The sequence below is a fragment of the Paracoccus sp. P2 genome, assembly GCF_046335115.1.
GTDB lineage: Bacteria > Pseudomonadota > Alphaproteobacteria > Rhodobacterales > Rhodobacteraceae > Paracoccus > Paracoccus pantotrophus.
The window spans coordinates 135846-192074 of the sequence record NZ_JBGOSN010000001.1 but is presented as its reverse complement, the minus strand read 5'-3'; the positions used below and the strand labels follow the sequence as shown (position 1 = coordinate 192074).

49 protein-coding genes and 1 riboswitch (1 of these 50 cut by a window edge) are annotated in these 56229 nt (G+C 67.9%); of the genes, 19 read left to right on the top strand and 30 right to left on the bottom strand.

Translation table 11 applies throughout. The features are described from left to right. The 4 genes from nrdH to nrdF form a co-directional block, all read left to right on the top strand. Positions 1 to 178 carry the 3' portion of a glutaredoxin-like protein NrdH gene (gene nrdH, locus ACDP63_RS00905; RefSeq protein WP_024842578.1) on the top strand. 44 nt of this gene lie to the left of the window's left edge, so only the last 178 of its 222 coding nucleotides appear in the window; its start codon lies beyond the left edge, outside the window; it ends in the stop codon at positions 176 to 178. Between the two features lie 8 nt (positions 179 to 186). Next, positions 187 to 603 (top strand): class Ib ribonucleoside-diphosphate reductase assembly flavoprotein NrdI, encoded by a 417-nt coding sequence (gene nrdI / locus ACDP63_RS00900; protein ID WP_024842577.1) that lies wholly within the window; start codon positions 187 to 189, stop codon positions 601 to 603. Further along, positions 585 to 2711, top strand: a complete 2127-nt coding sequence (nrdE, locus tag ACDP63_RS00895) for a class 1b ribonucleoside-diphosphate reductase subunit alpha (protein ID WP_024842576.1) — start codon at positions 585 to 587, stop codon at positions 2709 to 2711. The genes nrdI and nrdE overlap by 19 nt, the downstream gene beginning before the upstream one ends. Positions 2712 to 2773: 62 nt before the next feature. Beyond that, positions 2774 to 3745 carry a class 1b ribonucleoside-diphosphate reductase subunit beta gene (gene nrdF / locus ACDP63_RS00890; RefSeq protein ID WP_024842575.1) on the top strand — a complete coding sequence of 324 codons (972 nt, stop codon included), beginning with the start codon at positions 2774 to 2776 and terminating at the stop codon, positions 3743 to 3745. Here the strand turns inward: nrdF and ACDP63_RS00885 are convergent. Further along, positions 3742 to 4710 carry a bile acid:sodium symporter family protein gene (locus tag ACDP63_RS00885; protein WP_024842574.1) on the bottom strand — a complete coding sequence of 323 codons (969 nt, stop codon included), beginning with the start codon at positions 4708 to 4710 and terminating at the stop codon, positions 3742 to 3744. The genes nrdF and ACDP63_RS00885 overlap by 4 nt on opposite strands. A gap of 114 nt (positions 4711 to 4824) precedes the next feature. Between ACDP63_RS00885 and ACDP63_RS00880 the strand changes: the two genes are divergently transcribed. Next, a complete protein-coding gene (locus tag ACDP63_RS00880) occupies positions 4825 to 6045 on the top strand; it encodes a PLP-dependent aminotransferase family protein (RefSeq protein ID WP_409927630.1) in 1221 nt (406 codons plus the stop codon). Positions 6046 to 6054: 9 nt separating this feature from the next. On the opposite strand, the gene ACDP63_RS00875 is transcribed toward ACDP63_RS00880, so the two are convergent. Further along, positions 6055 to 7830 (bottom strand): SLC13 family permease, encoded by a 1776-nt coding sequence (locus ACDP63_RS00875; RefSeq protein ID WP_024842572.1) that lies wholly within the window; start codon positions 7828 to 7830, stop codon positions 6055 to 6057. Between the two features lie 132 nt (positions 7831 to 7962). Continuing rightward, a riboswitch (cobalamin riboswitch) is annotated at positions 7963 to 8179 on the top strand. Between the two features lie 134 nt (positions 8180 to 8313). Between ACDP63_RS00875 and ACDP63_RS00870 the strand changes: the two genes are divergently transcribed. The 5 genes from ACDP63_RS00870 to ACDP63_RS00850 are packed head-to-tail and all read left to right on the top strand — an operon-like array spanning position 8314 to position 13826. Next, entirely contained in the window at positions 8314 to 10233 is a 1920-nt protein-coding gene (locus ACDP63_RS00870; protein WP_024842571.1) for a TonB-dependent receptor plug domain-containing protein, read from the top strand. Continuing rightward, positions 10227 to 11078 carry an ABC transporter substrate-binding protein gene (locus tag ACDP63_RS00865; RefSeq protein WP_024842570.1) on the top strand — a complete coding sequence of 284 codons (852 nt, stop codon included), beginning with the start codon at positions 10227 to 10229 and terminating at the stop codon, positions 11076 to 11078. Before ACDP63_RS00870 ends, ACDP63_RS00865 begins: the two co-directional genes overlap by 7 nt. Next, the gene (locus tag ACDP63_RS00860) at positions 11075 to 12067 is read left to right on the top strand and encodes a FecCD family ABC transporter permease (RefSeq protein WP_024842569.1); all 993 of its coding nucleotides are present in this window, start codon (positions 11075 to 11077) and stop codon (positions 12065 to 12067) included. The genes ACDP63_RS00865 and ACDP63_RS00860 overlap by 4 nt, the downstream gene beginning before the upstream one ends. Positions 12068 to 12069: 2 nt before the next feature. Then, entirely contained in the window at positions 12070 to 12825 is a 756-nt protein-coding gene (locus ACDP63_RS00855; protein ID WP_114669112.1) for an ABC transporter ATP-binding protein, read from the top strand. Further along, entirely contained in the window at positions 12822 to 13826 is a 1005-nt protein-coding gene (locus tag ACDP63_RS00850) for a DUF6925 family protein (RefSeq protein ID WP_409927629.1), read from the top strand. The genes ACDP63_RS00855 and ACDP63_RS00850 overlap by 4 nt, the downstream gene beginning before the upstream one ends. Positions 13827 to 13980: 154 nt before the next feature. Here the strand turns inward: ACDP63_RS00850 and ACDP63_RS00845 are convergent, their stop codons facing one another. The 8 genes from ACDP63_RS00845 to ACDP63_RS00810 all read right to left on the bottom strand — a co-directional run bounded on the left by ACDP63_RS00845 (position 13981) and on the right by ACDP63_RS00810 (position 22103). Next, positions 13981 to 15702, bottom strand: a complete 1722-nt coding sequence (locus ACDP63_RS00845; protein ID WP_024842566.1) for an ABC transporter substrate-binding protein — start codon at positions 15700 to 15702, stop codon at positions 13981 to 13983. Positions 15703 to 15740: 38 nt separating this feature from the next. Next, positions 15741 to 16166 (bottom strand): DUF2160 domain-containing protein, encoded by a 426-nt coding sequence (locus tag ACDP63_RS00840; protein WP_024842565.1) that lies wholly within the window; start codon positions 16164 to 16166, stop codon positions 15741 to 15743. Next, positions 16166 to 16969 (bottom strand): carbohydrate ABC transporter permease, encoded by an 804-nt coding sequence (locus tag ACDP63_RS00835; protein WP_409927628.1) that lies wholly within the window; start codon positions 16967 to 16969, stop codon positions 16166 to 16168. The genes ACDP63_RS00840 and ACDP63_RS00835 overlap by 1 nt, the downstream gene beginning before the upstream one ends. Next, positions 16969 to 17856, bottom strand: a complete 888-nt coding sequence (locus ACDP63_RS00830; protein WP_024842563.1) for a carbohydrate ABC transporter permease — start codon at positions 17854 to 17856, stop codon at positions 16969 to 16971. Before ACDP63_RS00830 ends, ACDP63_RS00835 begins: the two co-directional genes overlap by 1 nt. After that, on the bottom strand, positions 17856 to 18941 hold the full coding sequence (locus tag ACDP63_RS00825) for an ABC transporter ATP-binding protein (RefSeq protein ID WP_024842562.1): 1086 nt from the start codon (positions 18939 to 18941) through the stop codon (positions 17856 to 17858). Before ACDP63_RS00825 ends, ACDP63_RS00830 begins: the two co-directional genes overlap by 1 nt. Before the next feature lies 1 nt (position 18942). Further along, complete coding sequence (locus ACDP63_RS00820) at positions 18943 to 20022, bottom strand: ABC transporter ATP-binding protein (RefSeq protein WP_024842561.1); 1080 nt, start codon at positions 20020 to 20022, stop codon at positions 18943 to 18945. A gap of 14 nt (positions 20023 to 20036) precedes the next feature. Next, positions 20037 to 21629, bottom strand: coding sequence for a glycerol-3-phosphate dehydrogenase (gene glpD / locus ACDP63_RS00815; protein ID WP_024842560.1), 1593 nt, complete (start codon positions 21627 to 21629; stop codon positions 20037 to 20039). 96 nt (positions 21630 to 21725) lie between these two features. Continuing rightward, positions 21726 to 22103, bottom strand: a complete 378-nt coding sequence (locus tag ACDP63_RS00810) for a hypothetical protein (RefSeq protein ID WP_147277954.1) — start codon at positions 22101 to 22103, stop codon at positions 21726 to 21728. On the opposite strand from ACDP63_RS00810, the gene cysD reads away from it, so the two are divergent. After that, entirely contained in the window at positions 22084 to 23019 is a 936-nt protein-coding gene (gene cysD, locus ACDP63_RS00805; protein WP_024842559.1) for a sulfate adenylyltransferase subunit CysD, read from the top strand. The genes ACDP63_RS00810 and cysD overlap by 20 nt on opposite strands. 1 nt (position 23020) lies before the next feature. Further along, entirely contained in the window at positions 23021 to 24943 is a 1923-nt protein-coding gene (gene cysN / locus ACDP63_RS00800) for a sulfate adenylyltransferase subunit CysN (protein ID WP_024842558.1), read from the top strand. A 92-nt stretch (positions 24944 to 25035) separates the two neighbouring features. On the opposite strand, the gene glcF is transcribed toward cysN, so the two are convergent. The 3 genes from glcF to ACDP63_RS00785 are packed head-to-tail and all read right to left on the bottom strand — an operon-like array spanning position 25036 to position 28902. Continuing rightward, positions 25036 to 26331: a glycolate oxidase subunit GlcF gene (glcF, locus tag ACDP63_RS00795; protein ID WP_024842557.1), complete on the bottom strand. Its 1296-nt coding sequence runs from the start codon at positions 26329 to 26331 to the stop codon at positions 25036 to 25038. Between the two features lies 1 nt (position 26332). Beyond that, the gene (locus ACDP63_RS00790) at positions 26333 to 27466 is read right to left on the bottom strand and encodes an FAD-binding protein (RefSeq protein ID WP_024842556.1); all 1134 of its coding nucleotides are present in this window, start codon (positions 27464 to 27466) and stop codon (positions 26333 to 26335) included. Continuing rightward, on the bottom strand, positions 27463 to 28902 hold the full coding sequence (locus tag ACDP63_RS00785; protein ID WP_374326936.1) for an FAD-linked oxidase C-terminal domain-containing protein: 1440 nt from the start codon (positions 28900 to 28902) through the stop codon (positions 27463 to 27465). The genes ACDP63_RS00790 and ACDP63_RS00785 overlap by 4 nt, the downstream gene beginning before the upstream one ends. Positions 28903 to 29065: 163 nt before the next feature. On the opposite strand from ACDP63_RS00785, the gene ACDP63_RS00780 reads away from it, so the two are divergent. After that, on the top strand, positions 29066 to 29875 hold the full coding sequence (locus ACDP63_RS00780) for a FadR/GntR family transcriptional regulator (protein ID WP_024842554.1): 810 nt from the start codon (positions 29066 to 29068) through the stop codon (positions 29873 to 29875). Between the two features lie 46 nt (positions 29876 to 29921). Here ACDP63_RS00780 and ACDP63_RS00775 read toward each other — a convergent pair whose 3' ends face one another. From ACDP63_RS00775 to ACDP63_RS00735, 9 genes are all read right to left on the bottom strand, one after another. Further along, complete coding sequence (locus ACDP63_RS00775) at positions 29922 to 30887, bottom strand: Bug family tripartite tricarboxylate transporter substrate binding protein (RefSeq protein WP_024842553.1); 966 nt, start codon at positions 30885 to 30887, stop codon at positions 29922 to 29924. A 21-nt stretch (positions 30888 to 30908) separates the two neighbouring features. Continuing rightward, positions 30909 to 32417 carry a tripartite tricarboxylate transporter permease gene (locus ACDP63_RS00770; RefSeq protein WP_024842552.1) on the bottom strand — a complete coding sequence of 503 codons (1509 nt, stop codon included), beginning with the start codon at positions 32415 to 32417 and terminating at the stop codon, positions 30909 to 30911. 7 nt (positions 32418 to 32424) lie between these two features. Next, complete coding sequence (locus ACDP63_RS00765; RefSeq protein ID WP_024842551.1) at positions 32425 to 32889, bottom strand: tripartite tricarboxylate transporter TctB family protein; 465 nt, start codon at positions 32887 to 32889, stop codon at positions 32425 to 32427. 56 nt (positions 32890 to 32945) lie between these two features. Further along, complete coding sequence (locus ACDP63_RS00760; RefSeq protein WP_024842550.1) at positions 32946 to 33920, bottom strand: tripartite tricarboxylate transporter substrate-binding protein; 975 nt, start codon at positions 33918 to 33920, stop codon at positions 32946 to 32948. A gap of 189 nt (positions 33921 to 34109) precedes the next feature. Further along, positions 34110 to 35456 carry a sigma-54-dependent transcriptional regulator gene (locus ACDP63_RS00755; protein ID WP_024842549.1) on the bottom strand — a complete coding sequence of 449 codons (1347 nt, stop codon included), beginning with the start codon at positions 35454 to 35456 and terminating at the stop codon, positions 34110 to 34112. Beyond that, positions 35453 to 37306 (bottom strand): ATP-binding protein, encoded by a 1854-nt coding sequence (locus ACDP63_RS00750; protein WP_231486561.1) that lies wholly within the window; start codon positions 37304 to 37306, stop codon positions 35453 to 35455. Before ACDP63_RS00750 ends, ACDP63_RS00755 begins: the two co-directional genes overlap by 4 nt. 91 nt (positions 37307 to 37397) lie before the next feature. Continuing rightward, positions 37398 to 38726, bottom strand: coding sequence for a purine-cytosine permease family protein (locus ACDP63_RS00745; protein ID WP_024842547.1), 1329 nt, complete (start codon positions 38724 to 38726; stop codon positions 37398 to 37400). A 76-nt stretch (positions 38727 to 38802) separates the two neighbouring features. After that, entirely contained in the window at positions 38803 to 40926 is a 2124-nt protein-coding gene (locus tag ACDP63_RS00740) for a hydantoinase/oxoprolinase family protein (protein WP_024842546.1), read from the bottom strand. 94 nt (positions 40927 to 41020) lie between these two features. Continuing rightward, entirely contained in the window at positions 41021 to 42769 is a 1749-nt protein-coding gene (locus ACDP63_RS00735; RefSeq protein WP_024842545.1) for a hydantoinase B/oxoprolinase family protein, read from the bottom strand. 294 nt (positions 42770 to 43063) lie between these two features. Here ACDP63_RS00735 and ACDP63_RS00730 point away from each other — a divergent pair, with 294 nt between their 5' ends. Beyond that, the gene (locus ACDP63_RS00730) at positions 43064 to 44020 is read left to right on the top strand and encodes a helix-turn-helix domain-containing protein (RefSeq protein WP_024842544.1); all 957 of its coding nucleotides are present in this window, start codon (positions 43064 to 43066) and stop codon (positions 44018 to 44020) included. A gap of 3 nt (positions 44021 to 44023) precedes the next feature. On the opposite strand, the gene ACDP63_RS00725 is transcribed toward ACDP63_RS00730, so the two are convergent. Together ACDP63_RS00725 and ACDP63_RS00720 are read right to left on the bottom strand one after the other, a co-directional pair. Beyond that, entirely contained in the window at positions 44024 to 45169 is a 1146-nt protein-coding gene (locus tag ACDP63_RS00725) for a CaiB/BaiF CoA transferase family protein (RefSeq protein WP_028709823.1), read from the bottom strand. Further along, on the bottom strand, positions 45169 to 46380 hold the full coding sequence (locus tag ACDP63_RS00720) for an acyl-CoA dehydrogenase (protein ID WP_024842543.1): 1212 nt from the start codon (positions 46378 to 46380) through the stop codon (positions 45169 to 45171). The genes ACDP63_RS00725 and ACDP63_RS00720 overlap by 1 nt, the downstream gene beginning before the upstream one ends. An 85-nt stretch (positions 46381 to 46465) precedes the next feature. Between ACDP63_RS00720 and ACDP63_RS00715 the strand changes: the two genes are divergently transcribed. Beyond that, entirely contained in the window at positions 46466 to 47374 is a 909-nt protein-coding gene (locus tag ACDP63_RS00715; RefSeq protein ID WP_309473515.1) for a LysR family transcriptional regulator, read from the top strand. 14 nt (positions 47375 to 47388) lie between these two features. On the opposite strand, the gene gabT is transcribed toward ACDP63_RS00715, so the two are convergent. Further along, on the bottom strand, positions 47389 to 48669 hold the full coding sequence (gene gabT / locus ACDP63_RS00710) for a 4-aminobutyrate--2-oxoglutarate transaminase (protein WP_024842541.1): 1281 nt from the start codon (positions 48667 to 48669) through the stop codon (positions 47389 to 47391). Positions 48670 to 48812: 143 nt separating this feature from the next. On the opposite strand from gabT, the gene ACDP63_RS00705 reads away from it, so the two are divergent. After that, on the top strand, positions 48813 to 49391 hold the full coding sequence (locus tag ACDP63_RS00705; protein WP_024842540.1) for a cupin domain-containing protein: 579 nt from the start codon (positions 48813 to 48815) through the stop codon (positions 49389 to 49391). Between the two features lie 10 nt (positions 49392 to 49401). Here the strand turns inward: ACDP63_RS00705 and ACDP63_RS00700 are convergent, their stop codons facing one another. The 5 genes from ACDP63_RS00700 to ACDP63_RS00680 form a co-directional block, all read right to left on the bottom strand. Next, positions 49402 to 50835: an NAD-dependent succinate-semialdehyde dehydrogenase gene (locus ACDP63_RS00700; protein ID WP_024842539.1), complete on the bottom strand. Its 1434-nt coding sequence runs from the start codon at positions 50833 to 50835 to the stop codon at positions 49402 to 49404. 130 nt (positions 50836 to 50965) lie between these two features. After that, on the bottom strand, positions 50966 to 51394 hold the full coding sequence (locus ACDP63_RS00695; protein ID WP_024842538.1) for a hypothetical protein: 429 nt from the start codon (positions 51392 to 51394) through the stop codon (positions 50966 to 50968). Beyond that, complete coding sequence (locus ACDP63_RS00690) at positions 51395 to 51898, bottom strand: hypothetical protein (protein WP_024842537.1); 504 nt, start codon at positions 51896 to 51898, stop codon at positions 51395 to 51397. 51 nt (positions 51899 to 51949) lie between these two features. Further along, positions 51950 to 53749 (bottom strand): translation elongation factor 4, encoded by a 1800-nt coding sequence (lepA, locus tag ACDP63_RS00685; RefSeq protein WP_024842536.1) that lies wholly within the window; start codon positions 53747 to 53749, stop codon positions 51950 to 51952. A 41-nt stretch (positions 53750 to 53790) separates the two neighbouring features. Continuing rightward, entirely contained in the window at positions 53791 to 54696 is a 906-nt protein-coding gene (locus ACDP63_RS00680) for a DMT family transporter (RefSeq protein ID WP_024842535.1), read from the bottom strand. 115 nt (positions 54697 to 54811) lie between these two features. On the opposite strand from ACDP63_RS00680, the gene ACDP63_RS00675 reads away from it, so the two are divergent. The 3 genes from ACDP63_RS00675 to ACDP63_RS00665 all read left to right on the top strand — a co-directional run bounded on the left by ACDP63_RS00675 (position 54812) and on the right by ACDP63_RS00665 (position 56158). Next, a complete protein-coding gene (locus ACDP63_RS00675) occupies positions 54812 to 54997 on the top strand; it encodes a heavy-metal-associated domain-containing protein (protein WP_024842534.1) in 186 nt (61 codons plus the stop codon). A 167-nt stretch (positions 54998 to 55164) separates the two neighbouring features. Further along, positions 55165 to 55470, top strand: a complete 306-nt coding sequence (locus ACDP63_RS00670) for a hypothetical protein (RefSeq protein WP_409927627.1) — start codon at positions 55165 to 55167, stop codon at positions 55468 to 55470. A 7-nt stretch (positions 55471 to 55477) separates the two neighbouring features. Next, positions 55478 to 56158 (top strand): NAD-dependent deacylase, encoded by a 681-nt coding sequence (locus ACDP63_RS00665; RefSeq protein WP_024842532.1) that lies wholly within the window; start codon positions 55478 to 55480, stop codon positions 56156 to 56158. The last annotated feature ends 71 nt before the right edge of the window (positions 56159 to 56229 follow it).

Below are 56229 nucleotides of genomic sequence, written 5' to 3'. Positions count from 1 at the left end.
CGCCACCACGCGGGCGCTCGACGCGCGCGGCCTGGCTTATCGGCTGGTCGACCTGACCGAGGACGAGGCGGCGATGGAGCTGGTCGCCTCGCTGGGCTATCGTCAGGCCCCGGTGGTCGTCGCCGGCGATGCGCATTGGGCGGGCTTCCGGCCCGACATGATCGGCCGGCTGTCCTGACCGGCGCCATGGGCGGGCTGGTCTATTATTCCTCGGCCTCGGGGAACACCGCGCGCTTCGTCGCGCGGCTGGGGCTGGCGGCCGGGCGCATTCCGGTCTCGCCGCGCGACGCGCTGCCGCAGCCCGCGGCGCCCTATGTGCTGATCTGCCCGACCTATGCCGATGGCGAGGGACGCGGCGCGGTGCCGAAACAGGTGATCCGTTTTCTGAACGATCCCGCCCGCCGCGGCCTGCTGCGCGGCGTGATCGGCAGCGGCAACCGCAATTTCGGCACCGCCTTCGCCCTGTCGGCCAGGGTGATCGCCGCAAAATGCAACGTGCCCGTGCTTTACCGCTTCGAGCTGGCGGGCGACGACAATGATCTTTCCCGCGTCCGGGCGGGGCTTGAGAAATTCTGGGGGACGGAATGCTTGACGATGGCGTAAAGGCCGAGCTGGACTATCACGCGCTGAACGCGATGCTGAACCTTTACGACGGCGAGGGCCGCATCCGCTTCGACGCGGATCGCAAGGCCGCGCGGCAGTATTTCCTGCAGCATGTCAACCAGAACACCGTCTTCTTCCACTCGCTGGACGAGAAGCTGGGCTATCTGGTGGACGAGGGCTATTACGAGGCCGAAGTCTTGGAGCAGTATCCGCGCGAGTTCCTGCACCGGATCTGGGACGCGGCCTATGCGCGGAAGTTCCGCTTTCCGACCTTCCTGGGCGCCTTCAAGTATTATACCAGCTACACGCTGAAGACCCGCGACGGGCGGCGCTATCTGGAACGCTACGAGGACCGGGTGGTCATGGTCGCGCTGGCCTTGGCGCGCGGCGACCAGGATCTCGCCATGCGCTTCATGGAGGAAATCCTGTCGGGCCGCTTCCAGCCGGCGACGCCGACCTTCCTGAACGCCGGCAAGAAGTCGCGGGGCGAGCTGATCTCGTGCTTCCTCTTGCGGCTGGAGGACAACATGGAGAGCATCGGCCGCGGCATCAATTCGGCGCTGCAGCTTTCCAAGCGCGGCGGCGGCGTCGCCCTGATGCTGACCAACCTGCGCGAGGCCGGCGCGCCGATCAAGGGGATCGAGAACCAGTCCTCGGGCGTCATCCCGGTAATGAAACTGCTGGAGGACAGCTTTTCCTATGCCAACCAGCTGGGCGCGCGGCAGGGCGCGGGGGCGGTCTACCTGAACGCGCATCACCCCGACATCCTGCGCTTCCTCGACACCAAGCGCGAGAATGCCGACGAGAAGATCCGCATCAAGACGCTGTCGCTCGGCGTGGTCATCCCCGACGTGACCTTCGAGCTCGCCAAGCGCAACGAGGACATGTATCTGTTCTCGCCCCATGACGTGGAGCGGGTCTACGGCCTGCCCTTCTCGGAGATTTCCGTGACCGAGAAATATGCCGAGATGGTCGACGACAAGCGCATCAGGAAGAAGAAGATCAATGCCCGCGCCTTCTTCCAGACCCTGGCCGAGATCCAGTTCGAGAGCGGCTATCCCTATATCATGTTCGAGGACACGGTGAACCGCGCCAACCCGGTCGCCGGCCGCATCAGCATGTCGAACCTGTGCAGCGAGATCCTGCAGGTGAACGAGGCGAGCACGTTCAACGAAGATCTGAGCTATTCCCATTTAGGCACTGATATTTCATGCAATCTCGGCTCGCTGAACATCGCCGCGACCATGGACGGGCCGGATTTCGGCGCGACCGTCGAGATGGCGATCCGGGCGCTGACCGCGGTGTCGGAAATGTCGGCGATCGAGGCCGTGCCCTCGATCCGGCGCGGCAATGACGAGGCGCATGCCGTGGGCCTGGGCCAGATGAACCTGCACGGCTTCCTGGCGCGCGAGCGCATCCATTACGGCAGCCCCGAGGGGATCGAGTTCACCAGCGTCTATTTCGCCGCCGTCGCCTATCACGCCATCCGCGCCTCGAACGGGCTTGCGCAGGAAAAGGGCCGGACCTTCAAGGATTTCGAGACGTCGAAATATGCCGACGGCTCGTTCTTCGACAAATACGTCACGCGCGACTGGCTGCCCTCGCTGCCCGAGGTTGCGCGGGTCTTCGCGGGCATCAGCCTGCCCACCCGCGAGGATTGGGCCATGCTGCGGGAATCGGTGATGCGGCACGGGCTTTACAACCGTAACCTGCAGGCGGTGCCGCCGACGGGCTCGATCAGCTACATCAACAACTCGACCAGCTCGATCCACCCCATCGTCGCCAGGATCGAGATCCGCAAGGAAGGCAAGATCGGCCGGGTCTATTACCCCGCGCCCTTCATGGACAACGACAACCTGGACTATTACCGCGACGCCTACGAGATCGGCCCCGAGGCGATCATCGACACCTATGCGGCGGCGACCGAGCATGTCGACCAGGGCCTGTCGCTGACGCTGTTCTTCCCGGCCGAGGCCACCACGCGCGACATCAACCGCGCCCAGATCCATGCCTGGAAGAAAGGCATCAAGACGATCTATTACATCCGGCTGCGCCAGACCGCGCTGGAAGGCACCGAGGTGCAGGGCTGCGTCTCCTGCACGCTTTGAGGCGGGGGCTGTCTGCCCCCGCACCCCCGAGGATATTTGGACAAGAAAGAAAGGCTCTTCGGATGAAGGACCATGCGCAGCGGACGCCCCTGCGGGCGATCAACTGGAACCGGCTGGAGGACGAGAAGGATCTGGAGGTCTGGAACCGGCTGACGGTGAACTTCTGGCTGCCCGAGAAGGTGCCGCTGTCCAATGACGTGCAGAGCTGGGCCACGCTGCGCCCCGAGGAGCGCGAATTGACCATCCGCGTCTTTACCGGGCTGACGCTTCTGGACACGATCCAGAACACCCTGGGCGCACCGGCGATGATGCCCGATGCGCTGACCCCGCATGAGGAGGCGGTGCTGTCCAACATCGCCTTCATGGAGGCGGTGCATGCGCGGTCCTATTCCTCGATCTTCTCGACGCTGTGCCTGACGCCCGAGGTGGACGCGGCCTTTCGCTGGGCCGAGGAAAACCCGCATCTGCAGCAGAAGGCGCGGCTGGTGCTGGAGGAATACCAGGCCGGCTCGGACCCTCTGAAGCGCAAGATCGCCAGCGTGTTCCTGGAAAGCTTCCTGTTCTATTCCGGCTTCTACCTGCCGATGTACTGGTCGAGCCGCGCCAAGCTGACCAATACCGCCGACCTGATCCGCCTCATCATCCGCGACGAGGCTGTGCATGGCTATTACATCGGCTACAAGTACCAGCGCGGGCTGGAGCGGCTGGGCGAGGCCGAGCGCGCGGCGCTGAAGGATTTCGCCTTTTCGCAGATCTTCGATCTCTACGATATCGAGACGAAATACACCGCCGAGCTTTATGACGGCATCGGGCTGACCGAGGACGTCAAGGCCTTCCTGCATTACAACGCCAACAAGGCCTTGCAGAACCTGGGCTACGAGGCGCTGTTCCCGCCGCAGGCCTGCGAGGTCAACCCGGCGATCCTGGCCGCCCTGTCCCCTGACAGCGAGAACCACGATTTCTTCAGCGGCTCGGGGTCGAGCTATGTCATCGGCAAGGCGGTCGCGACCGAGGATGAGGACTGGGACTTCTAGGCGCGCGGGTTGCGCGCCAGCCGCTGCGCGATGGCCGAGCAGACCAGCAGCTGCGTCATGTGATAGATCATCACCGGCAGCACGGTAGCGCCCACCGTCGCCGCCGGGAAGATCGCCGTGGCGATGGGCAGCCCGCTGGCGAGGCTCTTGGTCGAGCCGCAGAAGAACAGCACCGCCTGGTCCTGGGGCGGCAGGCGGAACAGCCGCCCGGCGCCCACCATGCCCCCCATGACCAGGGCCAGCAGCAGCGCAGTGACCAGGAAGCACAGCACCAGCCCGGGCAGCGGGATCGCCGACCAGATGCCCGCGACGGTGCCGGCGCCGAAGGCGGAATAGACGATGAGCAGGATCGAGCCCCGGTCCACCACCATGGTCATGAGCCGGTGGCGCTGGACGAAGCCGCCGATCCAGCGCCGCAGCAATTGCCCTGCGACGAAGGGCAGCAGGATCTGCACCGCGATCTTCTGGATGGCGTCCAGGCTGGCGCCGCCGCCCTCCTGATGCAGAAGATGCGTGACCAGCAGCGGCGTCAGCACCACACCCACCAGGTTCGACAGCGAGGCGGCGCAGATCGCCGCCGGCACGTTGCCACCCGCGATCGAGGTGAAGGCGATCGAGCTTTGCACCGTCGAGGGCAGCACGGCCAGGAACAGCAGTCCCAGCGTCAGTTCAGGGCCCAGCACGCGGCCGAACAGGATGGCCAGCAGGATGCCCAGGGCCGGGAACAGCGCATAGGTGGCGCCGAAGGTCAGGCCCTGAAGCCGCAGGTTCAAGAGCCCCGCCCGGACCGAGGCCGGATCGAGCTTGGCGCCGTAGAGGAAGAACAGCAGCGTCACCGCCCAGAAGGTCGCACCGCGCAGGATCTCGGCCGCCATGCCGCGGGCGGGCAACAGCAGCCCCAGCAGCACCATGCCGATCAGCAGCAGCATGTAGGTGTCGATGCCGATCCGTTTCAATGCCTGCATGGTCTTCCCCGTCGCGCGTTCGCCCCTGTCTGATATACATCGGGGCCCGGCACAAGCCGCCGGCGGAATGCCATGACGCTTGCCCCGCTGGCAAAAAACGGTCACAGCAGGGTCATGCCCGACCAAACCGTTCCGACCATGCGCCCCGCTTTCGCCCCCTGGCTGTCCCGCAGCAATGACGTGACCTCGGTCTTCCTGGCGGCCGGCCAGGTGCCCGACCTGGTCAACCTTGCCGGCGGCCTGCCCGAGCCCTCGGTCTGGCCGGTCGCGGAACTGGCCGATCTTGCCGCCGAGGCGATCCGCAACCACCCGGACGAGACGCTGGGCTATGGCCCGATCCCCGGCCTGCCGGCGCTGCGCGACCTGATCGCCGCCCGCTTCTCGACCGAGGCGCTGCGGCTGTCGCGCGAGAACGTGCTGATCACCACCGGCGGCATGCAGGCGCTGGAGCTGATGGGCAAGGTGCTGCTGGAACCGGGCGGGACGGTCGCGGCGCAAAGCCCGGCCTATCTGGGGGCGCTGGACGCCTGGATGCCGCATGCGCCGCGCTATCGGCCCATGCGGATCGAAGGCAACGATTTCGACCCCCATGCCGCGCTGGCGGGGGCGCAATTCGCCTATACGGTGCCGAATTTTTCGAATCCCAGCGGCCGGCTGGTGGCACTGCCCGAGCGGCAGGCGCTGGTCGCCGCCGCCCATGCCACCGGCACCTGGCTGATCGAGGACGACCCCTATGGCGCGCTTTACTACGAAGGCGAGCCGCTGCCCCGGCTGCTCGAACTGTCGGCGGCCGAGCGGCCCGGCCCCTATGGCGGGCCGGTGGTCTACATGGGCTCGCTCTCCAAGGAACTGGCGCCGGGGCTGCGCATCGGCTGGGTGATCGCCGCCCCCGAGATGATCGTGGCGCTGGCCACCGCCAAGCAGGGCTCGGACATGTGCACCAGCGGCCTGTCGCAGATGCTGGCGCTGCGCGCGTTGCAGGCGGGGATCACCGACCGCATCCGCCCCGAGGTGCTGGCGATCTATCGCGCCCGGCGCGACGCGCTTTGCGCCGCCCTGCAGGCGCATCTGGCGGGCGAGCTGGACTGGCAGGTGCCGGTCGGCGGCATGTTCGTCTGGGCCACGGCGCGCGATCCGCGGCTGGATACCGACCGGCTGCTGCATCACGCGATGGCCGAGGGGGTCTGCATCTCGCCCTCCAGCGCCTTCGATCCCGAGGGGCTGGACCGCCGTTCGCTGCGGCTGAACTTTACCCTGAACCCGCCCGAGCGGCTGGAGGAGGGCTGCCGCCGCCTGGCCCGCGCCATCCGCGCCGCGCTGGCCGAGGCGGGCTGAAGCCGCCCGTCACACCGGCCAGACCATCAGGATCAGCGGCACGCCGGTCAGCACCACCAGCACCGACAGCGGCGCGCCCAGCCGGGCGTAATCGCCAAAGCGATAGCCGCCCGGCCCCATGACCAGCGTGTTGCACTGATGCCCGATGGGGGTCAGGAAGTCGCAGCCTGCCCCCACCGCCACCGCCATCAGGAAGGCATCGGGCCGATAGCCGAGTTCGCTGGCAAAGGTCGCCGCGATCGGCGCCATGACCAGCACGGTCGCGGCATTGTTCAGAAAGGGCGTGACCGCCATGGCCGCGACCAGGATCAGCGTCACCGCACCCCAGACCGGCAGGCCCATCGCCGCCTGCGACAGCCAGGCGCCCAGAAGCTCGGTCACGCCGGTCTTTTGCAGCGCCTCGCTGACCGGGATCAGCGCGCCCAGCATGACCAGGATCGGCCATTCGATGGCCTCGTAAGCCTCCTCGGCGCTGATCGTGCCGGTCAGGATCATCAGCACGGCGGCGGCGAAGAAGGCGATGGCGACAGGCACCAGCCCCGCCGCCGTCGCCGCCATGGCGACCGTCAGGATCAGCACCGGCAGCAATTGCTTGCGCACCCCGCCCAGCCGGATATGGCGCTCGGCCAGGGGCAAGAGACCCAGCACCCGCATCCGCTCGGGCAGGCGGTCGATCGGCCCCTGCACCAGCAGCACGTCGCCCGCCGCCAGCACCGTCTGGCTGAGCCGCTGGGTCATGCGATGCCCGGCGCGCGAGATGGCGATCAGGTTCACGCCATGCTGGTCGAAAAGCGCGATCCGCCCCACGCTTTGCCCCACCAGCAGCGAGGCGGGCGCGATCACCGCCTCGATCACACCGATTTGGTCGGCAGGCAGGCCCTCCTCGGCGGCCGCATCCTGCCGGGTCAGTTCCATGCCCAGCTTGGTCACGGCGCGTTCCAACGCATTCGGCTCGCCGCGCAGAAGCAGCGTGTCGCCGACGCGGATCACCGTGTCGGGCAGTGTCACCGCGCGACGGACGTCGCCCCGGATCAGCCCGGTGACGGCCACCTCGCCATCGACGGCGCCCAGATAGTCGCCCACCGTCATGCCGACGATATCGGCGCCCTCGGGGACGGTGGCTTCGGTGTGATAGTCGCTGATGTTCACCGCCTCGCTCAGCGAGGCCGTGGCACGGCGGTCGCGCGGCAGCAGCCGATGGGCGAAAAGCAGAAAGACCAGCCCCACCAGCGACAACCCGAGGCCGACCGGCGCATAGTCGAACATGGTGAAGGGCTGGCCCGTCATCTGCTCGCGCACCCGCGAGACGATGATGTTGGGCGAGGTGCCGACCAGCGTGATCAGCCCACCCAGGAGCGAGCCGAAGGCCATCGGCATCAGATAGGCCGAGGGCGAATGCCCCGAGCGCCGCGCCATCTTCAGCGCGGCGGGCATCAGCATGGCCAGCGCGCCGATGTTCTTGACCAGCGCCGACAGGCCCGTGACCGAGCCGACCAGCACCAGCAGCTGCCAGCGCAGGGCCCGCAACCGCCCGAGCAGCCGGCGTATCACCGCCTCGATCACGCCCGAGCGCGAGATGCCGGCGCTGACCACCAGCGCGCTGCCGACGATGATGACGATATCGTCGCTGAAGCCGCGGAACGCCTCGTCCGGCTTGACCGTGCCCGCCACCAGCGAGGCCAGCAGCGCGATCATCGCCACCACGTCGTAGCGCAGCCGCCCCCAGACGAACAGCACCATCATCGCGCAAAGGATCAGCACGGCCAGGAGCTGCGGCATGGCCATGTGGCTTGACCCTCCCTTTCGTCGGATACGCTATCCAATGCCGCAGGCCGGCGGGCGGTTCCGCGGCAGGACAGGTTGTCGCGGCCGCCCGGCGGCACCGGATTGGCGCTTGACAGCCCTTGCCCGGCTGCGGCAATGCAGGGCCGCTACGGTTCCGGCGGATCTGCGCCGGATCAAAAGGGAACACCGGTGCGCCCATGGGCCGCGATGCGGCCGGGGCAAGGCCGGGGCTGCCCCCGCAACTGTAAGCGGTGAGCGACGGTCGAACGTGCCACTGGGATCTCCTGGGAAGGCCGGCCCGAGCAGCGATCCGCGAGCCAGGAGACCTGCCGTGGCGATCACCCATTTCCGGCGCGGGGCGCGTCTGGAAAGCGGCCGTTCCGCAGAGGTGACGATCACCGTCCTGCGGTCGGGCCTGCCAGCCTTTCCACAGGGCATTTCTGCAAATCGCGGGCCGAACGCCCGCGTTGGAAAGGCTTTGGAATGTTCAGAACCCCGCTTTCGCTGCTGGCCACAACCGCCGCCGTACTGCCCGCCGCCCTGTTGCCCTGTGCCGCCACGGGCCAGCAGGTCCAGGACCAGGTCGTGCTTGACACCCTGGTCCTGTCCGCCGGCCTGTCGCCGGTGGCCGAAAGCGCCTATGGCCGCGCCCATACCGTGCTGACCAGCGAAGACCTGCAAAGCCGCCGGGTCATCACCGTCCAGGACGCTTTGCGCACGGTCCCCGGACTTTCCGTCACCTCGACCGGCGAAACGGTGGCCAAGATCCGCATCCGCGGCGGCGAATCCAATCACGTGCTGGTGCTGATCGACGGGGTCGAGGCCAATTCCCCCGGCAACGGCGACTATATCTTCAGCGGCATGCTGGCCGAGGACATCGAGCGCATCGAGGTGCTGCGCGGCCCGCAATCCGCCATCTACGGCGCCAATGCCGCATCCGGCGTCATCTCGATCACCACCCGTCGCGCCTCTGCGCAGGGGCCGGGCTATGGCGGCACGGTCGAGATCGGCGGGTTGGACACCCGCACCGCCAGCGCCTTTGTGCAGGCGGGGGACGGGCGCGGCAGCATCAGCCTGTCCGCGGTGGCGCGCCGCACCGATGGCGAGGACGAATCGCGCAGCCCCGGCGGGGATACCGAGTTCAACCGGCAGCGCGTGCTGGGCCTGAACGGCTCATATGATCTGACCGAAAGCGCGACCGTCGGTTTCACGCTTAGGCGCATCTGGCAGGAATACGGTTATGACCGGGCCGTCTCTTTCGTGGATTCGCCCGACGACTATATCGTCGACGCACCGCTGACCGCCGACCGGGACGAAACCTATGGTTCGCTGTGGCTGGAAGGCGAAGCTTTCGGCGGCAGGCTGCTCAACCGCTTTGCCGTCTCTGGCGCCAACCAGAACACGGCGCATTTCAACGGCGGCCTGCCGGATTACAGCGACGCCTCGCGGCTGCGGAACTTCAAATATACCGGCAGTTGGGCGCTGGATGGCGGCAATGCCCGCGATGCCGCGCAAAAGCTGAATGTGGCGGTGCAGAAGAAACGCGAGATCTACGAGAACTCCTTTGCATCGGGCGGCCGGTACGAGCGCGACACGAAATCGGCCTCTCTGGAATATCAGGGACAGTTCGACAACGGGATCGGCGTCCAGGCCGGCATGCGGCGCGATTTCAACGACGATTTCCGCCATGCGACCACCTGGAACATCGCCGCGGCATGGCAGGTGCCCGGCCGCGACCTGCGTCTGCGCGCAGCGGCCGGCAAAGCCATCGTCAATCCCACCATGTTCGAACTTTATGGCTATGCGCCGGGCAGCTATGACGGCAATGCCGATCTGACGCCCGAAACCAGCCGCAGCCAGGAAATCGGCGCCGACTGGAACTTTGCCGCGGGGCGGGGCGCGCTGGGAGTGACGCTTTTCACCAGCAAGGTCGAGGATATGATCATCGGGACCGGCAACACGTCGCAAAACCTTGACGGCACCAGCAAGCGCAAGGGGTTCGAGGCCGACCTGGAATATGAAGCGACCGACTGGCTTCGGCTGGGCGCGACCTATACCTACACGGATGCCCGCACAGAGGACGACCAGCCCGTCGTGCGCCAGCCCCGCCACCTGCTTGGCCTGCGCGCGACGGCCGATATTGCGCAGGGGCGCGGTTCGGTCACAGCCGATCTGCGCTATGCCGGCAGCAGTTACGACGCGGAATGGTTCAGGAACTACAGCCCGCCGACCACCGAATTGCCCGATTACGTCACCGTCAACCTGGCCGCCGGCTATGACCTGACCGAAAACCTGCGCCTGACAGGCCGCGTGGTGAACCTGTTCGACCGGGACTATTCCGAATCCTGGGGCTATTACGGTCAGGGCCGCACCCTTTACGCCGGCCTGACGGCGAAATGGTAAGGCGGCTCGGCCTTGTCGCCGGCCTTCTGGCCGGCCTGATCCTGCCGGGATTTTTCCAGCCCGCCGCGGCCGAGCCGCCGCGCCGGGTGCTGTCGATGAACCTCTGCACCGACCAGCTGGCGATGATGCTGGCGGCGCCGGGCCAGCTGGTCTCGGTCTCCTATCTGGCGCAGGATCCGACCGCCTCGGCCATGGCGGATCAGGCGGCGCGGCTGCCTGTCAACCACGGCCTGGCCGAGGAAATCTTCCTGATGCGGCCCGATCTGGTGCTGGCCGGGGCATGGTCCACGCCCGAGACCATCCGGCTGCTCAAGCGCCTGGAGATCCCGGTCGAGATGTTCCCGATCGAAACCGACATCGCCGGCATCCGCGCCAATATCCGCCGTATGGGCGAGGTGCTGGGGCGCGAGGCCCAGGCCCAAGCGATGCTGGCGCGTTTCGACGCCGACCTGGCGCGGCTGGCCGATGCGCCGCCGGGGCCGCGGCCGCGCGCGGCGCTTTACATGGCCAACGGCTACAGTTCCGGCCGCGACAGCCTGGCCGGGCAGATCGTGGATCTGGCCGGATTCGACAATATCGCCGATGAACTCGGCCTGCCGGCAGGCGGGACGCTGGCGCTGGAATCGCTGCTGCTTGCCGATCCCGACCTGCTGATCGAGGGCCGCCGCTACGACGGCCATGCCCGCGCGCAGGAGATGCTGGACCACCCGGCGCTGAAGGCGCTGAGCCGGGGCAGGCCGGCCGAGGTCATCTCGGACCCCGACTGGATCTGCGGCACTCCCTTCATCCTGCGTGCCGTGGCGGGGCTGCGCGACGCGCGGCTGGCCCTGCGGGACGCGCCATGAACCGGCAGGGCCTGCTTTTCGCCGGGCTTTCCGCGCTGGTCGCGGCGCTGTTCCTGGCCTCGCTGCTGACCGGCCCGGCCGGCATCGGTCCCGGTGAAAGCCTGGCCGCGCTGTTTCGCGGCGGCGACGACCTGCTGGCGTTGGTGATGCGCGAATTGCGCCTGCCGCGCGCCATCCTGGGGCTGATGGTCGGGGCGGCGCTGGGAATGGCGGGTGCGGTGCTGCAAGGCTTCCTGCGCAACCCGCTGGCCGAGCCGGGGCTGATCGGCACCAGCGCCTCGGCCGCGCTGGGGGCGGTGCTGGCGATCCAGACCGGGCTTTCCGCCGCCTTTCCCCTGGGCCTGCCGCTGGCGGCGCTGGCGGGCGCGGCGCTGTCGGTGCTGCTGGTGCTGATGCTTGCCGGGCCGCGCGGCGGCACGCTGGCGCTGATCCTGGCCGGCATCGCCATCTCGGCGCTGGCGGGGGCCGCGACCTCGCTGGTGCTGAACCTGTCGCCCAATCCCTTTGCCATCAATGAGATCGTGTTCTGGATGATGGGCTCGCTGGCTGACCGTTCGATGCTGCATGTCTGGATCGCGGCACCCTTCATGCTGCTGGGCTTCGCCCTGCTCTGGCCCATGCGCCCCGCGCTCGAGGCCCTGACGCTGGGCGAGGACGCGGCGGCCTCCAGCGGTGTGCACCTGGGCCGGCTGCGGCTGATGCTGGTCGCGGGCATCGCGGCGCTGATCGGCGGCGCCACGGCGGTCGCCGGCACGGTGGGCTTCGTCGGGCTGGTGGTGCCGCATGTGCTGCGCCGTGCCGTCGGCGCCAGCCCGGCACGGCTGGTCCCGGCGGCGGCGCTGGGGGGCGCGGCCACGGTGCTGGCCGCCGACATCGCGGTGCGCTGGCTGGCACCGGGTCGCGACCTGAAGCTCGGGGTGCTCACGGCGCTGGTCGGCGCACCCTTCTTCCTGCACCTGATCCTGAAAACCCGGCGCGAGGGGCTGTGACCATGCTGGAGCTTCGCGCCCTTTCGCTCGACCGCGGCGGCCAGGCGGTGCTGGACGGCATCGACCTCAGCATCGGCGCGGGCGAGTTCGTGGGCCTGCTTGGTCCGAACGGCGCCGGCAAGACCACGCTTCTGCGCGCGGCGCTGGGGCTCTTGCCGGCGCGGGGCCATTCCTCGCTGGCAAGGCTTTCGGTGCGCGAGCGCGCCCGCGCCGCCGCCTATATGCCGCAGGGCCGCGAGATCGCCTGGCCGATGCCGGTCGAGGCGCTGGTGGCGCTTGGCCGCATCGCGCATCCGCATTCCGCCAGCGCAGAAGACCGCGCCGCGATCGAGCGCGCCATCGCGGCGCTGCACCTGAGCCCCTTGCGCCACCGCCGCGCCACCGAATTGTCGGGGGGCGAGCAGGCCCGCACCCTGATCGCCCGCGCGCTCGCCCAGGAAACCCCGCTGCTGATCGCCGACGAGCCCATCGCGGGCCTCGACCCGGCCGCGCAGATCGACGCGATGCGGCTGTTTTCCCGGCTGGCCGACCGGGGTCATGCGGTGCTGGCCTCGCTGCACGACCTAGGGCTGGCGGCGCGGCATTGCACGCGGCTCGTCATGCTGCACCAGGGCCGGATCGCCGCCGACGGCCCGCCCCAGGCGGTGCTGACCGCCGAAAACCTCGCCCGCGTCTTCGGCATCACCGCCCATCTGGCGCAGGGCCCCGGCGGCATCCTGTTCCAGCCGCTCGGCACCATTGAGGGAGAGGACCGATGACCGACATGCTGGCGGACCGGCTGGGCACGCTGATGACCGATACCGGGGCGGGATGGTCCATGGGCTCCTTCGGGGCCATCGCCGAGTTCCACCATGTCGCGGGCGATCCGCCGCCGCAGCCGCTGGAGGGCTGCGGCATCGTCACCGAACGCGGAGGGGTGCGGCTGGACGACCTGGCCGACCTGACCCCCATCGCCTGGGAGGCGCTGAGCCCGCGCCCGCATCGCTGGCAGCAGGGCGTCTCGCTCTGCCTGCCCGAGGGGCGGCTGGGCACGGCGCGGCGCCGGGTGCTGACCGAGCTTGGCCCCGATGCGGGCGCGCTGCGCGACCAGGATCGCGGGGCGGTGCTGTTCGACCTGGGCCTGGACCAGCCGCAGGTGGATTTCTGCATCCGCAGCGACGATCCGGTGCTGGTCACACGGCTGCGGGCGGAATGCGGCCGCTCGGTCCTCGACCCGGAAAGCCGCGCCATGGCGGCGATCCTGCCCGCCCATCCGCATCGCGTGGCACTGACCCGCATCGGGCGCATCGAGGTCTGGCAGAAGATCGGCGGGCCCGATACCGGCGGCATCTCGCCCGTCGGGCCGCATACGCATATCCTGCCGCAGCTTTTGCGCACCGGCCGCACCCATTCGGCGAATACGCCGATCCCGCCCGGGCTGGTGCCGGTCGCCGGGCTGCATCCGACCAGCCCGGTCATGGACAGCCTGGGCCAGGACCGCGATTTCGACGCCACCGCCTTTGCCGATTTCCAGGCCATGCTGGCCGATTGGGGCGATGCCGAACGCCATGCTCTGAAGGCACGGGTCTGGGCGGCGCTGGAAGCGGGCGAGCCGCCCTCGGCCCTGGCCGAGCCCGGCGACCGCCATGCCCGCGCCGCGCTGCGCATCGCGCTGCGCCAGGCCGAACGCCGGGACGGACCCTCGGCGCTGCTGTCGCAATGGCGCGCGGCTTTCGACCGCGACGCGGCGCCCGCGGATCAGGACGCACCCGGCCACTGACCGCCGCAAAGGCGGGGCGGGCCGCCGCCTGGCCCTGACGGCGCTTTTTTCATCCCCGCGGCGGTCGGTGCCGCCCTGGTCAAGGGCGGCGGTTCCGGCCTGGCTTGGGCCCGAGGGAAAGGGGCGAGGCCGAAGCCCCGCCCCGCAAGGCCGATTACTGCCAGGACTTCAGCAGCTCGTCATAGGAGATCGTCTCGCCCTGCGGCTTTTCGTTCTCCAGCGGGCCGACGGGCGAGCCCTCGGCGGCCAGCCATTCCTGCGGATCCTTTTCCTCGTTCATCTTGGGGCCCAGGTCGCCCTGCACGCCGGCGCGCTCCAGCCGCTCCAGCACCCGCTCCTGCTCGGCGCAAAGCGCGTCCAGCGCCTCTTGCGGGGTCTTGGCACCGGAAAGCGCGTCGCCGATGTTCTGCCACCAGAGCTGCGCAAGCTTCGGATAATCGGGGATATTGGTGCCGGTCGGCGACCATTGCACGCGGGCGGGCGAGCGATAGAACTCGACCAGCCCGCCAAGCTGCGGCGCGCGTTCGGTAAAGGACTGGTCCTGGATCGTCGATTCGCGGATGAAGGTCAGCCCGACATGGGATTTCTTCACGTCCACGGTCTTCGAGGTCACGAATTGCGCGTAAAGCCAGGCGGCCTGCGCGCGATCCACCGGCGTCGATTTCATCAGCGTCCAGGAGCCCACGTCCTGATAGCCGATCTTGGTGCCCTCGGACCAATAGGCGCCGTGCGGGCTGGGCGCCATGCGCCATTTCGGCGTGCCGTCCTCGTTCATCACCGGCGTGCCGGGCTTGACCATATCGGCGGTGAAGGCGGTGTACCAGAACATCTGCTGGGCGATATCGCCGCGCGCCGGGACCGGCCCCGCCTCGCCGAAGGTCATGCCCATGGCCTCGGGCGGAGTGTATTTCTTGAGCCAGTCGATGGCCTTGGTCACGGCATAGACCGCCGCCGCGTCGTTGGTCGCCCCGCCCCGCGCCACGCAGGAACCGACGGGGCGCGAGTTCTCGTCGACGCGGATGCCCCATTCGTCGACCGGCAGCCCGTTCGGCTCGCCCTTGTCGCCCATGCCGGCCATGGACATCCAGGCATCGGTATAGCGCCAGCCGAGGCTGGGATCCTTCTTGCCGTAATCCATGTTGCCCCAGGCCCTGGTCGGGCCGCCCTCGACATAGGACATGTCGCGGCCGGTGAAGAACTCGGCGATGTCCTCATAGGCCGACCAGTTGACCGGCACGCCCAGGTCGTAGCCGTATTTCGCCTTGAAATCCTCCTGGGTCTTCGGGTCGTTGAACCAGTCGTAGCGGAACCAGTAGAGGTTGGCGAATTGCTGGTCGGGCAGCTGGTAGAGCTCGCCGTCCGGGGCGGTGGTGAACTCCAGCCCGATGAAATCGTCAAGGTCCAGCGTCGGGCTGGTGAAATCCTTGCCCTCCTCCTCCATCCACCTGGTCAGGCTGCGCGCCTGCTGATAACGCCAATGCGTGCCGATCAGGTCGCTGTCGTTGACATAGGCGTCATAGATGTTCTCGCCGGTCTGCATCTGGGTCTGCAGCTTCTCGACCACGTCGCCCTCGCCGATCAGGTCGTGGGTGACCCGGATGCCGGTGATGGCGGTGAAGGCCGGCGCCAGCACCTTGGCCTCGTATTCATGCGTGGTGATGGTTTCCGAGACCACCTTGATCTCCATCCCCGCCAGCGGCTGCGCGGCGTCGATGAACCATTGCATCTCCTTTTCCTGGTCCTCGCGCGAAAGCGAGGACAGATCGCCGATCTCGGCGTCAAGGAACCTCTTGGCCGCCTCCATGTCCGCCCAGGCGGGCGCGCCCATGACCATCAGCGCAAGCGCCATGGCCGTGGTCCTTTGCATCGGTCTCATGTTTTCCTCCCTGATGAGACACCGTTTCCCGATCCCCGTCAGACCCAGCGGAACACCGCCGCGGCATAAACGAGGCAGAGCGCGAGCCCCCACCACAGCGGCGGGCCTGCGAAGAACAGCCAGCCCAGGCAGATGAAGGCCGAGCCGAGAAGCGAGATGAACAACCGGTCGCCGCGCGTCGTCTCGATGCGCAGGATGCCGCGGCGCGGGGTTTCCGGAAAGCGGATGGCCAGGATGGTGAACAAGACCAGCAGGCTGGCGATCACCCAGAAGAACAGCGCCACCGGAAAGGTCCAGGCCATCCAGCCGCCGGGAACCATCGGGCCGGTCCAGTCCCTGGCCCCGTCCCTGACCGGCGTGGCCAAGACCAGCAGGCCCAGGATCGCGCCCATCAGCAGGGCGGCCCCGGCATAGATCGCCGGCCAGGCGATGCGCTTGTGCGTCGGGATGGCGGCGTCGGACATCAGACCCTCCCCAGGGCAAAGCCCTTGGCGATGTAGTTGCGCACGAACCAGATGACCAAGGCGCCGGGAATGATGGTCAGCCCCCCCGCCGCCGCCAGCACGCCCCAATCCATGCCGCTTGCGGAAACCGTGCGCGTCATCGTCGCCGCGATGGGCTTGGCATTCACCGAGGTCAGCGTGCGCGACAAGAGCAGCTCGACCCAGCTGAACATGAAGCAGAAGAAGGCCGCGACCCCGATCCCGCTGGCGATCAGCGGCATGAAGATCCTGACGAAGAAGCGCGGGAAGCTGTAGCCGTCGATATAGGCGGTCTCGTCGATCTCCTTCGGGACGCCGCGCATGAAGCCTTCCAGGATCCAGACCGCCAGCGGCACGTTGAACAGGCAATGCGCCAGCGCCACCGCGATATGCGTGTCGAAAAGCCCGACCGAGGAATAAAGCTGGAAGAAGGGCAGCGCAAAGACCGCCGGCGGCGACATGCGGTTGGTCAAGAGCCAGAAGAACAGGTGCTTGTCGCCCATGAAGCTGTAGCGGCTGAAGGCATAGGCGGCGGGCAGCGCCACGGCGACGGAAATCACCGTGTTCATCACCACGTAGATGATCGAGTTCACATAGCCCATGTACCAGCTGGGATCGGTCAGGATCACCCGATAGTTCCGCAGGGTCAGGTTGTGCGGATAAAGGCTGAAGGTGCCGGTGATCTCGGCATTGGTCTTGAGGCTCATGTTGACCAGCCAGTAGATCGGCACCAGCAGGAACAGCAGGTAGATCAGCATCACCAGGGCCGAGGGCTTCACGCGCATCACATGCCCTCCGGGATGTCGTCCTGGCGGCGGTCGATATTGGTCATGACGGTGTAGAACACCCAGCTGACCAGCAGGATCACCAGGAAATACATGATCGAGAAGGCGGCGGCGGGACCGAGGTCGAACTGCCCCACCGCCATCTTCACCAGGTCGATGGACAGGAAGGTGGTCGAGTTGCCGGGCCCGCCGCCGGTGACGACGAAGGGCTCGGTATAGATCATGAAGCTGTCCATGAAGCGCAGCAGCACGGCGATCAGCAGCACGCCCTTCATCTTGGGCAGCTCGATGTAGCGAAACACCGCCCAGCGGCTGGCCTGGTCGATCCGGGCGGCCTGGTAATAGGCCTGCGGGATGGATTGCAGACCGGCATAGCAGAGCAGCGCGACCAGGCTGGTCCAGTGCCAGACATCCATGACGATCACGGTGATCCAGGCGTCGATCGGATCATTCGTGTAGTTGTAGTCCAGCCCCAGCGCCTTGAGCCCCCGCCCCAGCAGGCCGATGTCGGTGCGGCCGAAGATCTGCCAGATCGTGCCCACGACATTGAAGGGGATCAGCAGGGGCAGCGCCATCAGCACCAGCACCAGGCTGGACCAGAAGCCCTTCTTGGGCATGTTCAGCGCCACGAAGATGCCCAGCGGCACCTCGATGGCCAGGATGATGGCGGAGAACAGCGCCTGCCGTCCCAGCGCCCCGTGCAGGCGGCGGGAATGCACCATCTCGTCGAACCATTCGAGCCCCGCCCAGAAGAAGGCGTTGTTGCCGAACGTGTCGTTCACCGAATAGTTCACCACCGTCATCAGCGGGATCACCGCCGAAAAGGCGACCACGACCAGCACCGGCAGGACCAGAAACCAGGCCTTGTTGTTCTGGGTCTTTTCCATCAGCCGGCCCCCTCATCCAGCGGCGCGACGCGCCAGTCGTCGGCATAGACGTTGATCTTGCCCGGCGCGAAGGCGACCTGCGGCAGGCCCTCGACCGGCAGGCCCTCGGGCATGACCACGTTCAGCGGCCGGCCCGCCACCTCGCCGCGCACCAGCCGATGCCGGCCCACGTCCTCGATGCGGCGGATGGTCAGGGCCAGCCCGCCGCCGGCCACCAGCCTGGCATGTTCGGGGCGGATGCCGATCTGCACCCGGCCCGCGACCGGGGGATAATGCGCCCCCAGCGCCACCGCCTCGCCGCCGGGCAGCAGGGCGCGGTCGCCCTGCAGCGCGGCATCGAGGAAGTTCATGCCGGGCGAGCCGATGAAATAGCCCACGAAGGTATGGGCGGGCTTTTCGAACAGTTCCTCGGGCGTGCCCATCTGCACCACGCGGCCCTCATGCATGACCACGACCTGCTGGGCAAAGGTCAGCGCCTCGGTCTGGTCGTGGGTGACGTAGATCATGGTATGGCCGAACTGGCGGTGCAGTTCCTTGAGCTGGGTGCGCAGTTCCCATTTCATCTGCGGGTCGATGACGGTCAGCGGCTCGTCGAACAGGATCGCGTTCACGTCCTCGCGCACCATGCCGCGCCCCAGGCTGATCTTCTGCTTGGCATCGGCGGTCAGGCCCTGCGCCTTGCGGTTCAGCCATGCCTCCATGCCGATCATGCGGGCGATCTGGTCCACCCGCGCCTTGACATAGGCGGCGTCCTTGCCGCGGTTCCTCAGCGGGAAGGCCAGGTTGTCGCGCACCGTCATGGTGTCGTAGACCACCGGGAACTGGAACACCTGGGCGATGTTGCGCTCGGCCGTGGGGGCCGCGGTCACGTCGCGCTCGCCAAACAGCACCCGGCCCTGGCTGGGGGTCAGAAGCCCCGAGATGATGTTCAGAAGCGTGGTCTTGCCGCAGCCCGAGGCGCCCAGCAGCGCATAGGCGCCGCCATCCTGCCAGACATGGTCCATCTGCTTGAGCGCGTAATCCGCCTCGGACCGGGGATGGGGAAGGTAGCTGTGGGCCAGGTTCTGCAGGGAGATCCGCGCCATGTCAGGCCGCCCTCGCATAGGCGGCCGGAGCGGCAAGCCGCCCGGACGCGTCGAACAGATAGACATGCGCCGGGTCCAGCCAGACCGTCAGCGGCTGGCCGGGGGTCAAGGGATGCACGCCCTCGACCAGCCCGACCCAGCGGTCGGCGCCATGCTCGACATGGACGAAGGTTTCCGAGCCGGTGATCTCGGTCCCGACGAGCGTGCAGGCGAAAGCAACCGCCGCCGTTCCGTGCCGGGCCAGCGACAGGTGGTTGGCGCGGAACCCGGCCAGATAGGCGCCGTCGGCCAGGTCGGCGAAACCGCCCGAAGCCAGCGCGCTGTCGCCGAAGCTGACGGCATCGCCCTGCTTGCGGGCGGCGACGAAATTCATCGGCGGGTCGCTGAACACCCGCGCCGTGGTCGCATCGACCGGCTGGCGATAGACCGTGGGCGTCGGGCCGAACTGCGTCACCCGGCCCTGCCACAGCGTCGCGGTATGGCCGCCCAAGAGCAGCGCCTCCTCGGGCTCGGTGGTGGCATAGACGAAGATCGCGCCCGACGCCTCGAAGATGCGCGGGATCTCGATCCGCAGCTCTTCCCGCAGCTTGTAGTCGAGATTCGCCAGCGGCTCGTCCAGCAGCACCAGCCCGGCGCCCTTGACCAGCGCGCGGGCCAGGGCGCAGCGTTGCTGCTGGCCGCCCGAAAGCTCCAGCGGCTTGCGCGCCAGCATCGGCGTCAGGCGCAGCATCTCGGCGGTCTCGCGCACCTTGCGGTCGATCTCGTCCCGCGGCCGGCGCAGGATGCGCAGGGGCGAGGCGATGTTTTCATAGACCGAAAGGCCGGGATAGTTGATGAATTGCTGATAGACCATGGCGATGCCGCGGTCCTGCACCCGCTGGCCGGTCACGTCCCGCCCGTCCCAGAGGATGCGGCCGGTCGTCGGCTGGTCCAGCCCCGCCATCAGCCGCATCAGGCTGGTCTTGCCCGACAGCGTCGGCCCCAGCAGCACGTTCATGCTGCCCCTTTGCAAGGTCAGGCTGGTGGGATGGATATGCGCCCGGCCGCCGACCGACCGCGATACGCCCTGCAAGTCCAGCACGGCCCGTCCTCCCCCTATTCCGCTGCCGAATGGGCGGCGTGGTGCCGGTCCACGAAGGCCTCCAGCTCGCGGCGCTGCGCCTCGGTCATGTGCAGGCCCAGCTTGGTGCGGCGCCACAGGATGTCCTCGGCGGTCTGGGCGAATTCATGGCGGATCAACCACATCACCTCGGCCTCGGTCAGCCCGGCGCCGAAATCGCGGCCCAGATCCCCGAGGCTTGCGGCGCCATCGAGCAGCAGGAAGGACTCGGTGCCGTAGCTGCGCACCAGCCGGCGCGACAGCCGTGGCGACAGGAAGGGATGGCGCGCCTGCAACTGCGCGACCAGGGCCTCGACCCCGTCCACCGGGAAATCGCCGCCCGGCAGCGGCACCCGCGCGGTCCAGTCCCCGCCCGCCTGCGGAAAGAAGGGTGCGAGCCTGGCCAGCGCGCCCTCGGCCAGCCGGCGATAGGTGGTGATCTTGCCGCCGAAGACATTGAGCAGCGGCGCCCCGCCCGCCTCGCCATCCTGCAGGCTGAGGACATAGTCCCGCGTCGCCGCCGTGGCCGATTTGGCACCATCGTCGTAAAGCGGCCGCACCCCGGAATAGGTCCAGACCACCTGGTCGGGCGTCACCGGGCGGGCGAAATAGCGGCTGGCGAAGGCGCAGAGATAGTCGCGCTCTTCCTCGGTGCAGCGCGCCTCGCCGGGGGGGCCGCGATGGTCCATGTCGGTGGTGCCGATCAGGGTGAAATCTTCCTCGAAGGGAATCGCGAAGATGATCCGCCCGTCCGTGCCCTGGAAGAAATAGCAGCGGTCGTGGTCGTAAAGCTGCGGCACGACGATATGGCTGCCGCGCACCAGCCGCACGCCCTCGGCCGAGGGGATATGCGCGACGTTGCGGATCACGTCCTCGACCCAGGGCCCGCCGGCATTGACCAGCGCGCGGGCGTGGTGGATGCGCGTGCCCCCCGGCCCCTCGGTGGTGATGCGCCACAGCCCGTCCGCGCGCTCGGCACGGGTGACGCGGGTGCGGGTCAGGATGGTGGCGCCGCGCGCCCGCGCATCGCGGGCGTTCAGCACCACCAGACGCGAATCCTGCACCCAGCAATCGGAATATTCCCAGCCCAGCCGAAAGCCCGGCTTCAGCGGCAGGCCCAGCGGATCGCGGGACAGGTCCAGCCGCCTGGTTCCCGGCAGGATCTTGCGCCCGCCCAGGTTGTCGTAAAGGAACAGCCCCAGCCGGATCAGCCAGGCCGGCCGGCGGCCGCGCAGCCAGGGCATGGTCCAGGACAGGATGCGCGAGGTCGGCGTGTCGGCCTCGAAGCGCATGTCGGGCGACCAGGGCAGCACGAAGCGCATCGGCCAGGAGATATGCGGCATCGCGGCCAGCAGGGTCTCGCGCTCCTCCAGCGCCTCGCGCACCAGGCGGAATTCGAAGAACTCCAGATAGCGCAGCCCGCCATGGAACAGCTTGGTCGATGCCGAGGAGGTCGCCTGCGCCAGGTCGCCCATCTCGGCCAGCGTGACCGAAAGCCCGCGCCCCGCCGCGTCGCGCGCGATGCCGCAGCCGTTGATTCCACCGCCGATGATGAAAAGGTCGGCCTGGGGCCGCGTTGGTGCCGGCACGCCGATCCCTCCCCGTCGCTGCGCGTCCGTCGATAGCCGAAAGGTGTAACGGCTTCGTGACTCCGGTCAAGCGAAAATTTTCGCTTATGATCGTTTTTACGATAAACGAATGAATATCTGCGGCAATGCAGCATGATACGCGGCGAAATATTGCGCTTGCAGCAAGGAATCGGCGATGGAATGCGCGGTTTTTCCTGCAGGGTCGCGCAGGCAGGCGCCCATCAGCCACCAGGAACGAACTGAAACGAACGTTTTAGAATCATACGGCCGCAGCAACCGCAGGTAGAAAGGCATTTTCACGCCCGCGCACGGCCCTTTCACCCGGCCCGACGTTGCCGCAATGCAGCAACAATGCCGGCGATGCGGCAAAGTGACGCCGTTTTGCCAGCGCCGGGCTTGGTCTTGCCGGGAAAATCTGGCAAGGACGGCGCATCCTAGAACAAGGGCCGACCAGATGAACAGCCAATCCGTCATAGAAACCGGGGGTCAGGTGGCCACGCTGACCCATCTTCAGCGGCTTGAAGCCGAAAGCATCCAGATCATGCGCGAGGTCGTGGCAACGGCCGACAATCCGGTGATGCTCTATTCGGTGGGCAAGGATTCGGCCTGCATGCTGCATCTGGCGAAGAAGGCATTCTACCCGGCCCCGCCACCCTTCCCGCTTCTGCACGTGGATACCACCTGGAAGTTCCGCGCCATGTACGAGCTGCGCGACCGCGCCGCGGCGCAGGCGGGCATGGAGCTGATCGTCCACCACAACCCCGAGGCGATGGAAAAGGGCATCAACCCCTTCGACCACGGCAGCCTGCATACCGACATGTGGAAGACCGACGGTCTGAAGCAGGCGCTGAGCCAATACAACTTCGACGTGGCCTTCGGCGGCGCCCGCCGCGACGAGGAGAAATCGCGCGCCAAGGAGCGGGTGTTCTCGTTCCGCTCGGCCAACCACCGCTGGGATCCCAAGAACCAGCGCCCCGAGCTGTGGAAGCTTTACAACACCCGCAAGGGCAAGGGCGAATCGATCCGGGTCTTCCCGCTGTCGAACTGGACCGAGCTGGACATCTGGCAGTATATCCACCTGGAAAACATCGACATCGTGCCCTTGTATTTCTCGGACCTGCGGCCGGTGGTGGAACGCGACGGCCTGCTGATCATGGTCGACGACGACCGCTTCCGCCTGCGCGACGGCGAGCAGCCGATGATGAAATCGGTGCGCTTCCGCACGCTGGGCTGCTATCCGCTGACCGGCGCGGTGGAATCGAACGCCAAGACCCTGCCCGAGGTCATCCAGGAAATGCTGCTGACCACCACGTCCGAGCGGCAGGGCCGCGCCATCGACCACGACCAGTCGGCCTCGATGGAGAAAAAGAAGCAAGAGGGGTATTTCTGAGATGAACCACGAGATGAAGAACCCCGTCTATGTCACGGACACGCTGATCGCCGAGGACATCAACGCCTATCTGCTGAAGCACCAGCACAAGACCATGCTGCGCTTCATCACCTGCGGTTCGGTCGATGACGGCAAGTCCACGCTGATCGGCCGGTTGCTCTATGACAGCAAGATGATCTTCGAGGACCAGCTTGCCAGCCTGGAAAGCGATTCCAAGGCCGTGGGCACCCAGGGCGGCGAGATCGACTTCGCCCTGCTGGTCGACGGCCTGGCCGCCGAGCGCGAACAGGGCATCACCATCGACGTGGCCTATCGCTTTTTCGCCACCGACAAGCGCAAGTTCATCGTCGCCGACACGCCCGGCCATGAGCAATACACCCGCAACATGGTCACAGGTGCCTCGACCGCCGACCTTGCGGTGATCCTGATCGACGCGCGCCAGGGCGTGCTGACCCAGACCCGGCGGCACAGCTATCTGGTGAACCTGCTGGGCATCCAGAACGTGGTGCTGGCGGTGAACAAGATGGACCTGGTCGATTACTCGGCCGAGCGGTTCTACGACATCGTCGCGGATTATTCGCATTTCGCCAAGCAGATCGGCATGGACAGCTTCCTGCCGATCCCGATCTCGGGGCTCAAGGGCGACAATATCGTCAGCCACAGCGACAACATGCACTGGTATCAGGGCCCGACGCTGCTGGGCCATCTGGAAGAGGCGCCGGTCAGCGACACGCGCATGCTGGACCAGCCCTTCCGCATGGCGGTGCAATGGGTGAACCGGCCGAACCTGGATTTCCGCGGCTTTGCCGGCCAGATCGGCGCGGGCATGGTGCGGCCGGGCGACGCGATCCGGGTGCTGCCCTCGGGCAAGACCACCACGGTCAAGTCCATCGTCACCTATGACGGCGAGCTGGACCTGGCCGTTGCCGGCCAGTCGGTGACGCTGACCTTCGCCGACGAGATCGACTGCTCGCGCGGCGACGTGATCGTGCAATCCGACCAGCCCTGCGAGGTCGCCGACCAGTTCGAGGCCACGCTGGTCTGGATGGCCGAGCAGGAGATGCTGCCGGGCCGCCCCTACCTGCTGAAGATCGGCACCCAGACCGTCACCGCGACCGTCACCGAGCCGAAATACGAGGTCAATGTCAACACGCTGGAGCATCTGGCCAGCAAGACGCTGGGGCTGAATGCGATCGGCGTGGTGAACATCTCGACCGACCGGCCGATCCCCTTCGAGGCCTATGCCCAGAACCCCGACCTGGGCGGCTTCATCCTGATCGACCGCATGACCAATGCCACGGTGGCGGCGGGCATGATCCATTTCGCCCTGCGCCGGTCGCAGAACATCCACTGGCAGGCGCTGGACGTGAACCGCGATGCCCATGCGGCGCTGAAGAACCAGAAGCCCGCCGTGGTCTGGTTCACCGGCCTGTCGGGCTCGGGCAAGTCGACCATCGCCAATATCGTCGAGAAAAAGCTGCATGCCCTGGGCAAGCACACCTTCCTGCTGGACGGCGACAACATCCGCCACGGGCTGAACCGCGACCTTGGCTTCACCGATGCCGACCGGGTGGAAAACATCCGCCGCGTGGGCGAGGTGGCGCGGCTGATGACCGATGCCGGGCTGATCGTGCTGACCGCCTTCATCTCGCCCTTCCGCTCGGAGCGGCAGATGGTGCGCGACCTGATGGCGCCGGGCGAGTTCGTCGAGGTCTTCGTCGACACGCCGCTGGAGGTGGCCGAGGCACGCGATGTCAAAGGGCTGTATAAAAAGGCGCGGTCGGGCCAGCTGAAGAACTTCACCGGCATCGACAGCCCCTATGAGCAGCCGCAGAATGCCGAGCTGACCGTGAACACCGTCGAGCTGACGCCCGAGGACGCGGCCGAGCGTATCGTGCAATACGTGCTGCGCGAGATGAGCTGACGCCCCGCCCCTGCGTGGATGAGACAAAAGAACGGCGGCCGGGTTGCGGCCGCCGTTCGCATGCCGGGGTCGGGCTTTTCCAAGCGGCGGCGTCAGGCCGTTTCCGCCAGCGCCCGCGGCCTTGGCCCGCCGGTGGCCCAGTCGAGCAGTTCGGCCGTATGGACGACCGGCACCCCGGTGCCCGAGCCGATCTGCATCATGCAGCCGATATTGCCGGCGCTGATGACCTGCGGGGTCAGCGCCTCCAGCGTCTCGACCTTGCGGCGCTTCAGTTCGGCCGAGATCGCCGGCTGCATCAGGTTGTAGGTGCCGGCCGAGCCGCAGCAGATATGCGCATCCCTGGGCTCCAGCACGGTGAAGCCGGCGGCGGCCAGCAATTCCTTGGGCGTCGCGCGGATCTGCTGGCCGTGCTGCAACGAGCAGGCGGCATGATAGCCGACGCGCAAGGGCTCGGCATGGCCGGGTTCGCGCAGGCCCAGATCGGCCATGACCTCGGTGATGTCCCTGGCCAAGGCCGCGACCCGCGCGGCATCCGCGGCCAGCGGGTCATGCGCGAACATATGCCCGTAATCCTTGACCGTGGTGCCGCAGCCCGAGGTGTTGATGACCACCGCGTCCAGCCCCTCGCCCGCGACCTCGGCCATCAGCGCGCGGATATTGGCGGCCGCCATGGCGTGGCTTTCGTCGGTCTTGCCCATGTGATGGGTCAGCGCACCGCAGCAGCCCAGGCCGCGCGGGATCACCACCTCGCAGCCGTGCCGGCGCAAGAGGCGGATGGTCGCGTCGTTGATGTCGGTGTTCAGCGCCCTTTGCGCGCAGCCGATCAGCAGCGCCACCCGCTTGCGGCGCGGCCCCTCGGCGGCAAAGACCTGCGGGCGGTCGTTCAGGCTGGGCGGGGGAATGTCCCTCGGCGCCATGTCCAGCATCGCCCGCAGCCGCGCATCCGGCACGAGCCGCCGAAACGGTCGCGCCAGCTTCGCGCCCATCAGCGCCAGCCGGAAACGGCCCGGATAGGGCAGGATGCGCGCCAGAAGCCAGCGCAGCGCCCGCTCGCCCAGGGGGCGGCGATAGGTCTTTTCGATATATTCGCGGGCGTGATCGACCAGATGCATGTAATGCACGCCCGAGGGGCAGGTGGTCATGCAGGAAAGGCAGCTGAGGCAGCGGTCGATATGACCGACGGTCTTGGCGTCGGGGATCTTGCCGTTCTCCAGCATGTCCTTGATCAGGTAGATGCGGCCGCGCGGGCTGTCCAGCTCGTCGCCCAGCACCTTGTAGGTCGGGCAGGTCGCGGTGCAAAAGCCGCAATGGACGCAGCTGCGCAGGATCTCGTTGGCGCGGGCGGTGCCGGGGTCGGCCAGTTGCTGGGGCGTGAAATTGGTCTGCATGTCACTGATCCATCAGGCCGGGATTGAGGATGCCGGCGGGGTCGAACCTCTGGCGCAGCCCGGCCGAAAGCCGGGCGACGGCCGGGGCCTCGGGCGGGAAGGCCGGGCCGGTAAGCCCGCCGCGTCGGATCAGCGTGGCATGGGGCGCGACCTGCCGCACCGCCTGCGCGCTGCCCGGCCCGCAATACCAGACCAGCCCGCCGCCCCAGTCGAGCGACACCTCTCCGCCAAGCGCCTGCAAGGCCCGCGCCGTGGCGGGAGCGTCGCTGGGCTTGACCAGCACCCGCCAGAGCGGCGCGTCCGTGCCGGCGAAATGCGCCAGATCGCGCAGCTCGCGCCACAGGGCCTGGGTGGCCTCGGCATCCAGAAGCTCGGCCTCGCGCGGTGCCAGAAGCGCCAGCAGCCGGTCGCGGCGATAGTCCATCTGCGGCCCCAGCCCCTCGACCCGCAGCCAGGCGGTGCCGTCGCGGAAGGCCGCGCCCGAGACCTCGAAAGGGGTCGCCAGCGCGGCCGAGAAGATCGCCACCGCCTCCTCGACCGTGACGCCGTGAAAGCCCAGCGTGCAGCGGTCGGGCAGATGCGGCAGGGTCTTCAGCGCCACTTCGGTCAGGACGCCCAGCGTGCCATGCGCGCCGCAAAAGAGCTTGCCCAGATCGAGGCCGGTGACGTTCTTCATCACGCGGCCGCCGTTCTTCAGCACCCTGCCCTGCCCGTCGACGAAGCGCAGGCCCAGCAGATGGTCGCGGCAGGCCCCGGCCAGCAGCCGGCGCGGACCGCTGGCATTGGCCGCGACCACGCCGCCGATGGTCGGCGTGCCGCCCTGGCCCAGAACGCCGCGCATGTCGGCGGGCTCGAAGGCCAGCGCCTGGCCCTCGGCGGCCAGCATCGCCTGGATCTGGTCCAAGGGCGTGCCGGCGCGGGCGATCAGCGTCATCTCGCCCGGCTCATAGGTCACGACGCCCGAGATCGCGGCGGTAGACAGGGTGTCGCCCGGCACGGCGCCGGTCTCGACCCGCGTGCCGCCGCCGGCAAGGCGCAGCGGCTGGCGGGCGGCGAAACGCTCGGCGATCAGGGCGCCAAGCTCGGCCTCGCTGGCGGGGTTCAGCCCCGCGCGGCTGGGGGTCTCGGGGATCATCGGGTGGCTGCCTCCTCGCGCCAGGGTTGGCTTGCGTCCAGCGGAAAGACCTTGGCCGGATTGAGCAGCCAGCGCGGGTCGAAAACATCCTTGACCGCCATCTGGATTTCCAGGTCGGGGCCGTCATATTGCTTGCCCATCAGGTCGCGCTTTTCGATGCCCACGCCATGCTCGCCGGTCAGGCAGCCGCCGACATCGACGCAAAGCCGCAGGATGTCGTTGCCGAAAGCCTCGGCGCGTTCCAGGTCGCCGGGCTTGTTGGCATTGAACAGGATCAGCGGGTGCATGTTGCCGTCACCGGCGTGAAAGACGTTCGCGACCTCCAGCCCGTGCTGGCGCGAGAGTTCCCCGATCATCTTCAGCGTATAGGGCAGCTGCCCCACCGGCACCGTGCCGTCCAGGCAAATGTAATCGCCCAGCCGGCCCATGGCGCCAAAGGCCGATTTGCGGCCCTTCCAGATCGCCATGGCCTCATCGGCATTGCGGCTTTCGCGGAACTCGACCGGGTTCAGGGCACCCGCGATCTCGCGGATGCGGGCGATCTGGTGGTCGATCTCGGCCGGAGAGCCCTCGACCTCGACGATCAGCACCGCGGCGCAATCGGGATAGCCGGCATGGGCAAAGGCCTCGACCGCGCGCAGGCAGACATCGTCCATGTATTCGATGGCGACCGGCAGCACGCCCGAGCGGATGATCCGCGCCACGCATTCCCCCGCCACCTCGGCGCCGTCGAAGCCGATCAGCACCGGCCGCGCACCCTCGGGCCGCGGCAGGATGCGCAGGGTGGCTTCGGTCACGATGCCGAGCTGGCCCTCCGAGCCGCAGAGCAGCCCCATCAGGTCCAAGCCCGTCGGCCCCATTTCCGGCCCGCCCAGCTCGACCACCTCGCCGGTGGGCAGGACCACCGTGGCGCCCATCAGGTTGTTGGTGGTCACGCCGTATTTCAGGCAATGCGCCCCGCCCGAGTTCATCGCGATATTGCCGGCGATGGTGCAGGCCAACTGCGAGGACGGGTCGGGCGCATAGAAGAAGCCATGCGGCTCCAACTCGGCGCTGACCGAAAGATTGGTCACGCCGGTCTGCACGCGGATGAAGCGGTTCTGGGTGTCGATCTCCAGCACCTCGCGCAGCCGCAGGGTGGCGATGATGACGCTGTCCGCGGTGGGCAGCGCCCCCCCGGCCAGCGAGGTGCCCGCGCCGCGCGGCACCACCGGCACGCGCATTTCGTGGCAGATGCGCATGGCGGCGGCGACCTCTTCGGTGGTGCGCGGCAGCACCACGGCCAAGGGCGGGCAGCGATAGGCGGTCAGCGCATCGCATTCATAGGCCCGCGTCTCCTCGGGATCCCAGATCACGGCATCCTCGGGCAGGACGTCGCGCAGGGCCGCGACGATCTGCGGCAGGCGCGCAAGGATGCCCGCATCGGGCTGGGGCATGGCGATACCGGACAAGCTCTCCTCCCTTCGTGGCGGGGCCGTCCCCTGCCCCTGCATTCTTGGTATTATTTTCAGACCACATTAGTCAATCGGTATTTTTCTGGACCATCATGCGGGATTTGTGCTTACATGGCCGCGATCCGGCAAAACCGCATGAGCGCCCATGACCAACGCTTCCGTAAAATCCGAACGCGCCGCCGAGGCCGTGGCCCAGCATCTCGAATCGCTGATCCTGGAAGGGTCGCTGCGCCCGGACGAGCGGCTCTTGCCCGAGCGCGAGCTGGCCGAGCGGCTGAACGTCTCGCGCTCGACCCTGCGCGACGGGCTGAAGATCCTGGAGGAACGCGGGCTGCTGACCAGCGCCGGCGGGCGCGGCAGCCGGGTGGCGGCCCTGGGCCAGGCCGCGATCACCGATCCGCTGATCGCCATGCTGGTCCGCCATGCCGAGGCGGCCGACGATTACCTGGAGTTCCGCGGCATCGTCGAAAGCGCGGCAGCAGGGCTGGCGGCAGAGCGCGCGACCGAGGTGGAGCTGGCACGCATCCGCGACTGCCTCGGGCGCATGGACCGCGCCCATGCCCGCGCCGATACCAAGGAGGAGGCCGAGGCGGATGCCGAATTGCACCTGCTGATCTATGAGGCCAGCCACAACCTGACGCTTTTGCAGATCATGCAGGCGCTGGCAGGGGTCTTGCGCTCGGACGTGATCCAGAACCGCAGCCGGCTGTTCGCGGTGCCGGCCATCCGCGAATTGCTGCGCCAGCAGCACCGCGCCATCGCCGAAGCGATCCTTGCCCGCGATGCGGAAGCCGCGCGGCAGGCGGCGTGCGAACATATCCGTTATCTGCGCCAAGCCAGCCGCGAGATCCGCGAGGCCGAGGCGCGGCTGGACCTGTCGCTGCGCCGGCTGAACGGCGGCGGCGCTGGAACGCGCGCGGCTGGCGCGAAAGCCGCCCCCGCCGCAGAGGGCTAGCCGGCAGGAAAAAGGCCGGGACGGTGCCCGGCCTTTCGATTGCGCGTCAGTCCAGGCTGACGTTTGCGTCGCGGACCACCGGCTCCCATTTCGCCATCTCGGCCTGGACATGCTCGGCCAATTCCTCGGGGGTCGAGGCGACGATGGTGGCCGAGAACTCCTGCATCCGCTCGGCGACGGCCGGGTCGGCCATGGCCACCAGCGCGGCCTTGTTCAGCGCCTCGACAACCTCGGGCGGCGTGCCGGCCGGGGCGAAAAGCGCGTTCCAAGTATAAGTCTCGTATCCCGGCAGGGTCTCGGCAATGGCCGGGATGTCGGGGAAGCTGGGCGCGCGTTCCGCCGTGGTCACGCCAAGCGCCCGCAGCTTGCCCGAGGCGATATGACCCGAGGCCGAGGGCAGGTTGTCGAAGATGATCGGCACCTGGTTGCCCAGCACATCGGTCAGCGCCGGCCCCGAACCCTTGTAGGGGATATGGGTCAGGTCGATCCCGGCCATGGCCTTGAACAGCTCGCCCGACAGGTGCAGCGGCGTGCCGTTGCCGGACGAGGCATAGGCCAAGGGCTCGGACTTGGACAGGTCGATCAGCTCCTGCACGGTGTTGACCGGCAGTTCCGGGTTCACCGCCAGCACGTTCGGCACCAGCACCAGCAGCGAGACGGGCGCGAAATCCGCGACCGGGTCATAGGGTTTCTGCTTCAGGATCAGCGGGTTCAGCGCATGGGTGGCGACGGTCGCCATCAGGATCGTATAGCCATCGGGATCGGCCTTGGCGACCTGGGCCGCGCCCAGGCTGCCGCCCGCCCCGCCGACGTTCTGCACGATGACCTGCTGGCCCAGCTCCTGGCTCATGCGGTCGGCGACGATACGGCCGACCACGTCGGTCGAGCCGCCGGCGGCAAAGGGGATGACCAAGGTGATCGGGCGGTCCGGGTATTCGGCGGCGGCGGCCCCGGCCAGGCCAAGCGCCACGGCAGCGCCCAGCAGCAGCCGGCGGGTGATGGATGCGGTCATGGTTTCCTCCCAGTTGAATGTTCAGGCGTCGCTTTCGGTAAAGACCTCGTCCCGCCGCTTGCGGATCTGCGGCATGAAGACCAGCACCAGCACCACCAGCGACATCGCCAGCAGCGTGGCGCTGATCGGACGGGTCAGGAAGGTCGTGGGATCGCCGCGCGACAGGATCATCGCCCGGCGCAGGTTTTCCTCGAGCAGCGGGCCGAGGACGAAGCCCAGCAGCAAGGGCGCCGGCTCGCAGCGCAGCTTGGACATGACATAGCCGAGCAGGCCGAAGAAGGCGACGGCGAACAGGTCGTAGCTGTTCGAGTTCACCGAATAGACCCCGATCGAACACATGGCCATGATGATCGGGAACAGCACGTAGTAAGGCACGGTCAGCAGCTTCACCCACAGCCCGATCAGCGGCAGGTTCAGCACCACCAGCATCAGGTTGCCGATCCACATGCTGGCGATGATGCCCCAGAACAGCGCGGGTTGCTCGCTGACCACGTTCGGCCCCGGCACGATGCCCTGGATGATCATCGCGCCGATCATCAGCGCCATCACCGGGTTCGCCGGGATGCCCAGGGTCAGGAGCGGGATGAAGCTGGTCTGCGCCCCGGCATTGTTGGCGCTTTCCGGCCCGGCGACCCCGGCCAGCGCGCCCTTGCCGAACTCCTCGGGGTGGCGGGAGACCTTCTTCTCGATCGTGTAGCTGGCAAAGCTGGCCAGGATCGCCCCGCCCCCCGGCAGGATGCCCAGGACCGAGCCGATGCCGGTGCCGCGCAGGACCGGGCCGATCATCTGGCGCAGCTCCTGGCCCGTGGGGAACAGCCGGTTGATGTTCTTGGTCATGACCTGGCGGTCATGCTCGTCCTCGAGGTTGCGCAGGATCTCGGCGATGCCGAAGACCCCCACGGCGACGGCGACGAAGTTCAACCCGTCGGCGAATTGCGTGATCCCCATCGTGAAGCGCGGGGCGCCGGTATAGATATCGGTGCCGACCATGCCCAGAAGCAGGCCCAGCACCACCATGGCCAGCGCCTTCAGCACCGAGCCATGCGCCAGCGCCACAGACATCACCAGGCCCAGCACCATCAGGCTGAAATACTCGGCCGCGCCGAATTTCAGCGCCACCGCGGTCAGCGGCGGGGCGAACAGCGCCACCAGGAAGGTCGAGACCGAGCCGGCGAAGAACGATCCCAGCGCCGCCAGCGCCAGCGCGGTGCCGGCCTTGCCCCTGCGGGCCATCTGGTAGCCGTCGATGGCGGTGACGGCCGACGAGCTTTCGCCCGGCATGTTGATCAGGATCGCCGTGGTCGAGCCGCCGTATTGCGCGCCGTAATAAATGCCGGCCAGCATGATGAGCGAGCTGACGGGCTCGAGCTGGAAGGTGATCGGCAAGAGCATGGCGATGGTCGCCGTGGCGCCAATGCCGGGCAGCACGCCGATCAGCGTGCCGAGCATGACCCCGATCAGGCAGAAGGCCAGGTTCGCCAGCGAGGAGGCGACCGAAAAGCCGAGCGCGAGATTGCTGAAAAGTTCCATCGCGCCCTCACATGCCCAGCCAGGGGCCGAAGCGCCGGAAGGGCAGGCCAAGGCCGTAGCTGAAGATCAGCGTGGACAGAATCGTCACCGCCACCGCCAGGATCAGCGCCGCCAGCGGCCGCATCCGCATCGAGGCCTGCGAGGCGATCAGCGTGGTGAAGAACAGCGCCGGCACGAAGCCGAGGCCGCGCACCGTCAGGCCAAAGAAGATCGGCGCCGGCAGGATGAACAGCAGCCCGCGCCAGGCGACCTTGCCGAAGGGCTCGTCATCCTCGCGCCCGAAGGATCTCAGCAGGATGATCAGCCCCAGGACGAACAGAAGCCCGGACAGGACCATCGGGAAATATCCCGGCCCCATCCGCAGCGAAGTGCCGATTTCCAGCCCGGCCGTGTGCCAGCCGAAGAATCCCGCCGCCGCCATCATCGAAAGCCCGGCGACGATGTCGGTGGTATCCTTGGGTTTTGCGGACATGCGTTCCTCCCCCCGATTGACGGGCCCCGCCGCAAGGGGCGGGGCCGCTTTCCGTTTCAGTCGGCATAGACGCCGGCGGCCTCGATCACCGGCTTCCAGCGGGCGATCTCGGATTCCAGCTTGGCCTTGAGCGCGGCCGGCGTGGCGTTTTCCGCCGGCTCGGGCGCGGTGCCCAGGTCGGCCATCGCCTTGGCGACACCCTCGTCGGCCAGCGCGACCTGCAGGGCCTGCGACAGCCGCTCGGTCACTTCGGCCGGCGTGCCCTTGGGGGCATAGATGCCGTGCCAGATGCCGAACTCCATCGTCTCGACGCCGCCTTCCTTGGCGGTGGGCAGGTCGGGGAACAGGTCCAGCCGCTCGGGCGAGGTCACGGCATAGGCCTTGATCGTGCCGCCCTTGATCTGCTGGGTGGTGTTGGTGGTCTGGTCGCACATGATGTCGGTCTGCCCGCCCAGCAGGTCGGTCATCGCCGGGCCGGTGCCCTTGTAGGGGACCGTCACCAAGGGTGCCTCCAGCGCCTGCATCAGCAGCATGCCGCACAGGTGGCTGGCCGCGCCGATGCCGGCATTGGCCAGCGTCAGCTTGTCGGCATTGGCCTTGACGTAATCCTTGAAGGCGGTGAAATCGGCGGGCTCGAAATCCTTGCGCGCCGTCACCACCATCGGCACCTCCGTCACCAGCCCGACATATTCGAAGGCGTTCAGCGTGTCATAGGGCAGGTTGCGGTAAAGCGTGTCCGATGTCGCCATGCCGATATGGTGCAAAAGCACGGTATAGCCGTCCGGCTCGGCCTTGGCGACATTGGCCGCGCCCAGCGTGCCGCCGGCGCCGCCGATATTCTCGACGATGATCTGCTGGCCCAGATCGGCCGACATGCGCTCGGCCACCATGCGCGCGACCGTATCGGTCGGACCGCCGGCCGAGAACGGCACGACCATGGTGATCTGGCGCTGCGGCCAGTCCTGCGCGAATGCCGGCGCGGCCAGCAATGTCGCGGCGCAAAGCGCGCCCAGAAGCTTTGGATAAGCCATGTTCCCTCCCCAAGGATATTCCGGCCGCCTCCCTCCCGGCGCGGCCACCGGGTGAAGCCTGCGGCGGGCCGGACCACGGCACAAATCAAAAACGCGGCCCATGCGGCGCATATTGCCGCAATACGACGGAAATGGGTGGAAAAGGGAACATTGCCTGGCTGGAGTGGGTGGATTTCCACCCATTTCCGGTCAACCCGGCTCGTCTTCGGCGGAATCCAGGATCAGCCGGCGGTCGAGACCGTATTTCTGCATCTTCTCGTAAAGCGTCTTGCGCGAGATGCCCAGCGTCTCGTAGACCGGGCGCAGCTTGCCGTCATGGGCGGCGATGGCGCCGGCGATCAGGCTGCGCTCGAAGGCCGCCACGCGGTCGGCCAGGCGCGCACCCTGGGCGGTACCAAGCTCGACCCCTTCCAGCCCCAGCACGAAACGCTCGGCCAGGTTGCGCAATTCGCGCACGTTGCCCGGCCATTCCCGTGCGGCTAGGCCGGACAGGAAGGCGGCGGGCGCCTCGCGCTCGGGCCGGTTGTGGCGGGCGGCCGCCTCGCGCAAGAGTTGCAGGAACAGCAGCGGAATGTCCTCGCGCCGGGCGGACAGCGGCGGGACGTGCAGCACGGCGACATTCAGCCGCCAGAACAGATCCTCGCGAAAGCGGCCCTGGGCGACCAGTTCCTCCAGATCGGCCTTGCTGACGGCGACGAAGCGCACGTCCAGCGCCACCGGGTCGTTCGAGCCGAGCCGGGTGATCGTGCGTTCCTGCAGCACCCGCAACAGCTTGGCCTGCAATTCCAGCGGCATCGAGCCGATCTCGTCCAGCAGGATCGTGCCGCCGCGCGCATGTTCGAACTTGCCGTATCGCGGCCGCAGCGCGCCGGGAAAGGCGCCGACCTCATGGCCGAACAGCTCGGATTCGATCAGCGCCTCGGGCAGGGCGGCGCAGTTGATGGCGATGAAGGGCCGCCCCGCGCGGGCCGAGATGTCGTGCAGCGTGCGCGCCACCACCTCCTTGCCGGCGCCGGTCGGGCCGATCACCAGCGCATCGGCATCCGAGGCGCCGATGGCGCGCAGCCGATAGCGCAGGTCGACCATGACCTGGGTGCGGCCGGGCAGCCGCGCCTCGACATCGTCGCGCTTGCCGGCGACGGCGCGCAGGCGGCGGTTCTCCAGCACCAGCCCGCGATGGTCGATGGCGCGGCGGATCACCGTGGCCAGTTCCTGCACCACGAAGGGCTTTTCGATGAAGTCATAGGCGCCACCGCGGATCGCCTCGACCGCCAGCGGCACCTCGGCATGGCCGGTGACCAGGATCACCGGGATCTCGGGATCGATCTCGTGCAGCCGGCCCAGCAGGGTCATGCCGTCCATGCCCGGCATGCGGATGTCGCTGACCACCGCGCCGGCAAAGCCCGGCCCGGCCAGCGCCAGCGCCTCTTCGCCCGAGGCCAGCGGCTCGACGGCAAAGCCCGCCAGCTCCAGCGCCTGCGCGGTCGAACTGCGCATCTGCTCGTCATCCTCGACCAGAAGCACGCGCCGGGTCATGCGGCGGCCTCGGCCGGGACGGCGGCGGGCAGGGTCACGCAGAACTCGGCGCCGGGGTCCATGTTGCGGCAGGCGATCTCGCCGCCGAAATCGCGCACGATATTGGCGGTGATCGACAGGCCCAGGCCCAGCCCCGCCCCCATGCCCTTGGTGGTGAAGAACGGGTCGAAGATGCGCGCGGCGATGGCATCGGGCACGCCGGGGCCGCGGTCGCGGATGCGGATGGCGACGCGCCCGCCCTCGGCCCGCGCCAAAAGCGTGATGCGGCGATCCGCGCCGCCCTCGACCGCATCGGCGGCATTGGTGATCAGGTTCACCAGCACCTGCTGCAAGCGCGTCGGCCCTGCCCGCAGCGGCGGCAGGTCGGCGGGCACATCCACATCCAGCACCGCGTCGCTGCTGGCCAGCCGGGCGGCGACGATGGTGCGCGTCTCCTCCAGCAGCCCGGCCAGCACCACCGCGCCCAGCACATCGTCGGGCTTGCGCGCGGCATGGCGCAGGTGCTTGCCGATGGCGGCCATCCGGTCCACCAGCGCCAGGATCTGCGCGATGTTTTCGCGCGCGCGGGTCAGGTCGCCGCGCTCGATCAGGATGGCGGCGCTGTCGGCATAGTTGCGCGCCGCCGCCAGCGGCTGGTTGATCTCGTGCGAAAGCGAGGCCGACATCTGCCCCAGCGCCGCCAGCTTGCCGACCTGCACCAGGCTGGCCTGGGCGGCGCGCAGCTCGGCCTCGGTGGCGCGGCGCTCGGCGATCTCCTGTTCAAGCTGGCTGTTGACCCGCGCCAGGTCGGCGGTGCGCTCGACCACGCGGCGCTCCAGTTCCGCCGTTGCGGCCAGGCGATCGGCGATGCGCGCCCGACGCTGGCGCCACATCATCAGCCCGATTCCCGCGACCGCGATCAGCAGCATGAGGCTCAGCACCGCCAGCCGCGCCTCGGCCCGCAGCTCGGCGCTGTCCAGCAGCACATGCACGGTCCAGCCCGCCCCCGGCATCTCCTCGGAGGCGGCGATATAGTCGTGGCTGCGCTGGGGCCCTTCTGCAAGGGCGGGCGGCAGGCGGAACACCGGCGCGCCGTGCAGCTCCAGCCGCTCAACCGGCAATTCGGCCAGCGGCGTGCCGGCATAACGGCGCGATGATTCGGTGCGCGCCAGCCGTTCCGGCGTCAGCGGCCGGATGCTGTGGTAAAGCCAGCTGGGTTCCGAGGACAGGAAGGCCGTGCCCTCGGGATCGGTCACCAGCACGCGATACTGGTTGCCGCGCCAGGAGGCCTCGATCCGGTCCACGCCGATCTTGACCGCGACGACGGCGCTGATCCGGCCGGTCTCGTCCGCGACCGGGGCCGAGAAGAAATAGCCCCGCACGCCGGACGTGGTGCCGATGCCGTAGAACCGCCCCTGTCCGCCCGCCATGGCGTCGATGACATAGGGCCGGTAGCTGAAATTCTGCCCGACGAAACTGGCCGGGCCCTGATAGCCGGAATGGGCGATGGTCTCGCCATCGGGCAGGATCAGGTAGATGTCCGAGGCCTGCACCGCCTCGTTCTGCTCGGCCAGCCAGCGGTTCGTCTGCTGCCGCAGCGCGGCATTGCCGGGATCGGCGGCAAGCTCTCGGATCAGGTCCAGGTCGGCGACCAGTTGCGGCACCACCTCATAGCGCGCCAGGTCGGCATTGAGCGCGTTCACCGTCAGCCGCAGCGCGGTCGTGGCGCGGGCATGCCCTTCGCGGAAGTAATGCTGATGGGCAAGCTGCGCGCCCAGCCACAGGACGGCCGCCACGCAGGCCAGGCAGGACAGGACCAGCGGCCAGCGGCGCGGCCGCGGGTCTATGCGCATCCGAACCGGCGCATCCAAGGCATGCCTTCCTTCCCGCTCTCTCTCTCTCTCTCCCTGCGGCGGAATCTGACAGCAAGGCCGGCTGCGCGCAACCGGCCTCGTGCCAGGGTCAGGACAGCGCCCGGCGCACCGCCGCCCGGCCCGCCAGCGCGGCATAGGCGGCGCCCGCGACCAGGAAGGTCGCCGGCGCCGACAGCGAGGCCGCCGTGCCGCCGGCGAAATGCAGCGCGAGCCCCGCACCCGAGGCCAGCAGCCAGGCCCCCAGCCCCGCCGGATTGACCGCGCGCGCATCCGCCAGGTCGGCGTCGCCGGCGCCGGCGCCGCGATCCGTCGCGATATGGACCAGCGCGATGCCGACCCAGGCCACGACGAAGATGCCCTGATAGGCCAGCGCCTGCAGGATATAGGCAAAGACATCGGCCAGCATCAGCGCATAGGCGATGGCGCCGACCACGCAGGCCCAGACCCATTTCGGCAGGTGCAGCCGGAAGGCGGTCTCGGCAAAGCTCTCCATGTTCACCGCGGCGAGGTAATAGTTCGCGGTGTTGATCCGGGTCTGCGAGATCCAGACGAAGGCGAGGCCCGCCACGCCCATCAGCTGCACCAGCGCGAAGACGACCGAGACCTCGGAGACCCCGCCCTCGGTCGGCAGGCTGGCAGCCAGGAAGATGCCGACAAGGCCGTTGAGCAGGAAGGCCACGGCATAGAAGGGCGCGCCGAAGTTGATAATGGCGTGGAAGCGCGCATCCTCGGGCCGGCCGAAGCGGGCATAGTCATAGGTGAACATCATCAGGATCCAGACGCCCATATAGGCGGTGAAGCAGTCCCACCAGCCGCCGGCGGGCGCGCCGCCCTGTGGCCCAAGGTTCAGCCAGGCGTCCGAATAGCCGTATTCCGCCACCGCCAGCACCACCGCCGCGACCAGCCCCAGCAGGTAGAAGGGCAAAAGCACGCCGTTGAACTTGTCCAGCCAGTTCTGGATCGAGCCGAAGATCAGCGCCACCGAATAGACCGCCACCACCAGCGCTGCCAGCGGATAGGAGATGCCGGCATATTCCCGCAGGGCGACGGCGATCACCGAGCCCTCGAACACCGCGTAATAGATGGCGGTGGCAAAGAAGATCAGCGTCGCCACCGCCGCCCCGCTGCGGCCCAGCAGGAGGCGCGAGAACAGCGAGACGCTGAGCCCGGTGCGGATCGCGTGCCGCACCAGCACCGCGTTCACCGCCGCATAGGCGATGACCGACAGCACCAGCCCGATGATGGCGTTCCTTGCGCCATAGGCCAGCGCCAGCGAGGCGGCGATGACCAGATAGAACATGGCCGAGCAGACCGACCACCAGGCCATGGTCAGCGGCAGCCGGCCCATGCGCTGGTCGCGCGGCACCGGCCGGTCCGAAAATTCCAGTTCTTCCGAATTGTCCAAAGATCCAGCCATGGCTGAAGCTCCCTGTTTTGGTTCTTGTGATTGGTTCCGGATGGGCGGGGCCTGGCGCGGCCCCGCCCGGCCTTGGTCAGGCCTCGGCCAATGCCGCGGCCCTTTCGGGCGCAGCGCCGGCGGCGCTGGCCACGGTCACGACATAGACGCCGTTCTGGTCCAGTTCGGCGACCCAGCCCGGCTCGATGACGATGGTGGTCGTCACCTCCTGGATGACCGCCGGGCCGGTGACGACGTCGCCCGCGCCCAGCTTCGCGCCGTCATAAACCGGGGTCTCGTGCTTGCGGCCCGAGGCGTCGAAGATCATCTCGCGCGTGCCCGACAGCGCCGCATGCGCGCCTGCGCCCTGCGCGATGCGCATCCGCGCCGGCCGCTCGACCGCGCCCGAGATGGCGCTTTCCACGTTCACCACCTCGACCGGGCTGTGCGGCTCGGCATAGGTGTAAAGCTCTTCGTGGCGGGCGTGGAAGGCGGCCTTGAGGCGTTCCAGCGCCGCCTCGTCGATCGGGAAGGGATCGACGCTGACCGTGCATTCATGCACCTGCCCGACATAGCGCATGTCCAGGCTGCGGCGGATGCCGATCCGGTCGGGCGCGAAATCATCGGCCAGCAGGTCGGCGCGGCCCTTGTCCTCGAGCCGGGCGAAGGTCTCGTCCAGCCGCTTGGCCGCCTCGGCCCCTTCCAGCCGCGCGGCTATGGGGGCCATGTAGTTGTATTTCACGTCCGAGATGATCTGCCCGAAGGCGCAAAGCCCCGAGGCGAGCTTGGAAACCAGCACCTTGCCGATGCCCATCTCGCGCGCCAGCGCCGTGATATGCGCGCCCGTGGCGCCGCCGGCGCAGTTCAGCACGAAGTCGCGCGGATCGTAGCCGCGCTCGACCGAGACGCGGCGGATCGCATTCACCATGTTGTTGTTGACGATGGTGAACATGCCGTAGGCCGCGGTCTCGACGCTGATGCCCAGGGGCTCGGCCAGATGCTTGCGGATCGCCTCGCGCGCCTTCTCGACGCTGAGCGGCAGGCGGCCGCCGACCAGGCCCTCGGGATTCAGGTAGCCCAGCACCAGGTTCGCATCGGTCGTCGTCGGCCTCTCGCCGCCCTTGCCGTAGCAGGCCGGGCCGGGTTCCGAGCCCGCCGATTGCGGCCCCATCTGCATCAGCCCCATCGAGTCGATCCAGCCGATCGATCCGCCGCCCGCCCCCAGGGTCTCCACCTGGATCATCGGGATGCCGATGCGATAGCGCAGGAAGTCGATGTTCTTCGACACATTGGCCTGGCCGTCGCGGGTCAGGGTGATGTCGAAGCTGGTGCCGCCCATGTCGACGGTGATGATGTCCGAAAGCCCGTAGGGCTCGCCCAGATAGAGCGCCGCGCGCGGCGCCGAGGCGGGGCCGGAATTGATCGCATAGACCGACTGGTCCGAGACCACCGACCCCAGCGCCAGCCCGCCGTTCGACTGGAAATAGCGCACCGGCTGGCGCGCGCCGAGGCCTTGGAAATAGCCGTCCACCGCCTGCACATAGCGCGACAGGATCGGCGCCAGATAGGCGTTCACCACCGCGGTCGAGGTGCGGGTATATTCGCGCAGCTGCGGATAGAGCTGGCTGCCGAGGGTCAGCGGCACGCCCGGCATCATCTCGCGCACGATCTGGGCGGCGCGGAGTTCGTGATCGGGGTGCAGTACCGACCAGACGAAGCTGATGGCGACCGATTCGACACCCTCGCGCAGGAAATGCCGGCAGGCCTCGCGCACCTCGTCTTCGTTCAGCGGCGTGCGGACGGCGCCGGTCGAGATCACCCGTTCGCTGATTCCGCGCCGCAGGTAGCGCGGCACCAGCATGGTCGCGGGCGGATAGTCCGGGTCGTAGCGATAGCCGTCCTCCTTGTGGCCGAGGCGGATCTCGATGCTGTCCTCGTGGCCCTTGGTGGCGATCAGCCCGGTCCTGGCGCCGCTATGGGTGATCAGCGCATTGAGCCCGACCGTGGTGCCGTTGATGCACAGGTCGGCGTTCGAGACGAGGTCGCGCGGGGCGATGCCCGTCTCCTCCTCGATCACGGCCAGGCCGTTCCTGATGGCCAGGGTCGGATCCTGCGGGGTGGAGAGCGCCTTGAAGATGCGCAAGCCCCCCTCGCGGTCGGCGAGGATGAAATCGGTGAAGGTGCCGCCGGCGTCGATGCCAAGGCGATATTGGTGTTTCATGGCGGGTTCCATCTTTGGCTGCGGTTCGCGGGTCCGGCGCCGGGGGCTTCGCGCCCCCGGACCCCCGCGGGGTATTTGGAAAACGGCGAAAGCCTTAGGCGGCGCGCAGGGCGGCGGTGGCGGCGTGATCGACGGTGAGGGTCGCGGCATCGGCGATGACGACGCCATAGTCGAGCCGCGCGCCCTCGAGGCTGACGAGGCCGTTCCTGACATCCTCGACCACCTTCTCGACCGGGCGGGCATAGGGGTCGCCGTAGCCGCCGCCGCCGGGATTGCGGTTCGCGGCGCGCTCGCCGGGCTGGATGGTCTCGATGACGTTTTCGGTGATGACCTGCGTCTCGCCGCCCCGCGTCACTTCCAGCCGGCCGACCTTGGGCGGGATCAGGGTGGAACGGGCGCCGGCCGCGCCCATGGCCGGGATGCGGCGGCCCTCGCCGAAGGTGACGAGCGTCATCGGGCTGTCCAGCGGCTCGACCTCCCAGCAGGTGCCCGAGCCGCCGCGGAACTGGCCGGCGCCGCCCGAATCCTGCATCAGCGAATAGCGGTGGATGATGATCGGATAGCTGTGCTCCAGCATCTCGATATCGCCCGAGGTCAGCGCGCCGAAGCAGCATTCCGGACCGCAGGCATGCCAGCCGTCCTGGCTGGCCGTGGCCCCTGCCCCCGAGATGATCGAGGCCAGCACCATGGTCACGTATTCCTCGTCATGCCGCTTGTCCCAGCCGGCGATGTTGCAGCCATTGGCATGGCCCCAGCTGGCCGAGACCTTGGCCGGCGCCGCCTGCTCGAAGGCCAGCCGCACCGCGTCGGTCAGCGTCTCCATCGGCGTGGTGGTGCAGTTCATGTGCGGCGCGGGGGATTTCGCGTTGCAGAGCGTGCCCCGGGGCCCCATGTCGGTGGTCACGCAGCGATAGAGCCCCTCGTTATAGGGCGGCGGGAGCTGCGCGAACATCATCAGCCCCAGATAGACGCCGGAATGGCTGTTGCCTTCGTAGCTGTTGATGAAATAGGGCACCTGCGGCGGCGAGCTGATGGCGATGTGGCAGCCGTCGCCCCGGATCGTCACCGTGGCGGTGATGTCCATGTCGCCGAAGCCGTGGCCCGCATCCTCGAGCACCGCCGTGCCGGTATAGGTGCCGTCGGGAACCTGGGCGATGAGCTTGCGCATATGCGCCTCGGCCATGTCCAGCAGCTCGGCGATGCAGTCCTGCACCACCTGCTTGCCATATTTGTCCATCAGCCGGACCAGGTTGCGGGCGCCGACCTGGCAGGCGCCGATCAGGGCATTGAAATCGCCCTCCTGGTCGCGGCGCGCGCGCATATTGGTCAGGATCAGGTTCATCACGTCATGGCGCGGTCTGCCGCGATCCCAGAGCTTGACCGGCGGGATGCGCAGCCCCTCGGCATAGATCTCGGTCGCGTTGGGGTTGTAGCCGGCGGGCACCGGGCCGCCGATATCGGTCAGGTGGCCCTTGCAAACGGTCCAGAACACCAGCTCGCCCTGGTAGAAGACCGGGTAATACATGCAGGTGTCGATGATATGGCTGCCGCCATGGGCCGGATCGTTGTGCAGGATCAGGTCGCCCTCGTGGATGTCGCCCTGAAAGAATTTCGCCACCGATTTCATCGCCGGGATCAGGCTGCCGAGGTGGATGGGGATGTCCTGGCCCTGCAGGATCATCTCGGGCGTGTGGTTGAAGAGCGCGGTCGAATAATCATGCGCGAGGTTGAAGACCGAGCTGCGGGCGGTCTGTTCCAGCGTCAGCGTCATCTCGCGCTGCGTGGTCTCGAGCACGCCGCGCACCACCGAAAGCGTGATGGGGTCGGGTTTGGGTCTGGTCATGGCATTTCCCTGTCTGGGCCGCATGGGCGCGCACGGGCAGGGCAGCCGGGAAACGGCTGGTTCATGGTCTTTTCTCCCTGCGGCGTGCCGCCTGGCGCGGCATCTTTTCGGTTGGACCATGGTGCGGCGGCAGCGGCGCCCGGTCTTGGCGCTGGGTGCGGAGAAACTTGTCGCTGGGCGCAGCCCTGCCGATCCATGCGGCAGGATCTGGCGCCTGCCCCGCGCGCACGTTTTCTTTTGCCCGATTGCTCGCGGCGCGCTACGAATCGCGGAACCGATGCGGGGAGGCGCATCATGACCCTGGAAAGCTACAGCACCGCCGCGGCCGCGCCGCCCGAGCGCGCGGCGCATTGGTCGGCCATCATCGCGGATACCTATTTTCCGCTGCAGCTGAGCTATCGCGACCCCGCCACCTTCCAGGGCCGGCTGGAACGGCGCGGCATGGGGCAAGTGTCGCTGTCGCGGCTGCGCACCGAGCCGGCGCGCTATGAGCGGGTGCCCGGCCTGATCCGGCAGGGCGAGGCCGAGGAATACCTGGTCACCATTCCCAGCCTGGCGCCGGTGCTGTTTCGCCAGCTGGGCCGCGACATCACCTGCGCCCCCGGCGGCTTCATCGTCGAGCGCGGCGACGAGCCCTATCGCTTCGCCTATCAGGCGCGCAACGACCTGCTGGTGATGAAGATCGCCCGCAGCGCGCTGGCCGAAAGGCTGCGCCAGCCGGACCGGCTTTGCGCCACGGTCTTCGACGGGCGCGAGGGCTTGGGCGGTCTGTTCGCCGAGACGGTGCGCCGCGCCCATGCCATGCCCGCCGATTCCGCGGCGGCAGAGGTGCTGGGCCGGCACCTGATCGAGTTGCTGGCGCTGGCGCTGGACCGGCAGGCGGAAACCGACGGCGGCGCCGCCACGGCGGTCCGCGCCGCGCATCTGAAGCGCGCGCAGGACGCGATCCTGCGCAGCCTGACCGATCCGGCCCTGTCGCCCGAGACGGTGGCGGCGGCCTGCGGCATCTCGAAACGCTATCTGCACGACCTGTTCGGCGATACCGGGACCACGGTGGCGCAATTCATCCGCGAGGCGCGGCTGAAGGCGGCGCGGGACATGCTGCAGATGCCGGGCGACCTGTCGCTGGCCGCCGTCGCCTATCGCTTCGGCTTCAGCGACCAGGCGCAGTTCTCGCGGCTGTTCCGGGCGATGTTCGGCCAGACCCCCAGCGGCTATCGCGCCGCCTGCCGCGCGGGGCGGCAGGGCTAGGGTTCAGCCCTGAAAGCGCCAGTCGCCCTCGCCAAGCGCCGGGGCCGCGCGTTCCGTCACCAGCGGGCTGCGCGAGAAGCGCAGCGGGCTGCGCAGCCCGGCGATGCCCTCGGGCGCGATGCGCAGGCCGCGCACCTGCACCTGCGGTTCGGCCAGGGCCTCGGCCACGTCGTTGACCGGGCCCGCGGGCACCCCCGCCCCTTCCAGCGCAGCGATCAGCGCGGCGCGGGTAAAGCGGGATGTGGCCTGCGTCAGCAGCGGCACCAGCCGCGCGCGGTTCGCCACCCGGGCGGGGTTGGTGGCAAAATCCGGCTCTGCCGCCAGCTCGGGCATTTCCAGCACCCGGCACAGCGCCGCGAATTGCCGGTCGTTGCCGCAGGCGACGATCAGATGCCCGTCCGAGGCCGGGAAAAGCTGATAGGGCACGATATTCGGATGCGCATTGCCCAGCCGATGCGGCACCGCGCCGCCCAGCAGGTAATTCGTTGCCTGATTGGCCAGAACCGCCACCCCGCAATCCAGAAGCGACAGGTCCAGATGCTGGCCCAGACCCGACCGCGCCCGCTCGGCCAGCGCGGCCTGCACGGCGATCACCCCGTAAAGGCCGGTGAAGATGTCGATCCAGGCCACGCCGACCTTTTGCGGCTCGCCCTGCGGATCGCCGGTCAGGTCCATGATGCCCGACATGCCCTGGATCAGGAAATCATAGCCCGGCTGCGCCGCGCGCGGCCCGTCCTGCCCGAAGCCGGTGATCGAGGCATAGACCAACCGCGGATTGCGCGCCGAAAGCGTCTGGTAGTCCAGCCCGAACTTGCGCAATCCGCCCAGCTTGAAATTCTCGATCACCACATCGGCCTGGTCGATCAGCGCCCGCAGCCGCTCCAGGTCGGCGGGGTCATTGAAGTCGCAGGTGACGGAACGCTTGCCGCGATTGGCGGCGTGGAAATAGGCCGCGACCCGTTCGGTGGTGCCGTCTGCACGCGGCCGCTCGATGAAGGGCGGGCCCCAGCGGCGGGTGTCGTCGCCCTCGGGCGCCTCGACCTTGATCACCTCGGCGCCCAGATCGGCCAGCGTCTGGCCGATCCACGGCCCGGCAAGGATGCGCGCCAGTTCGACGACGCGCAGCCCCTTCAGCGCCGGCTGATCCATCACGCGAACGCCTGGATGCCGGTCTGCGCCCGGCCCAGGATCAGCGCATGCACGTCATGCGTGCCCTCATAGGTGTTCACCGTCTCCAGGTTCTGCGCGTGCCGCATGACGTGATAGCCGATCTGGATGCCGTTGCCGCCATGCATGTCGCGGGCCTGGCGGGCGATCTCCAGCGCCTTGCCGCAATTGTTGCGCTTGACGATGGAGATCATCTCGGGCGCGAACTTGCCCTCGTCGAAAAGCCGCCCGACCCGCAGGCTGGCTTGCAGGCCCAGGGCGATCTCGGTCTGCATGTCGGCGAGCTTTTTCTGGTAAAGCTGCGTCGCGGCCAGCGGGCGGTTGAACTGGTGGCGATCCAGCCCGTATTGCCGGGCGCGGAACCAGCAATCCTCGGCCGCGCCCATCGCGCCCCAGGAAATGCCATAGCGCGCGCGGTTCAGACAGCCGAAGGGACCGCCCATGCCCTCGATATTCGGAAGCAGCGCGTCCTCGCCAACCTCGACATTCTCCATCACGATCTCGCCGGTGATCGAGGCGCGCAGGCTCAGCTTGCCCTCGATCTTGGGCGCCGAAAGGCCGGGCGTGCCCTTGTCCAGCACGAAGCCGCGCACCTTGCCGCCATGCGCCTCGGACTTGGCCCAGACCACGAAGACATCGGCGATGGGCGCGTTCGAGATCCACATCTTGGACCCGTTCAGCACATAGCCGCCCTGGGTCTTGCGGGCCACGGTGCGCATCCCGGCGGGGTCGGAGCCCGCGTCCGGCTCGGTCAGGCCGAAGCAGCCGATGAACTCGCCCGAGGCCAGTTTCGGCAGGTATTTCTGCTTCTGCGCCTCGCTGCCATAGGCCTCGATCGGGAACATCACCAGCGAGCTCTGCACCGAGGCCATCGAGCGATAGCCCGAATCGATGCGCTCGATCTCGCGCGCGACCAGCCCATAGGCGACGTAAGAGGCGCCGACGCCGCCATAGGCCTCGTCCACGGTGACGCCCAGCAGGCCCGAGGCGCCCATCTCGCGGAATATCTCGGGATCGGTTTCCTCGTTCAGATAGGCGGCCTCGACGCGCGGCGCCAGCCGGTCGGCGGCAAAGGCCGCGGCGGTGTCGCGGATCATCCGCTCTTCCTCGGTCAGCTGATCCTCAAGCAGGAACGGGTCGGACCACGAGAAAGGGCTGCCCTTGTGCGATTTCGTCGTCACGTCATGCCTCATGCGCTGATGCTTGTCGGATCATTCATTACCGCTTTCAAACCGGGCCGGAAAATGGATAATCCTCATTACTTCATGCATGGGGTGAATGTTCTTGCGGCAAAGGCGCTTTCTTCCGAACCTCAGCCTGCTGCTGGCCTTCGATGCGGTGATGCGCACCGGCTCGGTCACCGGCGCGGCGCAGGACCTGGGGCTGACGCAAAGCACGGTCAGCCGGCTGCTGCAAAGCCTGGAGGCGCAATTGGGGCAGGAGTTGTTCATCCGCCACAAGAAGCGCCTGACCCCGACCGAGGCGGCCGAGCGGTATTTCCGCGACATTTCCGCCGCGCTCGACCTGATCCAGCGCGGCAGCATGTCGCTGATCGCCAATCCCGACGGCGGCAGCCTGGACCTTGCGGTGCTGCCGACCTTTGCCACGCGCTGGCTGGCGCCGCGGCTGCCGGATTTCCTGTCGGCCCATCCGGGGGTGTCGATCAACCTGACGACCCGCTTCCGTCGCTTCAGCTTCGACGAAGAGCCCTTTGACGCGATGATCTTTTACGGCCGGGACAACTGGCCGGGGGCCGAGCACCTGAAGCTGTTCGACGAAAGGCTGACCGCCTGCGCCGCGCCCGATCTGCTGGCACGAAGGCCGGTGGCCGCGCCCGCCGATCTGGCCGGAATGGTGCTGCTGCAATTGCCGACCCGCCCGGACGCCTGGCAGGCATGGTTCCGGGGCCAGGGCGCCGAGCCGCCGGCGCCGCTGGACGGGATGATGATGGACCAGTTCTCGATGATGATCCAGGCGGCGATCTCGGGGCTGGGGATCGCGCTGCTGCCCGATTACCTGGCCCGGGTCGAGATCGCCGAGGGCCGGCTGGCGCCGGTGCTGCGGCAGGGCGTGCCGGGCAGCGGCGCCTATTGGCTGGCCTGGCCGGCGCGCAAGGCAGGGTTGAAGCCGCTGGCGGCCTTTCGCGACTGGATCGCCGCCCGCATGGCGCGGGACGGCATGGGATAGGGACCGTCCCGCCTTCAGGCCGGGACCAGCGCCGCCTCGATGGCCGCTTCCAGGATCGCCAGCGCCTCGGACAGCTGCGCGTCGGGAATGGTCAGCGGCGGCAGCAGGCGGATGACGTTGTAGCGCGTACCGCAGGACAGCAGGATCAGCCCGCGCGCCTCGGCCTCGGCCACGATGGCGGCGGTCAGTTGCGCGTCGGGCTGGCTGCGGTCGCCGGGCTGCACCAGCTCGAAAGCGTTCATCGCGCCAAGCCCGCGCACGTCGCCGATGGCCGAGAAGCGTTCGGCCAGCTTTTGCAGGCGCGAGCGGATGGCCGAGCCGATTTCCTCGGCGCGGGCGCAAAGGTCTTCGTCCTCGATCACCTCCAGCACCGCCAGCGCGGCGGCGATGGCCAGCGGGTTGCCGGCATAGGTGCCGCCCAGCCCGCCCGGCGCGGGCGCGTCCACGATCTCGGCCCGGCCGGTGACGGCGGACAGCGGAAAGCCCCCGGCCAGCCCTTTGGCCATGGTCACCAGGTCGGGCGCGACGCCGGAATGCTGGAACCCGAACATGCGGCCGGTGCGGGCCATGCCGGCCTGGATCTCGTCGCCGATCAGCACGATGCCGTGGCTGTCGCAGATGCGGCGCAGCGCAGCCAGGAACTCGGGCGGCGCGACGTTGAAGCCGCCCTCGCCCTGCACCGGCTCGACGATGATCGCCGCCACCCGCCGGGGGTCGATGGACGAGGCCAGCAGCGTCTCCAGATGCGCGACGGCCTGCGCGACCGACACGCCCGCCATGGCGTTGGGGAAGATCGCGTGATGAATCTCGGGCGGCATGGCGCCGAAACCGGCCTTGTAGGGCGCCACCTTGCCGGTCAGCGCCATGCCCAGAAGCGTGCGGCCATGGAAGGCGCCGTTGAAGGCGATCACGCCCGAGCGCCCGGTAAAGGCCCGCGCCATCTTCACCGCATTCTCGACCGCCTCGGCGCCGGTGGTGGCGAACATGGTCTTTTTCGCGAAATCGCCGGGGGTCAGCGCGTTCAGCCGCTCGGCCAGGGCGACATAGGATTCATAGGGCGCGACATGGAAGCAGGTATGGGTGAAGTCCTGCATCTGGCGCTGGACCGCCTCGATCACCTTGGGATGGCGATGGCCGGTGTTGTTCACCGCGATGCCGGCGGCGAAATCCAGCATCCGCCGGCCCTCGGCGGTCCAAAGCTCGGCATTCTCGGCCCGGACGGCATAGATGTCCCGCGTGCCGACACCCCGCGCCACCGCCGCCTTGCGCCGCTCGATCAACTGCTTCGATTCCATGTGCAGACCTCCATGCTGATGGAATCGGCTTACACGACGCTCAATATCTTGAGCAATGACTTTCTTCGATCTGCGGCAAGATGCGGAACTGGTGCGCAACCCCCGGCCCTGCTAACCTGCCGCAAAACGGCATCGGGGCAAGGATGAGCGATTTCGACGTGGGCGCGCGGCTGAAAGAGCTGCGCAGCGCGGCAAACATGTCGCAGCGGCAGCTGGCCGAGGCTTCGGGCGTACCGCATGGCCAGATCTCGATGATCGAGACCGGGCGCTCCAGCCCCTCGGTCGCCTCGCTGCGCAAGATCCTTGGCGGGCTGGGCGTCACCATGTCCGAGTTCTTCGAGCCCGACCTGCCGCAAAGCCCGCAACCCTTCTTCACCCCGGCCGAGTTGCGCGACCTGACCTCGCGGCTTTATTCCGCCGCGCAGGGGCCGGTCGGGCGCATGACCCTGCGCCAGGTCGGCGACGCGCGGCTGCACAACCTGCAAATCTTGCACGAACGCTATGAGCCGGGCGCCGATACCGGCGAGACCATGCTGGCCCATCACGGCAGCGAGGGCGGCATCGTCATCGCCGGCGAGATCGAGCTGATCGTGGCCGACCAGAGCCGGGTGCTGAAGGCGGGGGACAGCTACCTCTTCGCCTCGACCCAGCCGCACCGCTTCCGCAACATCTCGGACCGCGAGGCGGTGGTGGTCAGCGCCTGCACGCCGCCCTATCTCTAGCCCCTGATTTCTAACCCTTGCGGGTGACGAAGCGGGTCTGCAGATAGGCGCCGATCGCCTCGGAACCGCCCTCGGTCCCCATGCCGGAATCGCCGATGCCGCCAAAGGGCAATTCCGGCAGCGACAGGCCGATATGGTTGATGGTCAGCATTCCGGCCTGGATTTCATCCTGCAACCGCTGCGCGCGGGCCGAACTGCCCGTCCAGGCATAGCTGGCCAAGCCATAGGGCAGCCGGTTCGCCTCGGCAAAGGCTTCGTCGTCGCTGCGAAACCGGTTGACCACGGCGATGGGGCCGAAGGGCTCCTCGTTCATCACCGCCGCATCCGCCGGCACGTCGGTCAGCACGGTCGGGGCAAAGAACCAGCCCTCGTTGCCGATCCGCGCCCCGCCGGTCGCCAGCCGCGCGCCGCGGTCCAGCGCGTCGCGGATCAGCCGCTCGATGGCGGGGATGCGGCGCTCGTTGGCCAGCGGCCCCATGGCGCTGTCCGGGTCCATGCCCGGCCCGACCTTGGCGGCAGCCAGTGCGGCGGTGAAACCTTCGGTGAAGCGGTCTGCCACCGCCTCTTGCACCAGGAAGCGGGTGGGCGAGATGCAGACCTGCCCGGCATTGCGCAGTTTCGCGGCCGCCATGGCCGCCACCGCCGCATCGACATCGGCATCGTCGAAGACCAGTACCGGCGCATGGCCGCCCAGCTCCATGGTGGCGGGCTTCATGTGCAGCCCCGCCAGCGCCGCCAGCTGCTTGCCCACCGCCGTCGAGCCGGTGAAGGACACCTTGCGGATCACCGGATGCGGGATCAGGTAGCCCGAGATTTCGGCCGGGTCGCCATAGACCAGGTTCACCACCCCCGCCGGCACCCCGGCATCGGCAAAGCAGCGGATCAGTTCGGCCGGCGAGGCCGGAGTTTCCTCGGGCGCCTTGACGATGATGGTGCAGCCCGCCGCCAGCGCGGCGGAAACCTTGCGAACCGCCTGATTGATCGGGAAATTCCACGGCGTGAAGGCGGCGACCGGGCCCAGCGGCTCCTTGACCGTCAGCTGGGTGACACCCGGCACGCGGGGCGGGATGACCTGGCCATAGCTGCGGCGCGCCTCTTCGGCGAACCATTCGATGATCTCGGCCCCGGCCAGGGTCTCGGTCCGCGCCTGGGCCAGCGGCTTGCCCTGTTCGGCGACCATCAGCGCGGCGATGGGCTCGGCGCGCTCGCGCAAGAGCGCCGCCGCCTTGCGCATCAGGTCCGAGCGGTGCAGCGGCGAACTGCGCCGCCATTCCGCAAAGGCGCGGTCGGCGGCGGCCAGCGCCTGATCCAGGTCGGCGAGGCCGGCATGGGCGACGCGGCCGATCTCGGCGCCGGTGGCCGGGTTCAGAACCGGCAGGCTGCGCCCGTCCTGCGCCGGACGCCAGATTCCGTCGATGAAAAGCTGCGTGTTCGGATAGCTCATCCTGTCCCCCTGCTGGAATCGGCCGTCGGCCGGTCCGGTCATAGGGCAAGGCCGGGCGGTTTTCAATCCAATTGCTCAATATCCTGAACGCAGGCTTTCTGCATGATTGCGCATCGGCCGGAGCCCGGCCCTAGCCTCCCCCACCGCCGCCGAACAGCAGGTTGAAGAAGCGCGAGCCGATGATGAACGAGCCGACGGTGACGATCCCGGCCGCCAGCGTCATCTTGGTTCCCAGGGGCACCTCTGCCCCGGATTTCGTCCGACCGAACAGCTGAAAGAAGAAGGCCAGGATCACGACAAAGGACGGCAGCAGGTTTTCCAGCAAGGTATCCTTGCTCAGATAGGTCAGATAGGCGACCAGTAGCCCGATAAAGGAAAAGAATGTCAGTTCGAACGGCGCGAGAACCTTTTCCCCTTCATCGAAGCGGATGAAAAGCAGCAGGACCAGCGGAAAGGTGATCGCGAAGAATATGGCAGGCAGCAGGTCCGAAAGCGCCAAAAGGAAATTGAAAAGCGAAAGCTGGGCCCGAGAGACGACGTTGCTCCAGTCCAGCAGCATCTAACCCTGCCCCAGGCGGCAAGGATCGCTGGCATAGCAACTATGCAGGCGATCCCTGGAACTGGCGGCCTCGTCGCGATAAATGCCCATGAACTGATCGTAAAGCCGATAATACCGGCTGGAAGCCTTGTTCGAGACCGAACATTGCCCGCGTTCCTCGGCGATCCGGCGGTCGTAATTGCCTTTCTCGTTCGGGGAAAGGTCGCCCCTGCCGGCGGCCGCACTCACCCTGGCCTCGACAATAAGCAGATCGCGGCAGATCTGCTCTATCGCCTCGTTGAACGCCTCGAGATGCGTGACTCGGTAAAGCTCCAGATCCCGGCGATACCTGATCAGGCTGTCCAGCTTTTTCAGGCTGTTATCGACCTGCGGAAAAGCTTCGCTCAGCAACTGCCGCCGGGTCTGCACATCAATCGGGACCGGGAAGCCGAACTCGTCTCCGTCCTGGGCGAAGGCCCCCGTGCCCAGGAAAGAAACCGCCAGTAAAACGAAGGCAACCCGCATACCATTCCCCGATGTGGCGCGCATCCATGCTGCCACAACCCGGGGGATGTGTCATCCGTCCATCTTCAATGCCTGGATGAATGCCGTCTGCGGGATCTCGACCTTGCCGAACTGGCGCATCTTCTTCTTGCCGGCCTTTTGCTTTTCCAAGAGCTTCTTCTTGCGCGTCGCATCGCCGCCATAGCATTTCGCCGTCACGTCCTTGCGCAGCGCCGAAAGCGTCTCGCGCGCGATCACCCGGCTGCCGATGGCGGCCTGGATCGGGATCTTGAACATGTGGCGCGGGATCAGCTCCTTCAGCTTTTCCACCATCGCCCGGCCGCGGCTTTCGGCACGGTCGCGGTGGACCATGATCGCCAGCGCGTCCACCGGCTCGTCATTCACCAGGATCGACATCTTGACCAGATAATCCTCGCGATATTCGCTGATCTGGTAATCGAAGCTGGCATAGCCCTTGGTCACGGATTTCAGCCGGTCGTAGAAATCGAAGACCACCTCGGCCAGCGGCAGGTCATAGACCACCATCGCCCGGTTGCCGGCATAGGTCAGGTCCATCTGGATGCCGCGGCGGTCCTGGCAAAGCTTCAGCACGTCGCCCAGGTATTCGTCGGGCACCATGATCGTGGCCTTGATGCGCGGCTCCTCGATATGGTCGATCAGCGTCAGGTCGGGCATGTCGGCGGGGTTGTGCAGCTCGCGCACCTCGCCGTCGCGCATGTGCAGCCGGAACACCACCGAGGGCGCGGTGGTGATCAGGTCCAGGTCGTATTCGCGCTCCAGCCGGTCGCGGATCACCTCGAGGTGCAGAAGGCCCAGGAAGCCGCAGCGGAAGCCGAACCCCAGCGCGGCCGAGGTCTCCATCTCGTAGGAGAAGCTGGCATCGTTCAGCGCCAGCTTCTCGATGGCGTCGCGCAGCGCCTCGAAATCATTGGCATCGACCGGAAAGAGGCCGCAGAACACCACCGGCTGCGCCGGCTTGAAGCCCGGCAACGGCTTGTCGGTGCCCTTGCGCTCATGCGTGATGGTGTCGCCGACGCGGGTGTCGCGCACCTGCTTGATCGAGGCGGTCAAAACGCCGATCTCGCCCGGCCCCAGCTCGGCAATATCCTGCATCTGCGGCCGCAGCACGGCGAGCTTGTCGATGCCGTAGACGGCATTGGTCTGCATCATGCGGATGCGGTCGCCCTTGCGGATCACCCCGTCCATGACCCGGATCATCACCACGACGCCCAGATAGGGGTCATACCACGAATCGACCAGCATCGCCTTCAAGGGCGCGTCGCGGTCGCCCTTGGGGGCCGGCAGGCGGGTGACGATGGCCTCCAGCACCTCGGGGATGCCAAGGCCGGTCTTGGCCGAGATCTCGATGGCGTCATGGGCGTCGATGCCGATCACGTCCTCGATCTGTTCCTTGACGCGGTCGGGCTCGGCGGCGGGCAGGTCGATCTTGTTCAGCACCGGCACGATCTCGTGCCCGGCGTCGATGGCCTGATAGACATTGGCCAGGGTCTGCGCCTCGACCCCCTGCGTCGCGTCCACGACCAGCAGGCTGCCCTCGACCGCGCGCATCGACCGGCTGACCTCATAGGCGAAGTCGACATGGCCGGGGGTGTCGATCAGGTTCAGCACATAGGTCCGCCCGTCTCGCGCGGGGTATTCGATGCGCACGGTGTTGGCCTTGATGGTGATGCCCCGCTCGCGCTCGATATCCATGCTGTCGAGCAGCTGGGCCTTCATGTCGCGTTCGGCGACCGTACCCGTCAGCTGGATCAGGCGGTCGGCCAGGGTGGATTTGCCGTGGTCGATATGGGCCACGATCGAGAAATTGCGGATGAGGTCAAGGTCGGTCATGGCCGGGCTATACAAGGGCTTTGGCGTTGCGGAAAGAGGGTTCATGAGGCGGTGACGAAACCGGCCTCGCGCAGCCGGCGGCGGCGCAGCGCGGCCTCGCGCCACATGGTGTAGCAGCCCGAGCCGACGATGATCGCGGCGCCGGTCAGCGTCAGCGCATCCGGACGCTCGCCGAAGACCAGGAAGGCCAGGATCAGGGCAAAGACCAGCCTTGCATAGCGATAGGGGGCAAGCGCCGAGGCCTCGCCCACGCGGGTTGCGGTGACCAGCAGCGCATAGCCGCCGACGCCCAGGGTGATGCAGGCCAGCAACAGCAGCCATTGCCGCGGGCTGGGCAGGACGAAGTCCTGCCCCAGCGCCAGCCCCATCAGCACCGCGGCGATCAGGATGGCGAAGAAGGCCGAGGCGGCCAGCTGGTCGGAATGGATATGCGCCGGCACGCGGCGGGTGGCGATGTCGCGCGCCGCCAGCCCCACCACCGCCAGCAGCGCCATCAGCGACACCGGCTGGAACCCCGCCAGCCCCGGCCGGATCACCAAGAGCACGCCCAGGAAGCCGACGATGATCGCGCTCCAGCGCCGCCAGCCGACCGGCTCGCCCAGAAACAGCGCCGCGCCCAGCACGATGGCCAGGGGCAGCGCCTGCATGATCGCCGAGGTTGAGGACAGCTCGGTCAGCGCCAGCGCCACGACGATGCCGATCGAGCCAACCGCCTCGGCCAGGTTGCGAAACAGCACGATGGGCCGGACCAGGTCGCGGGTGAACAGCCGCCCGCGCTTGAGCTTCAGCATGGCGCCAAAGGCGAGAAAGCCCAGAAGCCCGATCAGGGCCAGCACCTGCGCATAGGGCAGTTCGGCCGCAAGCAGCTTGATGAACATGTCCTCGAAGGCGAACAGCACCATCGAGACGACCATCAGGATCGCGCCACGGAAGTTTTCGGTGACCATTGGTCGCAGCCTCATGAGGGGGAGTTGCGCCCGTGGCGCCGCGACGCGATCATAGGCTGCTTCCCGGACAAGCGAAAGGCCGGGCCAGACGAAAAACGGGTGAAAGGACGGGCCGATGAAATTCCGCGTCGAGGACATGAGCTGCGGCCATTGCACGGCGGCCATCGAAAAGGCGGTGGCCGAGGCGGGCGGCAGGGCCGCGACCGACCTCGCCAGCCGCAGCGTCACGGTCGAGGGGCTGGATGCCGCCCGCGCGGCCGAGGTGATTCGCGACGCCGGCTATACGCCCGAACCGGCCTGACCGCATATCTTGGGGCGCGCGCCCCCGCGGCCGCCATCCTTTGGCCCCCTGCGCCGCCCCGCCGCAATTGAGGCAAGGGGCGGCTTCTGCTAAGCTCCGCCGGACAAGAGCGCGGCGGAAAGAGGGTGCGCAGCCCCGTTGCCGTGGCAGGAGCCGAGGAGACAGAGATGTTCAACCGATTGATGATCGCCGCCGCCACGGTGGTGCTGACCACGCCGCTCGCCGTGGCAGGCCCGATCGATTCCGCCTGCATCCGTTCGGAGCGGGGCGCCCGCAACGGCCAGGCCTGTCGCTGCATCCAGCAGGTCGCCGACCAGACGCTGTCGCGCTCGGACCAGCGCCGCGCGGCGCGCTTCTTCCGCGACGCCGATGCGGCGCAAGAAGTGCGCATGTCGAAAAGCGATGCCGACAACGCCTTCTGGGCCCGCTACAAGAATTTCGCCGCCGCGGCCGAGGCCTATTGCGCACGCTGAGCCGGGGATGCGCATCACCGTGCTGACGGGGGCAGGCATCTCGGCCGAAAGCGGGATCAGGACGTTCCGTGCCACCGACGGGCTGTGGGAAGAGCACCGCATCGAGGACGTCGCCACGCCCGAGGGCTTTCGGCGCGACCCGGCGCTGGTGCATCGCTTCTACAACCAGCGCCGCGCCGATGCCGCCCGCGCCCGGCCCAACGCGGCGCATCGGGCTCTGGCGCGGCTGGCGCAACGGCACGAGCTGACCCTGGTCACGCAGAACGTGGACGACCTGCACGAGCGCGGCGGCTCGGCCGAGGTGATCCACATGCATGGCAGCCTGCTCGGCGCGCTCTGCGCCGGCTGCGGCCACCGCTGGCCGGCGGCGCTGGTGATGCGCCCGCCCGATCCCTGCCCGGCCTGCGGCAAGGCCCTGGCCCGGCCCGACATCGTCTGGTTCGGCGAGATCCCCTATCACATGGAGCGGATCTGGAAGGCGGTCGAAAGCGCCGAGCTCTTTGCCGCCATCGGCACATCGGGCCTGGTCTATCCCGCCGCCGGCCTGGCCCAGCACGCCCGCCGCAACGGCGCCCATACCATCGAGCTGAACCTGGCTGCCTCGGCCGTCAGCCGCGACTTCGCCGAACGCCGCCTCGGCGCCGCGACCGAGGTGGTGCCGCAATGGGTGGATGCGCTCTGCCCCTAGGCGCCGCCTTCCGGCTTCTTTCTTGTGCAAATATCCTGGGGGAACGCCGCGCCGGCCCCGTCGAGGGGCCG

Bases quoted from the DNA above. Each gene is read 5' to 3' on its own strand.
- nrdI (WP_024842577.1), top strand. From the start codon at position 187: ATGGGCGGGCTGGTCTATTATTCCTCGGCCTCGGGGAACACCGCGCGC.
- nrdE (WP_024842576.1), top strand. From the start codon at position 585: ATGCTTGACGATGGCGTAAAGGCCGAGCTGGACTATCACGCGCTGAAC.
- nrdF (WP_024842575.1), top strand. From the start codon at position 2,774: ATGAAGGACCATGCGCAGCGGACGCCCCTGCGGGCGATCAACTGGAAC.
- ACDP63_RS00885 (WP_024842574.1), bottom strand. From the start codon at position 4,710: ATGCAGGCATTGAAACGGATCGGCATCGACACCTACATGCTGCTGCTG.
- ACDP63_RS00880 (WP_409927630.1), top strand. From the start codon at position 4,825: ATGCCCGACCAAACCGTTCCGACCATGCGCCCCGCTTTCGCCCCCTGG.
- ACDP63_RS00875 (WP_024842572.1), bottom strand. From the start codon at position 7,830: ATGGCCATGCCGCAGCTCCTGGCCGTGCTGATCCTTTGCGCGATGATG.
- ACDP63_RS00870 (WP_024842571.1), top strand. From the start codon at position 8,314: ATGTTCAGAACCCCGCTTTCGCTGCTGGCCACAACCGCCGCCGTACTG.
- ACDP63_RS00865 (WP_024842570.1), top strand. From the start codon at position 10,227: ATGGTAAGGCGGCTCGGCCTTGTCGCCGGCCTTCTGGCCGGCCTGATC.
- ACDP63_RS00860 (WP_024842569.1), top strand. From the start codon at position 11,075: ATGAACCGGCAGGGCCTGCTTTTCGCCGGGCTTTCCGCGCTGGTCGCG.
- ACDP63_RS00855 (WP_114669112.1), top strand. From the start codon at position 12,070: ATGCTGGAGCTTCGCGCCCTTTCGCTCGACCGCGGCGGCCAGGCGGTG.
- ACDP63_RS00850 (WP_409927629.1), top strand. From the start codon at position 12,822: ATGACCGACATGCTGGCGGACCGGCTGGGCACGCTGATGACCGATACC.
- ACDP63_RS00845 (WP_024842566.1), bottom strand. From the start codon at position 15,702: ATGAGACCGATGCAAAGGACCACGGCCATGGCGCTTGCGCTGATGGTC.
- ACDP63_RS00840 (WP_024842565.1), bottom strand. From the start codon at position 16,166: ATGTCCGACGCCGCCATCCCGACGCACAAGCGCATCGCCTGGCCGGCG.
- ACDP63_RS00835 (WP_409927628.1), bottom strand. From the start codon at position 16,969: ATGCGCGTGAAGCCCTCGGCCCTGGTGATGCTGATCTACCTGCTGTTC.
- ACDP63_RS00830 (WP_024842563.1), bottom strand. From the start codon at position 17,856: ATGGAAAAGACCCAGAACAACAAGGCCTGGTTTCTGGTCCTGCCGGTG.
- ACDP63_RS00825 (WP_024842562.1), bottom strand. From the start codon at position 18,941: ATGGCGCGGATCTCCCTGCAGAACCTGGCCCACAGCTACCTTCCCCAT.
- cysD (WP_024842559.1), top strand. From the start codon at position 22,084: ATGAACAGCCAATCCGTCATAGAAACCGGGGGTCAGGTGGCCACGCTG.
- ACDP63_RS00810 (WP_147277954.1), bottom strand. From the start codon at position 22,103: ATGACGGATTGGCTGTTCATCTGGTCGGCCCTTGTTCTAGGATGCGCC.
- cysN (WP_024842558.1), top strand. From the start codon at position 23,021: ATGAACCACGAGATGAAGAACCCCGTCTATGTCACGGACACGCTGATC.
- glcF (WP_024842557.1), bottom strand. From the start codon at position 26,331: ATGCAGACCAATTTCACGCCCCAGCAACTGGCCGACCCCGGCACCGCC.
- ACDP63_RS00790 (WP_024842556.1), bottom strand. From the start codon at position 27,466: ATGATCCCCGAGACCCCCAGCCGCGCGGGGCTGAACCCCGCCAGCGAG.
- ACDP63_RS00785 (WP_374326936.1), bottom strand. From the start codon at position 28,902: ATGCCCCAGCCCGATGCGGGCATCCTTGCGCGCCTGCCGCAGATCGTC.
- ACDP63_RS00780 (WP_024842554.1), top strand. From the start codon at position 29,066: ATGACCAACGCTTCCGTAAAATCCGAACGCGCCGCCGAGGCCGTGGCC.
- ACDP63_RS00775 (WP_024842553.1), bottom strand. From the start codon at position 30,887: ATGACCGCATCCATCACCCGCCGGCTGCTGCTGGGCGCTGCCGTGGCG.
- ACDP63_RS00770 (WP_024842552.1), bottom strand. From the start codon at position 32,417: ATGGAACTTTTCAGCAATCTCGCGCTCGGCTTTTCGGTCGCCTCCTCG.
- ACDP63_RS00765 (WP_024842551.1), bottom strand. From the start codon at position 32,889: ATGTCCGCAAAACCCAAGGATACCACCGACATCGTCGCCGGGCTTTCG.
- ACDP63_RS00760 (WP_024842550.1), bottom strand. From the start codon at position 33,920: ATGGCTTATCCAAAGCTTCTGGGCGCGCTTTGCGCCGCGACATTGCTG.
- ACDP63_RS00755 (WP_024842549.1), bottom strand. From the start codon at position 35,456: ATGACCCGGCGCGTGCTTCTGGTCGAGGATGACGAGCAGATGCGCAGT.
- ACDP63_RS00745 (WP_024842547.1), bottom strand. From the start codon at position 38,726: ATGGCTGGATCTTTGGACAATTCGGAAGAACTGGAATTTTCGGACCGG.
- ACDP63_RS00740 (WP_024842546.1), bottom strand. From the start codon at position 40,926: ATGAAACACCAATATCGCCTTGGCATCGACGCCGGCGGCACCTTCACC.
- ACDP63_RS00735 (WP_024842545.1), bottom strand. From the start codon at position 42,769: ATGACCAGACCCAAACCCGACCCCATCACGCTTTCGGTGGTGCGCGGC.
- ACDP63_RS00730 (WP_024842544.1), top strand. From the start codon at position 43,064: ATGACCCTGGAAAGCTACAGCACCGCCGCGGCCGCGCCGCCCGAGCGC.
- ACDP63_RS00725 (WP_028709823.1), bottom strand. From the start codon at position 45,169: ATGGATCAGCCGGCGCTGAAGGGGCTGCGCGTCGTCGAACTGGCGCGC.
- ACDP63_RS00720 (WP_024842543.1), bottom strand. From the start codon at position 46,380: ATGAGGCATGACGTGACGACGAAATCGCACAAGGGCAGCCCTTTCTCG.
- ACDP63_RS00715 (WP_309473515.1), top strand. From the start codon at position 46,466: ATGTTCTTGCGGCAAAGGCGCTTTCTTCCGAACCTCAGCCTGCTGCTG.
- gabT (WP_024842541.1), bottom strand. From the start codon at position 48,669: ATGGAATCGAAGCAGTTGATCGAGCGGCGCAAGGCGGCGGTGGCGCGG.
- ACDP63_RS00705 (WP_024842540.1), top strand. From the start codon at position 48,813: ATGAGCGATTTCGACGTGGGCGCGCGGCTGAAAGAGCTGCGCAGCGCG.
- ACDP63_RS00700 (WP_024842539.1), bottom strand. From the start codon at position 50,835: ATGAGCTATCCGAACACGCAGCTTTTCATCGACGGAATCTGGCGTCCG.
- ACDP63_RS00695 (WP_024842538.1), bottom strand. From the start codon at position 51,394: ATGCTGCTGGACTGGAGCAACGTCGTCTCTCGGGCCCAGCTTTCGCTT.
- ACDP63_RS00690 (WP_024842537.1), bottom strand. From the start codon at position 51,898: ATGCGGGTTGCCTTCGTTTTACTGGCGGTTTCTTTCCTGGGCACGGGG.
- lepA (WP_024842536.1), bottom strand. From the start codon at position 53,749: ATGACCGACCTTGACCTCATCCGCAATTTCTCGATCGTGGCCCATATC.
- ACDP63_RS00680 (WP_024842535.1), bottom strand. From the start codon at position 54,696: ATGGTCACCGAAAACTTCCGTGGCGCGATCCTGATGGTCGTCTCGATG.
- ACDP63_RS00675 (WP_024842534.1), top strand. From the start codon at position 54,812: ATGAAATTCCGCGTCGAGGACATGAGCTGCGGCCATTGCACGGCGGCC.
- ACDP63_RS00670 (WP_409927627.1), top strand. From the start codon at position 55,165: ATGTTCAACCGATTGATGATCGCCGCCGCCACGGTGGTGCTGACCACG.
- ACDP63_RS00665 (WP_024842532.1), top strand. From the start codon at position 55,478: ATGCGCATCACCGTGCTGACGGGGGCAGGCATCTCGGCCGAAAGCGGG.